Annotated in this window: 47 protein-coding genes, 2 pseudogenes, 1 riboswitch and 1 other annotated feature (2 of these 51 cut by a window edge); of the genes and pseudogenes, 39 read left to right on the forward strand and 10 right to left on the reverse strand. The window is 37.1% G+C overall.

All coding sequences use genetic code 11. From position 1 onward, the window contains the following. A protein-coding gene (locus KQI71_RS03920; RefSeq protein ID WP_216434296.1) for a hypothetical protein crosses the window boundary here: on the reverse strand, positions 1–559 show its 5' portion. 17 nt of this gene lie to the left of the window's left edge; only the first 559 of its 576 coding nucleotides appear in the window; it begins with the start codon at positions 557–559; its stop codon lies off the left edge, out of view. 196 nt (positions 560–755) lie between these two features. After that, positions 756–995: a transposase gene (locus KQI71_RS13065; RefSeq protein WP_216434514.1), complete on the reverse strand. Its 240-nt coding sequence runs from the start codon at positions 993–995 to the stop codon at positions 756–758. Between the two features lie 927 nt (positions 996–1,922). On the opposite strand from KQI71_RS13065, the gene KQI71_RS03930 reads away from it, so the two are divergent. Then, a complete protein-coding gene (locus KQI71_RS03930) occupies positions 1,923–2,255 on the forward strand; it encodes a PadR family transcriptional regulator (protein ID WP_216434298.1) in 333 nt (110 codons plus the stop codon). A 77-nt stretch (positions 2,256–2,332) separates the two neighbouring features. Here the strand turns inward: KQI71_RS03930 and KQI71_RS03935 are convergent, their stop codons facing one another. Both KQI71_RS03935 and KQI71_RS03940 read right to left on the reverse strand, forming a co-directional pair. Continuing rightward, positions 2,333–3,076, reverse strand: a complete 744-nt coding sequence (locus tag KQI71_RS03935; RefSeq protein ID WP_216434300.1) for a helix-turn-helix transcriptional regulator — start codon at positions 3,074–3,076, stop codon at positions 2,333–2,335. A gap of 79 nt (positions 3,077–3,155) precedes the next feature. Then, on the reverse strand, positions 3,156–3,671 hold the full coding sequence (locus tag KQI71_RS03940) for a hypothetical protein (RefSeq protein ID WP_216434302.1): 516 nt from the start codon (positions 3,669–3,671) through the stop codon (positions 3,156–3,158). Positions 3,672–4,233: 562 nt separating this feature from the next. On the opposite strand from KQI71_RS03940, the pseudogene KQI71_RS13070 reads away from it, so the two are divergent. The 8 genes and pseudogenes from KQI71_RS13070 to KQI71_RS03975 form a co-directional block, all read left to right on the forward strand. After that, positions 4,234–4,671: pseudogene (locus KQI71_RS13070) on the forward strand (alpha-xylosidase); the annotation flags it as partial. Between the two features lie 141 nt (positions 4,672–4,812). Further along, positions 4,813–6,386 (forward strand): annotated as a pseudogene (gene yicI / locus KQI71_RS03945) (alpha-xylosidase). A gap of 19 nt (positions 6,387–6,405) precedes the next feature. Then, the gene (locus KQI71_RS03950) at positions 6,406–8,463 is read left to right on the forward strand and encodes a glycoside hydrolase family 3 C-terminal domain-containing protein (protein ID WP_216434305.1); all 2,058 of its coding nucleotides are present in this window, start codon (positions 6,406–6,408) and stop codon (positions 8,461–8,463) included. Positions 8,464–8,477: 14 nt separating this feature from the next. Continuing rightward, complete coding sequence (locus KQI71_RS03955) at positions 8,478–9,587, forward strand: ABC transporter ATP-binding protein (protein WP_216434307.1); 1,110 nt, start codon at positions 8,478–8,480, stop codon at positions 9,585–9,587. Positions 9,588–9,817: 230 nt separating this feature from the next. Then, positions 9,818–10,726, forward strand: coding sequence for a quinolinate synthase NadA (nadA, locus tag KQI71_RS03960; RefSeq protein WP_216434309.1), 909 nt, complete (start codon positions 9,818–9,820; stop codon positions 10,724–10,726). 36 nt (positions 10,727–10,762) lie between these two features. Then, positions 10,763–12,064, forward strand: coding sequence for an L-aspartate oxidase (locus KQI71_RS03965; RefSeq protein ID WP_216434311.1), 1,302 nt, complete (start codon positions 10,763–10,765; stop codon positions 12,062–12,064). Beyond that, entirely contained in the window at positions 12,039–12,893 is an 855-nt protein-coding gene (gene nadC, locus KQI71_RS03970; RefSeq protein WP_334300756.1) for a carboxylating nicotinate-nucleotide diphosphorylase, read from the forward strand. Before KQI71_RS03965 ends, nadC begins: the two co-directional genes overlap by 26 nt. A 68-nt stretch (positions 12,894–12,961) precedes the next feature. After that, positions 12,962–13,453 (forward strand): YcxB family protein, encoded by a 492-nt coding sequence (locus KQI71_RS03975; RefSeq protein WP_216434313.1) that lies wholly within the window; start codon positions 12,962–12,964, stop codon positions 13,451–13,453. Positions 13,454–13,481: 28 nt separating this feature from the next. Here KQI71_RS03975 and KQI71_RS03980 read toward each other — a convergent pair whose 3' ends face one another. Both KQI71_RS03980 and KQI71_RS03985 read right to left on the reverse strand, forming a co-directional pair. Beyond that, on the reverse strand, positions 13,482–14,165 hold the full coding sequence (locus KQI71_RS03980; protein WP_216434315.1) for a response regulator: 684 nt from the start codon (positions 14,163–14,165) through the stop codon (positions 13,482–13,484). Beyond that, positions 14,158–15,738 carry an ATP-binding protein gene (locus KQI71_RS03985; RefSeq protein ID WP_216434317.1) on the reverse strand — a complete coding sequence of 527 codons (1,581 nt, stop codon included), beginning with the start codon at positions 15,736–15,738 and terminating at the stop codon, positions 14,158–14,160. The genes KQI71_RS03980 and KQI71_RS03985 overlap by 8 nt, the downstream gene beginning before the upstream one ends. A gap of 168 nt (positions 15,739–15,906) precedes the next feature. On the opposite strand from KQI71_RS03985, the gene KQI71_RS03990 reads away from it, so the two are divergent. Together KQI71_RS03990 and KQI71_RS03995 are read left to right on the forward strand one after the other, a co-directional pair. Then, positions 15,907–17,079 carry an NAD(P)-dependent malic enzyme gene (locus tag KQI71_RS03990; RefSeq protein WP_216434319.1) on the forward strand — a complete coding sequence of 391 codons (1,173 nt, stop codon included), beginning with the start codon at positions 15,907–15,909 and terminating at the stop codon, positions 17,077–17,079. A 27-nt stretch (positions 17,080–17,106) separates the two neighbouring features. After that, a complete protein-coding gene (locus KQI71_RS03995) occupies positions 17,107–18,432 on the forward strand; it encodes a 2-hydroxycarboxylate transporter family protein (protein ID WP_253287920.1) in 1,326 nt (441 codons plus the stop codon). A 379-nt stretch (positions 18,433–18,811) separates the two neighbouring features. Here the strand turns inward: KQI71_RS03995 and KQI71_RS04000 are convergent, their stop codons facing one another. Continuing rightward, entirely contained in the window at positions 18,812–20,167 is a 1,356-nt protein-coding gene (locus KQI71_RS04000) for a sodium-dependent transporter (protein WP_216434321.1), read from the reverse strand. A gap of 97 nt (positions 20,168–20,264) precedes the next feature. Further along, complete coding sequence (thiC, locus tag KQI71_RS04005; protein ID WP_216434323.1) at positions 20,265–21,566, reverse strand: phosphomethylpyrimidine synthase ThiC; 1,302 nt, start codon at positions 21,564–21,566, stop codon at positions 20,265–20,267. A 117-nt stretch (positions 21,567–21,683) separates the two neighbouring features. Continuing rightward, a riboswitch (TPP riboswitch) is annotated at positions 21,684–21,806 on the reverse strand. Between the two features lie 161 nt (positions 21,807–21,967). Between thiC and KQI71_RS04010 the strand changes: the two genes are divergently transcribed. The 5 genes from KQI71_RS04010 (at position 21,968) to KQI71_RS04030 (ending at position 27,392) form a co-directional block, all read left to right on the forward strand. Continuing rightward, positions 21,968–22,801, forward strand: coding sequence for a patatin-like phospholipase family protein (locus KQI71_RS04010; RefSeq protein ID WP_216434325.1), 834 nt, complete (start codon positions 21,968–21,970; stop codon positions 22,799–22,801). A gap of 99 nt (positions 22,802–22,900) precedes the next feature. Further along, positions 22,901–23,923, forward strand: a complete 1,023-nt coding sequence (locus tag KQI71_RS04015) for a hypothetical protein (RefSeq protein WP_216434327.1) — start codon at positions 22,901–22,903, stop codon at positions 23,921–23,923. A gap of 10 nt (positions 23,924–23,933) precedes the next feature. Beyond that, a complete protein-coding gene (gene vanR / locus KQI71_RS04020) occupies positions 23,934–24,635 on the forward strand; it encodes a VanR-ABDEGLN family response regulator transcription factor (RefSeq protein WP_216434329.1) in 702 nt (233 codons plus the stop codon). Positions 24,636–24,660: 25 nt separating this feature from the next. Further along, entirely contained in the window at positions 24,661–25,758 is a 1,098-nt protein-coding gene (locus tag KQI71_RS04025; protein ID WP_216434331.1) for a sensor histidine kinase, read from the forward strand. Continuing rightward, a complete protein-coding gene (locus tag KQI71_RS04030) occupies positions 25,755–27,392 on the forward strand; it encodes a putative manganese-dependent inorganic diphosphatase (RefSeq protein WP_216434333.1) in 1,638 nt (545 codons plus the stop codon). Before KQI71_RS04025 ends, KQI71_RS04030 begins: the two co-directional genes overlap by 4 nt. Here KQI71_RS04030 and KQI71_RS04035 read toward each other — a convergent pair. After that, positions 27,357–27,953 (reverse strand): NUDIX hydrolase, encoded by a 597-nt coding sequence (locus tag KQI71_RS04035; protein WP_216434335.1) that lies wholly within the window; start codon positions 27,951–27,953, stop codon positions 27,357–27,359. The genes KQI71_RS04030 and KQI71_RS04035 overlap by 36 nt on opposite strands. Positions 27,954–28,122: 169 nt before the next feature. On the opposite strand from KQI71_RS04035, the gene queF reads away from it, so the two are divergent. The 22 genes from queF (at position 28,123) to KQI71_RS04140 (ending at position 55,499) form a co-directional block, all read left to right on the forward strand. After that, complete coding sequence (gene queF / locus KQI71_RS04040; RefSeq protein ID WP_216434337.1) at positions 28,123–28,620, forward strand: preQ(1) synthase; 498 nt, start codon at positions 28,123–28,125, stop codon at positions 28,618–28,620. 43 nt (positions 28,621–28,663) lie between these two features. Next, positions 28,664–29,782 (forward strand): hypothetical protein, encoded by a 1,119-nt coding sequence (locus KQI71_RS04045; RefSeq protein ID WP_216434338.1) that lies wholly within the window; start codon positions 28,664–28,666, stop codon positions 29,780–29,782. A gap of 489 nt (positions 29,783–30,271) precedes the next feature. Continuing rightward, positions 30,272–30,436 carry a 50S ribosomal protein L33 gene (gene rpmG, locus KQI71_RS04050; protein WP_179976028.1) on the forward strand — a complete coding sequence of 55 codons (165 nt, stop codon included), beginning with the start codon at positions 30,272–30,274 and terminating at the stop codon, positions 30,434–30,436. Between the two features lie 31 nt (positions 30,437–30,467). Continuing rightward, complete coding sequence (gene secE / locus KQI71_RS04055; protein ID WP_216434341.1) at positions 30,468–30,665, forward strand: preprotein translocase subunit SecE; 198 nt, start codon at positions 30,468–30,470, stop codon at positions 30,663–30,665. Between the two features lie 15 nt (positions 30,666–30,680). Further along, a complete protein-coding gene (gene nusG, locus KQI71_RS04060; RefSeq protein ID WP_216434343.1) occupies positions 30,681–31,229 on the forward strand; it encodes a transcription termination/antitermination protein NusG in 549 nt (182 codons plus the stop codon). Positions 31,230–31,319: 90 nt separating this feature from the next. Next, a complete protein-coding gene (gene rplK / locus KQI71_RS04065; RefSeq protein ID WP_216434346.1) occupies positions 31,320–31,745 on the forward strand; it encodes a 50S ribosomal protein L11 in 426 nt (141 codons plus the stop codon). Positions 31,746–31,832: 87 nt separating this feature from the next. After that, positions 31,833–32,525: a 50S ribosomal protein L1 gene (gene rplA / locus KQI71_RS04070; RefSeq protein WP_216434347.1), complete on the forward strand. Its 693-nt coding sequence runs from the start codon at positions 31,833–31,835 to the stop codon at positions 32,523–32,525. An 84-nt stretch (positions 32,526–32,609) separates the two neighbouring features. After that, positions 32,610–32,745 (forward strand) — a sequence feature (ribosomal protein L10 leader region). A gap of 39 nt (positions 32,746–32,784) precedes the next feature. Further along, the gene (gene rplJ / locus KQI71_RS04075; protein ID WP_216434349.1) at positions 32,785–33,303 is read left to right on the forward strand and encodes a 50S ribosomal protein L10; all 519 of its coding nucleotides are present in this window, start codon (positions 32,785–32,787) and stop codon (positions 33,301–33,303) included. 70 nt (positions 33,304–33,373) lie between these two features. Further along, positions 33,374–33,736, forward strand: a complete 363-nt coding sequence (gene rplL, locus KQI71_RS04080; protein WP_216434352.1) for a 50S ribosomal protein L7/L12 — start codon at positions 33,374–33,376, stop codon at positions 33,734–33,736. A gap of 184 nt (positions 33,737–33,920) precedes the next feature. Then, positions 33,921–34,868, forward strand: a complete 948-nt coding sequence (locus KQI71_RS04085; RefSeq protein WP_216434354.1) for a 2-hydroxyacid dehydrogenase — start codon at positions 33,921–33,923, stop codon at positions 34,866–34,868. A gap of 343 nt (positions 34,869–35,211) precedes the next feature. Further along, complete coding sequence (gene rpoB, locus KQI71_RS04090; protein WP_216434356.1) at positions 35,212–39,009, forward strand: DNA-directed RNA polymerase subunit beta; 3,798 nt, start codon at positions 35,212–35,214, stop codon at positions 39,007–39,009. A gap of 33 nt (positions 39,010–39,042) precedes the next feature. Continuing rightward, positions 39,043–42,651: a DNA-directed RNA polymerase subunit beta' gene (gene rpoC / locus KQI71_RS04095; RefSeq protein ID WP_216434358.1), complete on the forward strand. Its 3,609-nt coding sequence runs from the start codon at positions 39,043–39,045 to the stop codon at positions 42,649–42,651. A 1,005-nt stretch (positions 42,652–43,656) separates the two neighbouring features. Then, positions 43,657–44,073, forward strand: coding sequence for a 30S ribosomal protein S12 (gene rpsL, locus KQI71_RS04100; RefSeq protein ID WP_015530650.1), 417 nt, complete (start codon positions 43,657–43,659; stop codon positions 44,071–44,073). Positions 44,074–44,247: 174 nt separating this feature from the next. Further along, positions 44,248–44,718 (forward strand): 30S ribosomal protein S7, encoded by a 471-nt coding sequence (rpsG, locus tag KQI71_RS04105; protein ID WP_216434360.1) that lies wholly within the window; start codon positions 44,248–44,250, stop codon positions 44,716–44,718. Positions 44,719–44,789: 71 nt separating this feature from the next. After that, positions 44,790–46,901: an elongation factor G gene (gene fusA, locus KQI71_RS04110; protein ID WP_216434362.1), complete on the forward strand. Its 2,112-nt coding sequence runs from the start codon at positions 44,790–44,792 to the stop codon at positions 46,899–46,901. 150 nt (positions 46,902–47,051) lie between these two features. Next, positions 47,052–48,245, forward strand: a complete 1,194-nt coding sequence (gene tuf / locus KQI71_RS04115; RefSeq protein ID WP_216434363.1) for an elongation factor Tu — start codon at positions 47,052–47,054, stop codon at positions 48,243–48,245. A gap of 141 nt (positions 48,246–48,386) precedes the next feature. Then, positions 48,387–49,715, forward strand: a complete 1,329-nt coding sequence (locus tag KQI71_RS12780) for a sedoheptulokinase (protein ID WP_216434364.1) — start codon at positions 48,387–48,389, stop codon at positions 49,713–49,715. A 280-nt stretch (positions 49,716–49,995) separates the two neighbouring features. After that, complete coding sequence (locus KQI71_RS12400; RefSeq protein ID WP_253287921.1) at positions 49,996–50,556, forward strand: hypothetical protein; 561 nt, start codon at positions 49,996–49,998, stop codon at positions 50,554–50,556. An 85-nt stretch (positions 50,557–50,641) separates the two neighbouring features. After that, positions 50,642–51,685, forward strand: a complete 1,044-nt coding sequence (locus KQI71_RS12405; protein WP_253287922.1) for a GGDEF domain-containing protein — start codon at positions 50,642–50,644, stop codon at positions 51,683–51,685. Positions 51,686–51,723: 38 nt separating this feature from the next. Then, positions 51,724–52,911 carry a pyridoxal phosphate-dependent aminotransferase gene (locus KQI71_RS04130; RefSeq protein WP_216434365.1) on the forward strand — a complete coding sequence of 396 codons (1,188 nt, stop codon included), beginning with the start codon at positions 51,724–51,726 and terminating at the stop codon, positions 52,909–52,911. 87 nt (positions 52,912–52,998) lie between these two features. After that, complete coding sequence (locus KQI71_RS04135; protein WP_216434366.1) at positions 52,999–53,553, forward strand: LemA family protein; 555 nt, start codon at positions 52,999–53,001, stop codon at positions 53,551–53,553. Positions 53,554–53,570: 17 nt separating this feature from the next. Continuing rightward, positions 53,571–55,499, forward strand: coding sequence for a DUF2207 domain-containing protein (locus tag KQI71_RS04140; protein ID WP_216434367.1), 1,929 nt, complete (start codon positions 53,571–53,573; stop codon positions 55,497–55,499). Positions 55,500–55,625: 126 nt separating this feature from the next. Here the strand turns inward: KQI71_RS04140 and KQI71_RS04145 are convergent, their stop codons facing one another. Next, positions 55,626–56,762: an MFS transporter gene (locus KQI71_RS04145; RefSeq protein ID WP_216434368.1), complete on the reverse strand. Its 1,137-nt coding sequence runs from the start codon at positions 56,760–56,762 to the stop codon at positions 55,626–55,628. Between the two features lie 125 nt (positions 56,763–56,887). On the opposite strand from KQI71_RS04145, the gene moeB reads away from it, so the two are divergent. Then, positions 56,888–57,671 carry the 5' portion of a molybdopterin-synthase adenylyltransferase MoeB gene (gene moeB, locus KQI71_RS04150; RefSeq protein ID WP_216434369.1) on the forward strand. It continues 317 nt past the right edge of the window, so 784 of the gene's 1,101 nt are visible here — the first part of the coding sequence; its start codon is at positions 56,888–56,890; the stop codon falls past the right edge of the window.

Genomic DNA, 57,671 nt, shown 5'->3' on the forward strand with positions numbered 1-57,671 from the left:
TTTCTAAATAATCAAGAAGTTTTTTTGAAGTTCCAAGTGTTCGTAATGTACATTCTACATTTGGAAGAGGTGCAAAGTATTGAGATTCTTTGCCATCAAGAGGATAAAACCAAGATTGGTAATTGACAATGATTCTCTTCGCATCGTCACAGAGAGTTTCTGATGATGATGTAAATTTAATTTCCAGAGCTTTTCTGTTCTTTTTGAAATTAGAAATTTTATTTTTAAGTATATTCTTATCTAAAGCTAGTTCTGTTGTATTAACGTAACGTTTCTTTGCCAGTAAAAGTATTTCTTTTCCCTCTTTAGATTTTGGAGAAATTTTATATGTTTTACCGTTGCGGTAATAAATGATTTGTTTTACTTTTCCTGTAAAGTAATTTGCATTTGCATATTCTACAGGATCTTCATCATCTATTTCAGCAATATTTTTCTCCTTTTTTATGGTTGTTTTTGTGTTAGCTTTCGTACTTTTTGAGGAATCTTTTTTGTCATTTGAACACCCAGCCAAAGAAAATATCATGATCGAGAGAGAGACAATAAAAATTAGTTTTTTCATAAAAATACCTCCTTTTTTAATAGATAAAACATATTTTTAGCAGAATTGTGAAAATAATTTGTGAGCTACTCCTCTCATGCGGTACAGTCGTTCCTATAAAAGTGGCTTTTAATAATTATTTCTGGACAGGAAATCTGGCTTATTGATCATGGCATGTTCACTGATGCGTGTGCCAGAAAGACGTGCAGTCTTATTATCAATACCATATGTTGGAATAGGATCTCCTTCTGCTTTTATGGACGTGGATGAATGCGTCTTGGCGGAAACAAGATCTATTTTTTTCTTGATTCCTTATAAATTGTTTGATAACTTTCCGATTTTTATTGACAGATGAGATAAAATATTTGTCTGACCAGAAATAAAGTTTCCAGTAATATTTTTTTAGAATGTCTGACCGTATCGTTTTCTGGCTCTTCTGGCAGTTTGTGTCTTTCAGACATTAGCAAGTTCTGCTGGGAATGTCATTGTATCTTCTTTCTTTCACATTGTGTTGCATACTTTACAAATAAATATATATAATTATATTATAAAAATATGATGTTGTCAAGATATCAGAAAGGATACAACCATATGGCATATGCAGTAATACAACGGATCACCTCATTCAATGATATCATCTATGGATATTGCAACAACTTCTGCCAGAAAGCGATGTTGTGATACAATGTTGCTTTTTTCCGCGTTTGTAATACCTTCACAGGATATGAAAAAGAGTATCGAATAAGTAATGAAGTTGAAGTCTTTAATGAGATCGTTGCGTTGCAGAATGTTTATCTAAGTATACACATTTGGAAAGTGATCCCATATTGTCATATGGAAAAACCAATGCGTGTTGCGAAAAAAAACGGATTTCTTTTCCGGACTTCTCAAGCAGATGGCCCAATCGATGGTAAGACAGGCGACCAAAGATTTCAGAAACTGGCTGGCTTCTTTAAAGAAATATAAGAAGCATCCAGAAGAGCTCTTGGGCAAGCCGAAGATGCCACATGATAAAAACTAGATCTTACAACGGCAACGATCATGAAGCAGGATGCAGTTTTATATCTGAAAGAGAATGAAGTGTCTTTGAAACTGTCGATCACAAAGCAACGTAACGTCTGTATTTTTTCAATATCTACGAGGATGCTTTCTTAAAAGAAGTGGAGATCAAGACTTATCATGGAGGATTCCTGCTCTGCCTGACATTTGAAGAATCGGGGCTTTGTTGATTTTTGTATCGAATATCAGGCAAGAACACTCCTTTTTGGCGTGAACCGGTTATGGAATCAGCAATCGAACACTGGGATTGCAAACAATCAGAAGTTCTTGTCCATGCCGATTGCCTTTTTTCGAAAGATAATCACGTATAATGATGTTCCAACCTATGGCGTTTCGCAATAATTTTGTAGCAGGTATCACTGAGTTGTTGATTCTATCATTTTTACGAAAAGAAGATAATTATATTTATGAAATTTCGAAATCGATTCAGATGTTTTCTCAAGGAAGACTTTCGATTTCTCAGAATACCTTATATTCTGCTACTTATAAGCTGGAAAATGAAGGGTATATTAGTGAGTATTCAAAGAAAGTTGGACGAAAGAGAGTCCGGGTTTATTATAAACTTGAACCTTCAGGGGAAGAATATCTAAATAGAATTCGGGAAAACTATGAGGATGTTTTCCATGGGACAGAAAATATTCTAAAAGAGTTAGATTAAAAAAAGAGGAAGCGAACGTTGAGAGATACGTTTAGCTTCCTCTTTGTTTAAATCTAAAGAAATTGTAACGATATATTTCACGCTAAATCGGAATTTTTTGATTTTCTATATTCCGCAGGGCTGATTCCAACATATTTTTTAAATTTTTTATGGAAATAGTCTACGTTAGAGTAGCCGACCATCTGAGCAATTTCATAAACTTTATATTCTTCTTCTTTTAAGAGCTGTTTTGAGTTTGCAATTCGAATTTCATCAATATAGGAGTTAAAGCTTTTTCCGGTTGATTTATGAAAAACTTTTCCAAGGTAAGAGCTGTTATAACCGAACAATTCCGCGATGGTTCCAAGCTTTAGTGTTTTGTTATAGTTATGTTCAATGTATTGTAGAATATCATCCATGATATTTTCACGGCTTGGAGAGGCAATAGCAGTAATGCATGCTTCGAATTGTACCGTAAACATTTGGATGATTTCATAAAGATAAAATTTTTCTTCTACCTCACTTAATATGGTCAGGTTGCTTGCAAATGGAATATCGAGTCCGCCGTATGTATGTAACAGGATGCTTTTTACATGAATCAGAATATCTGCAAGGAAATGTTTGATCGTGGATGGTTCCAGATGGCTTTTGTACAGATCGTGTTCCATGTTCTCCATAACGCCAAGAAGCATATGACGGTTTCCGGATTGAATAAAGTTTGCAATGGGCTCTGCATAAATATCTTCGGGTTGTTGATCCGGTTCAATGTCTGTAATTTGATGGGAAATTTCTTCATACCCAAGAGTGTGCTGATTATAATGGCAGAAAAAACGTCGTTTCATCAAACAATTGGCATCTTCATAGGACAGATGAATATCTTCAACAGAGTAGACAGGTCGTCCGTAGGTGAAGAAAAGGCTGTCAAGCGGCGATCCGGTTTTTCAGATGATTGTTACTGACGGTTGTGTTTAAAATAGCGTAGCTTTTGATCGAAGGAAGAAAGATTTTTTCATAAAAACATAATTCCATAGAGGAATTTCCAAAAGAATCTGTTTTTTTATGAGAAGACCAGAATGGCGTGGAGGTTTGTTTAAAATGTTGAAACCACTCCGTATTCTTCATTTCTTTGTTGATCGGTGTAACATAATCTGTTTTTGTGATTGTCGGATTCAAACTATAAATATGGATATTTTGAATCGATGGATCTTGTGAAATGACAGACGTTATTTTATCATAATTGGTTAACGCATTTAAGCTTTGATGCGCAGAGGTATACTTTTTGCTTAATAAACGTATCAACTCTGGGTCTGAGGCGATGGAATCTGATTTATTATAAATATTGGATGTCATATCAAGTAAGAGAGATTTTACTCGAAGATTGAGAAAGACATTGGTTTTTATAATGTTGGAATAAAAGTGAACGTGTATTGTATACAAGATAAATTCCGATGATCATGACTGGAATAAAAATAGCAATGGCAAAGATACAAAATAATTGACGTTTCACTTTCATAGTAGTCACCCGATTGGATAATTTCTTATATAACAAAATTTTTCACCTGTTTTATCCTTTTCTTTTTCTTCTTTATTATATAGTTTTTTGACACAAAGAAAAAGAAACATTGAGGGAAAAAATACATATTTTTTTTGACATATTTTACATGTAAAATCAGAGGTCTGAAATTCTTTTGGAAAAACTCTAATTATTTGTGTGTTTTATCTTAAATTTTGCTGGTATTCATTAAAAAAAAGCACCTTTATAATGGATGATAGAAAGAAATTAAAGGAAATGAAATATGCTTTAGGAGGAATATGAAAAATGAAATTTGGAAATGGATGTTGGCTACAGAAAGAAGGTTATGAATGTTTTCCACCACAGCAGATTTACTTTACAAAGATCGAACCAAAGAAAGTAACTCTGTGTGCACCAACTTCAAGAATTTTCCACAGAGGAGATACTCTGGGTGGAATTAATCTGACATTGGAAATAACTTCCCCAATGCCGGAAGTTCTGAGAGTGAAGACTTATCATCATCTTGGAATTAGAAAAACAGGACCGGATTTCGAGCTGGAGACACAGGAAAATGTAGAACTTGAGATCGAAGATAGCGATGAAAAAATCTGCATCAAAAGCGGAAGCCTGTCACTGACGATCACAAAAGAAAATTTCAGCATGGAGTATGCAAGAGATGGAGAAATGATTTCAAAATGCAACGGAAGAGATCTTGCATTTATGAAGACAGATTGGAAAGGATATGCCTACGATAAAGGAAGTAAAGATGCTTACATGCGCCAGCAGCTTTCTCTTTCAGTTGGAGAACTTGTTTATGGAATGGGAGAACGTTTTACACCATTTGTAAAGAACGGACAGACAGTTGATATCTGGAATGAAGATGGTGGAACAAGTACTTATTAGTCTTATAAAAATATTCCGTTTTATCTGACAAATAAAGGATATGGTGTTTTTGTCAATAATCCTGGAGATGTTTCTTTTGAAGTTGCAACGGAACAGGTATCAAAAGTACAGTTTAGTGTATCTGGAGAATGCTTAGATTATTTCTTTATCAATGGACCAACAATGAAAGAAGTACTTGCTCATTATACAGGAATTACAGGAAAACCATCCCTGCCGGCACAGTGGACTTTTGGATTATGGTTATCTACTTCTTTCACAACTAATTATGATGAAGAAACTGTTATGAGTTTTATCAATGGAATGGAAGAACGTGGAATTCCTCTTCAGGTATTTCATTTTGACTGCTTCTGGATGAAAGATTTCCACTGGTGTGATTTCACATGGGATAACAGAGTGTTCCCTGATCCAGAAGGAATGTTACAGAGAATCAAAGCTAAAGGATTAAAGATTTGTGTATGGATCAATCCTTACATCGCACAGGAATCCCCATTGTTCTTGGAAGGAAGGAAAAAGGTTATTTCATTAAGAGAACCAATGGAGATGTATGGCAGTGGGATATGTGGCAGCCTGGAATGGCAATTGTAGATTTTACAAATCCACAGGCATGTCAGTGGTTTAAAGATAAGCTTGCAGTTTTAGTAGATATGGGTGTTGACTGCTTTAAGACAGACTTTGGAGAAAGAATTCCAACAGAAGATGTTGTTTATTATGATGGAGCAGATCCAGTAAAAATGCATAACTATTATACTTATCTTTACAACAAAGTTGTGTATGAATTATTAGAAGAGAAAAAAGGAAAAGAAGAAGCAGTATTATTTGCAAGATCAGCATCCGTTGGCGGACAGAAATTCCCAGTTCATTGGGGTGGAGATTGCTGGTCAACTTATGAAGCAATGGCAGAAAGTCTTCGTGGAGGATTATCTCTTACAATGTCAAGATTTGGTTTCTGGAGCCATGATATTGGAGGATTTGAAAATACATCAACAGCAGATGTCTACAAGAGATGGGCAGCATTTGGATTATTATCTACACATAGCCGTCTGCATGGAAGTACTTCTTATCGTGTACCTTGGGCTTATGATGATAAAGCCGTTGATGTTGTAAGATACTTTACAAAATTGAAGATGCAATTACTTCCTTATAATATTTATAGCAATGCGGCATATACAGCCAAGACTGGTGTTCCAACCATGAGAAGTATGGTATTGGAATTTGAAAAAGATCCAACTTGTGCTTACCTTGATCGTCAGTATATGTTAGGTGGAAATATTTTAACAGCACCAATCTTTAGAGAAGATGGAATTGCTAATTATTATCTTCCAGCAGGAACATGGACAAATTACTTAACTGGTGAAACAAGAGAAGGTGGCGTATGGGTAGAAGAACATCATGATTATCTGTCTATCCCTCTATGGGTAAGAGAAAATTCTATCATTCCAGTATGCAATCAGATGGAAAGAAATGATGATGCTTATGATAAGAACCTTCAGTTGAAAGTATATGAGCTCAAGGAAGAAGCAAGTACTTGTGTAACACAAAACGGAAGCCAAGTATTAAGTATTGAAATTAAGAAAGACGGAGAAGCAATTACATGTAAGGCAGAGACAGAAAACGCTTATGAAATCCGTTTTGTAAATTGTAAATTAACATCAGCTGACAATGCAGAACTTGTTGTAGATGGCAACGATACAATTGTGAAAGTATCTGATCCAAAAGCTGTTGTTGTGTGCAGATAGAAAAAGGAGTTTTAGGAAAATGCAGAGAAAAGATCAGGCGAAAAAAATTCTGAAAGAACTGACTCTGGATGAAAAGATCGGCATGATCCACGGTGCACAGCTGTTTCAGACAGCTGGCGTAGAACGCCTTGGAATTCCACCATTAAAATTTTCTGACGGACCGATGGGTGTTCGTCAGGAATTTGAACCGGATAGCTGGGCAACGATCAATCATACAGATGATTATGTGACTTATATGCCATGTATCAGTGCACTGGCAGCAACATGGAATCGTAAGCTTTCTTCTGATATGGGAAATGTTTTAGGAGAAGAATTCAGAGGAAGAGGCAAGGACATGCTTCTTGGACCAGGAGTTAATATTAAGAGAAGTCCTCTTTGTGGACGTAACTTTGAATATTTTAGTGAAGATCCATATCTTACAAAAGAAATGGCTGTCCCTTATATTCAGGGAGTACAGAATTGGGATGTCGCAGCGTGTGTGAAACATTTTGCAGTAAATAATCAGGAAACAGAACGTCTTTGGGTAAATGTTGAAATTGATGAAGACGTTTTGAGAAAAATTTATCTCCCAGCGTTTCATGATGCAGTTACAGAAGGTGATGTTTATGCAGTGATGGGAGCTTACAATAAAATACGTGATGAACATTGCTGTCAAAGTGATTTCTTATTAAAAGACATTCTTCGTGAAGAATGGGGATTTGAAGGAGTTGTCGTATCCGATTGGGGAGCTGTTCATGATACAGAGAAAGCTGCAAATTCACAGCTTGATGTAGAAATGTCAGTAACAAGTGATTTTGACGATTACTTTATGGCAAATCCATTAAAGAAAAAAATCGAAGCAGGAGAAATCAGTGAAGAAGTTGTTGATCAGAAAGTTCTTCATATTCTGGAACTGATGATCCGTCTTCATATGCTCGATGGGAAAAGAAAATCCGGAGCTTATAATACACCGGAACATCGACAGAAAGCATTAGAAATTGCAGAAGAATCTGTCATTCTTTTGAAAAATGAAGATCATACACTTCCATTAAAGAAAGAGGAATTGAAGAAGATTCTGCTTGTTGGAAGAAATGCAGAAGAGATTCACTCAAATAATGGGGGAAGTGCAGAAATCAAAGCATTGTATGAAATTACACCATTGATGGGATTGAAAACACATCTTGGTGGAAATGTACAGGTTGATTATATTGAAGGTTATGAAAAAGATCCGAAAAAAGAAGAAAGCGATACAAACTGGCAGGAAACCAGTCTGGAAAACGGTGGCGGTTCTGTAAAACAGCAGCAGGAAGATGAAGCTTTAAAAGAAAAAAGAGCCGCAATGCGAAAAGCAGCAGTGGAAAAAGCAAAAGAATATGAAACTGTTATTTATATCGGTGGCTTAGACCATGATCATGATAGCGAAGGAAATGACCGTCCAGATATGAAACTTCCATATGAACAGGATGAGTTGATTAAGGAACTTTTAGAAGTGAAACCGGACATGCCGGTTGTGCTGATTGGCGGAACTCCAGTAGAGATGGGAGAATGGATTGATCAGGCAAAAGCAGTTGTCTGGGGATGGTACGCAGGAATGGAAGGTGGAAATGCCATGGCAGAAGTTCTGCTTGGAGAAATCAACCCTTCTGGAAAACTTCCAGAAACATTTTATAAAACACTTTCTGACTGCTCTGCACATTGTATCGGAGAATTTCCTGGAACAGACAAAGTTCGTTATGCAGAAGGAATTTATGTTGGATACCGATATAATGATAAATTCCATATTGAACCACAATTTTGCTTTGGACACGGTTTAAGTTATACAACATTTGAATATAGCAATCTTGCATTAGACCGAACCAATCGAGCAATTACTCTTTGTGTAAAAAATACAGGAGACGTAGAAGGAAGCGAGATTGTACAGGTTTATGTTCATCGGGAAAACGAACCAGACATTATAAAAGAACTGGCCGGATTTGAAAAGGTATCGTTAAAACCAGGAGAAGAGAAACAAATCACAGTAAATGTAGAAATTGAAAATGGATTCACTTGTAGATTCTTTGTAGGAAGTTCTTCAAGAGATATTCGGCTTATGGATTAAGGAGAGAAAATATTATGTCAAGTTTATCATTATCCCATATTACAAAACAGTATGATAACGGATTTGAAGCAGTAAAAGATTTCAATATCGAAGTAGAAGATAAAGAATTTATCATTTTCGTCGGACCATCAGGATGTGGAAAATCAACAACCTTAAGAATGATTGCAGGTCTGGAAGAAATTACATCTGGAGAATTAAAGATCGACGGAGAATTGATGAATGATGTAGAACCAAAAGATAGAAATATTGCCATGGTATTCCAGAACTATGCGTTATATCCACATATGACTGTATTTGATAACATGGCTTTCGGATTAAAGCTTCGTAAGCTTCCAAAAGATGAAATTGCAAAGAAAGTAAATCATGCAGCAAAGATCCTTGGATTGGAAGCATTGCTTGATCGTAAACCTGGTGCATTATCAGGAGGTCAGAGACAGCGTGTTGCCATGGGACGTGCGATTGTGCGTAATCCAAAAGTCTTTTTGATGGATGAACCACTGTCAAACCTTGATGCTAAATTAAGAGTTCAGATGCGTGTGGAAATTGCAAAACTTCATGAAGAACTTGGAACAACAATTATCTATGTAACACATGACCAGACAGAAGCGATGACTCTTGGAACAAGAATTGTTGTTATGAAAGATGGTGTGGTACAGCAGATCGATACACCAGATCATCTTTATAATCAGCCAGGAAACCTGTTTGTAGCAGGATTTATCGGATCTCCACAGATGAACTTTATTGATGCTGTATGTAATGTTCAGGGGGATAATGTAACATTAAAGGCTGGAAATCTTGAATTTGCATTACCTGCAGAAAAAGCAGCAAAATTAAAAGCTGGAAATTACAATGGAAAGACAGTTGTTGTAGGAGTACGTCCGGAAAATGTTACAGATGAAATCAAAAATCCAAATGCAGCTTATGCAAAATTCAGTGCAAAAATCAATGCATCTGAAATGCTTGGATCTGAAGTTTATTTATACTTTGACTTCAACAATACACCAATGACAGCAAGAGTAGAACCTGGAGCAACAAGAAAAATGGGAGATGAAGTAAACTTTGTCATCGACCTTTCCAAAGTACATGTATTTGATAAAGAAACAACAAACGTTATTACAAACTAAAAATACATCAATGGAATTATAATTTGAAAAACAGCATTTTTATCAATAAAACAATAATTTTGATAGAAATGCTGTTTTTCTATTGTGCAAAGTTAGAAAAAAAACATGGACTGTGTTATACTACTTTCAGAATGTCTGAAACCAGAGAAAATGTATAGGAAAAGTGGCATGGATACTTGATTAGACGAAGTTGAAGTGGTATATTTATTAACAATAGCAAGGAGAGAAGGATGGACGAATTAAAGAAAGAAATCGAACAATTAAAAAAAGAAAGAAATGCTGTTTTATTAGCACATTATTATGTAGATGATGAGGTGCAGGCAATTGCAGATTATGTAGGGGATTCCTATTATCTTGCCAAAGTTGCATTAAAAGAATCTAAAGATGTGATCTGCTTTGCAGGAGTAAACTTTATGGGTGAAAGTGCAAAGATCTTAAATCCGGACCGTATGGTTGTGATGCCGGATCAGTTAGCAGATTGCCCGATGGCACATATGATCGATATTGATAAGATCAAACAGGTAAGAGAAGAATACGATGATCTTGCGGTTGTATGTTATATTAATTCTACAGCAGAGATCAAATCTTACGCGGATGTATGTGTAACATCATCCAATGCACTAAAAGTTGTAAGCTCGCTTCCACAGAAAAATATTTTCTTTATTCCAGATGAAAATCTTGGAAGATATATTGGAAGTCAGCTTCCAGAAAAGAATTTTATTTACAATGATGGTTTCTGTCATGTACATAGAAGTATTACGAAGGAAAATGTGTTAAAAGCCAAAGAGGTACATCCAGAAGCAGAAGTTTTAGTACATCCAGAATGTACACCAGACGTTGTTGCACTTGGGGATTATGTGGGAAGTACATCTGGCATCATTAATTATGCAACAGCATCAGATAAGGATACTTTTATTATCTGTACAGAAATGGGAGTGCTTTATGAACTGAAACAGAAGAATCCTGGAAAAACTTTCTATTCTGTAGGACACCGTCAGTTCTGTCCGAATATGAAGAGAATTACTCTGGAAAATGTTCGTGACACATTAAGAGACTTAAAAAATCAAGTAGAACTTCCGGAAGATCTGCGTCTTAAAGCAAAGAAAGCATTAGATGAGATGCTGCGTATCGCCGGATAAAAAAGATAAAAGTTCTAGGAAAGGGACTAAAAAATTATGAAATCAGCAGATGTTGTTATCGTGGGAAGCGGTGCGTCAGGACTGTTCCACGCATTATTCCTCCCAAAGGATTATAAGATTATTGTGATCACAAAAAAAGAGGTTGAAGAAAGTGATTCATTTTTAGCACAGGGAGGAATCTCTGCATTAAAGAATCCAGAAGATTATGATGCTTATTTTGAAGACACTATGAAGGCTGGACATTATGAAAATAACAAAGGTGCCGTCGAAAAGATGATCAAAGAATCACCACAGATTATACAGGATCTAAAAGATTTTGGTGTGAGATTTGACTTGAAGGATGGAAAAATCGAGTTTACGAGAGAAGGAGGACATTCTACCTTCCGTATTCTTCATCATGAAGATCTGACAGGAAAAGAAATTACAAGCCATTTATATGAAGAGGCCAAGAAACGAGATAACATTACGATCATGACACATTGTACAATGGTCGATATTATTGAAAAAGGTGGGGCTTGTAAAGGAGTCGTTTACAAAAATGAACAAGGAGAACTTGATACGATTGAGGCACCCGATACTGTGCTTGCAACGGGAGGACTCGGTGGATTATTTAAACACTCTACAAACTTTCCTCATCTAACAGCGGACAGCCTTGCCATTTGTTTGCGCCATCATGTGGATCTGGAAAATATTAACTACATACAGATTCATCCAACGACTTTTTATTCAAAGAAGCCAGGAAGAAGATTCCTGATTTCGGAATCTGTCAGAGGAGAAGGGGCTTATCTGCTGAATAAAGATGGAGAGCGTTTTACCGATGAATTAAAACCAAGAGATGTTGTAACCGGTGAGATTTGTAAACAGATGAAAAAGGATCACAGCGATCATGTGTATTTATCAGTGACACATTTGGATGGAGAACGAATCAAAAAACGTTTTCCGAATATTTATAAACAGTGTTTGGAAGAAGGCTATGATATGACAAAAGAGCCAATTCCTGTAACACCGGCACAGCATTATTTTATGGGTGGTATAAAAGTAAATCTAGATAGTAAGACATCGATGGATCATTTGTATGCAGTTGGTGAGACAAGCTGTAATGGAGTTCATGGAAAGAACCGTCTGGCAAGTAATTCTCTGCTAGAAGCTTTGGTTTTTGCAAAGGCGGCAGCAAAAGATATTACAGCTCATCCAGGAAAAGCAGAAGAAGTTCCTGTAGATCTTTCTCAATATGAGAATGAAGAACAACGAGAAAAAGAAAATGAACAGCTTGTTCTGGACGAAATCAAACGAAAGGACAGAAGTTTTTATGATCAATGGTGTAACGATGAAAATTAACATCGATGAATATTTGATGAATGCGTTAAAAGAAGACATTACAGGAGAAGATGTCAGTACGAATGCTGTCATGCCGCAGGCAAAACTAGGAACAGTTGATCTGATTTGTAAGGAAGATGGAATTATCTGTGGATTGGAAGTTTTTGAACGTGTATTTAAGCTTCTGGATGATCAGGTAATTTTTGAAACAAAATTAAAAGATGGAGACAGAGTAAAAAAGGGTGATCTCATGGGGGTTGTAAAAGGAGATATTCGTGCATTACTTTCCGGAGAGAGAGTTGCATTAAATTACCTTCAGAGAATGAGTGGAATTGCTACGTTTACAAATGAGCTGGCAAAGGAACTGAAAGGCTATAAAACAAAGCTTCTTGATACAAGAAAAACAACACCAAACATGAGACCATTTGAAAAATATGCGGTAACTGTCGGAGGCGGACATAATCATCGATACAATTTATCGGACGGAGTTATGTTAAAAGATAATCATATCGGAGCAGCCGGAGGCATTCGCCAGGCAGTTGATATGGCAAAAGCATATGCGCCATTTGTAAGAAAGATCGAAGTGGAAACAGAAAATCTTTCCATGGTAAAAGAAGCTGTAGAAGCTGGTGCAGATATTATTATGTTAGATAATATGGATGATGACACAATGCGCGAGGCCGTGAAATTGATTGATGGACGCGCTGAAACAGAATGCTCTGGAAATGTCACAAAGGAACGACTAAAAACGATCCGTGAAATCGGCGTTGACTATGTATCTTGTGGAGCATTAACACACTCAGCACCGATTATGGATATTTCACTGAAACATCTAAAGCCTATAGAGTAAAATAAAAAGAAAAACAAAAAATCCTGTGAAAAGCAGGATTTTTTTGTATAAAAGGGAGACATATCAAAATGGAAGATTTAAAATTTCAAAATCAATATCATACAGACAAAGAAGTGACAAAAGAATACGCCAAGTATGTTTTCTGTAAATCAACGAGAATTCTTGGAATTGTTTTAATGATCATCTCAGCAATTGCTTTTGTCTTGAGTCTTAAAGCAGGATATAAAATGTCGGAAAGTGCACTGTTTATCCTTTGCTTTGTTGGGGGTCTTTTAATTTATGGTTATTATATAATTATTGTAAAAGTTATTGACCATTCAGCAAAGAAAAAAGAACAGGAACAACCGGAGTGCATTGTACGTTTTGGAAATAAAATTTTAATGGAACAAGGAAAACTTCAGAAAGAATATGAATATAAACAGGTAAGGAAGTTTTATAATCTCCCACATATTTATGCATTGATCATTGGAAAAAACCAGGCAGTTCTTGTGAAAAAGGGTGGGTTTACAAAAGGAAAAGAAGAAGAATTTGAAAAATTTATCAAAGAACGAATGTTGTAAGGATGAAGGGGCGTTATAAAACGCCCCTTCATATTTTTAGCTCATATAAAATGCTTGGTCTTCCGCCAGTTGAGTAATCAATAAGACTGGTGGCTTCGTTTTCTTCAATAAGAAAATTCATATATCTTCGGATTGTGACTCTGGATAATCCAGTTTCTGAGGCAATCTGTTCGCATGTCAGGTATTGGTTTTTATGATTGTTCAGACATGTCCGGATTTTTTCTAGAGTTTTTTGTTGAACCCCTTTTTGTAATTCTGTTTTTTTACTTGAGGCGGAAGGTGGTGTGGTGCTGACCAGACGATCGATTTCTTCTTGAGTGAAAGGAAGGCCACTTTGTATAGCTTTTCTACGAAGAAGATATTTATCGAGTGCCATGGCGAATCGATCATATTGGAATGGTTTGATCAGGTAATCGACAATTCCAAGGCGAAGTGCTTCGTTAATATGTTCAGCGTCATTAGCCGCAGTGATCATAATGACATCAATTTCATTTCCTTCTTTCCGGAGTTGGCTTAAAAGTTCCAGTCCTGTATAATCTGGCATATAAAGATCAAGGAGTAGTAAATCTGCAGTTGATTGTTTTAAATAAGCTAGAGCATCTTTTCCATTATGGAAGGTTGCTACGATTTGGATATCTGGATTTTTTTGTGCAAATTGACAATTGATAGAAGCAACCATCAGGTCATCTTCAACAATCACGGTTTTAATCATAATTTTTTCTCCTTTTATTGATGCTGATTGTAAAGGAAGTTCCAGCTTCCGGTTCAGACACGATATCTAAAAATCCTTCATGTTTTTTCATAATTTCTTGGATCAGTCGTAGGCCGATACCATGTCCTTCTCCTTTGGTTGTGTATTGTCCTTCATAAATTCGCTCAATTTGCTGCTCTGTCATACCATGTCCGGTGTCATCGGTCGTGATGGTCAGTCCATGTTCATTAGAGGTGATGAATAGTTCCACCTGGCGAATTCCTGGCATATTTTTTGTTGCATCAAAAGCATTTTCAATCAAATTTCCAACAATTGTGACGAGCTCTTTTGTCGATAGATATGGATTATGTTCTTCGAGGGAGCTGTCTTTTCTTAGTGTAAAATCAATATCTAATTCTTTTGCCCGATTTCGCTTTCCAAGAATTAGGGCAGCAATGGTTCGATTTCTAATTTGACGAACAATCGTCTGATAACCACTTTCAATATCTGTTGAAACATCACTAATAAATTCAATCGCTTCATCGATGGATCCAATTTGGAGCAGTCCAGAAATCACATGTAATTTGTTCATATATTCATGTGTATTTGCTCTCAAAGCATCAATCACATGATTTGTTCCAGTTAACTGTTGAGCGAGGGAAGTAATTTCTGTCCGATCACGCATGATCAAAAGGACAGCTTCTGGTTTTCCGGGCTCTGGTAAAGGAATTAGATTAACAAGGAGTGATGCTCCGCTAATTTCCAATATTCGTCCAAATAGAGACTTTCCGGTGTGAAATCCTTCTTCAATCAGAGCCGTAAGAGCTGTGTTGGAAAAAAATGATTTTGCATCTTCCATTGTTTCAGAAGTTTTATTTTGATAAAGAAGCTGCTGGTTTTTATCAACGGCTAAAATCAATTCATCAAGATTATCAAGAATCTCTTCTCTTTGTAAATACATATCTGCAAAAGTTCCAGGTTCAAATCCGAGTAGTGATTTTCTTATATTTCTTGCGATAATGTAAGCAATTACTACGCCAACACAAAAAATTAGAAGAAAAATCAATAGAAAACCGGTGATAAGTTGCCTTTTTTGTTGATGAATTGTGGATAAAGAAGCACTGACCATTAAAAATCCGATGATATTGCCTTTTTTATTTTGAATTGCATGAAAGGCACGTTTTTGTACGTCTTCATTTCCCTGTCGTATTGTAATATAAGGTTTTGCTCCGGTTAAAATTTTTTCATAGTCTCCACCAGTAAATTTTTTTCCAATATAAAAGTGGTTTTGATGATAAAGACGGATACCGTTGGTATTTGAAATAACAAGATAATTGATATCTTTGGTCGTTCCAGAAAAAATGATATCAAGTCGTTTGATCAGCGAAGAATCAAAGGTCCCTTTGGACAATCCATCGATAATTTCTGGATCACTGGATAGGATGGATGCAGTATGTGAAATATTTGATTCCAGGTTTTTATTAAGGGTTTTTAATTCTATTGGAAAAATAAAAAGACCAGTAAGAATCATAACAATTAGTACGATCAAAGTATAGGATAAAGTAAGTTTTTGTAAAATAGACAGTTTTTTCATGTAAGCCTCCTTTCGTTTAATTTTATTATAAAAGAAAAAAATAGTGGTTTCCATTTTTTTTACTTTCAAAAGTCTTTCTATAGATTCTAAAACTTTTCTTTTTTTGCAAATTTGATAAAGTGAAATCAGAAAGAAAAACGTAAGAAAAAATTGAAAGGAGATTAAACAATGGATTACAATGCAATGGCTTTAAAAATGCATGAGGAAAACAAAGGAAAGGTTGGAATTATCTCAAAGGTAAAAGTAAAGACAAGAGATGATTTAAGTACAGCATATACACCTGGAGTTGCAGAACCATGCCGAAAGATTCGTGATAATAAAAAAGAAGTTTATCGTTATACAGCAAAGGGAAATCTTGTAGCAGTTGTTTCTGATGGAACAGCGGTTCTTGGCCTTGGAGATATTGGACCAGAAGCAGCGATGCCTGTTATGGAAGGGAAGGCAATTCTTTTTAAAGAGTTTGCTGGGATTGATGCATTTCCTATTTGTCTGGATACAAAAGATACAGAAGAAATTATTGAGACGGTAAAACGTATTGCGCCAGTGTTTGGAGGAATTAATCTGGAGGATATTTCAGCACCAAGATGTTTTGAAATTGAGAAACGATTAAAAGAAGAACTGGATATTCCGGTATTTCATGATGATCAACATGGAACGGCCATTGTTGTTTCTGCAGGACTTTTAAATGCCGTGAAATTTGTTGGAAAGAAAATGGAGGATGTCAAAATTGTTATCAATGGGGCTGGTTCTGCAGGAATTTCAATTTGTAAGCTGCTTTTAGAAATTGGTGTTGGTGATGTTGTTCTTGTAGACCGTCAGGGAGCGTTGGCACCGGGAGAAGAGTGGATGAATCCGGCACAAAAGGAAATGGCAGAAAAAACAAACAAAGAACAAATTCATGGATCACTTGCGGAAGTAATGAAAGGAAAAGATATTTTTGTTGGATTGTCTGCACCTGGAATTGTAACAGCGGAAATGGTAAGCAACATGGCAGACGATGCCATTGTATTTGCAATGGCAAATCCAACACCGGAAATTATGCCAGACGAAGCAAAAAAGGGTGGAGCAAGAGTTGTTGCGACTGGGCGATCTGATTTTCCAAATCAGATCAATAATGTCCTTGTATTTCCAGGAATATTCCGTGGGGCGCTGGACGCGCAGGCAACAGATATTACAGAAGAAATGAAAATTGCAGCTGTCTATGCAATTGCAGATATTATTAGTAAAGAAGAATTAAAGGAAGAGTATATTATTCCAGGAGCTTTCGATGAACGTGTTGCAAAACATGTAGCACAAGCAGTTGCAAAAAAAGCAGTCGAACTTGGAGTTTCAAAATTGTAAAAAATTTTTAGAAGGGAGATAAGGAGCATGGAAAAGGTTTTAAAAAGCGTACAGGCAGCGGGCCTGCCTGGAATGAGAATAGAAAAATTAAAAGAAATAAAAATTATGGGAATGTCTTTGCCGATGTATCTACTTGCAGCAGTTGTTATTTTATATGCTGCAATGACAGGAATTCTTCCAGAAAACATGGTAGGAGCGCTGGCTGTTATGATGATTCTTGGAAGTGCTCTTAATCTGATGGGAAACAAAATTCCTATGATTCGATCCTACTTAGGCGGTGGGGCTGTGTTTTGTATTTTTGCATCTTCTGCACTGGCAACATTTGGAATCCTCCCCAAAGCTGTTGTAGAAAACTGTAAGGATTTTATGAATAATGTTGGATTTCTTGATTTTTATATTGCAGCCCTGATCACAGGGAGTATTCTTGGAATGGACCGTGATCTTTTAAAAAAGGCAGCCGTAAGATTTCTTCCAATCTCATTTTTGTCAATGACATGTGCTGTCTTGATGGCAGGTGTGATGGGAATTATTACCGGACGTGGATTTGGAGAAACCATTCTTTACATCGCACTTCCAATGATGAGTGGAGGCATGGGGGCTGGAGTAATTCCACTTTCTGGTATTTATGCAGGAGCAACTGGTGCAGATAGTGCACAGATCATTTCCCAAATGATTCCAGCCTCTGCTGTTGGAAATGTATTAGCCATCATTTGTGCGGCCTTAATTGCAAAACTTGGAACAGCCATTCCATCCATTAATGGAAACGGACAGTTGATGCCAACAAAAAATGATGGAAAGAAAACAGAGAAAAAAGAACTTGATTTTACAACGATGGGAATGGGATTATTATTTGCTATGATGTTTTTTACAATTGGAACATTGATCAGCAAAATTTTTCCAAGTGTCCATGCATATGCTTTTATGATTATTGTAGTAGTCATCTGCAAAGTTGCGGGAATTGTACCAAAAAAATATGAAGAAGCCGCTGTGCAGTGGAGTCAGTTTGTAATGAAAAATTTTACAAGTGCATTGCTTGCTGGAATTGGAATTGCCCTTCTTGATCTCAAGGTTTTAGGTGCAGCACTAACACCACAGTTTATTCTTATTACAGTCGTTATTATTCTTACCGTAGCTGTCTGTGCCGGTCTGTTTGGAAAATTTGTTGGATTTTACCCAGTTGAAGCATCGATCACAGCTGGTTTATGCACAAACAGTATGGGAGGAACCGGAAACATCGCTGTCCTCTCGGCATCCGACCGCATGGGGTTAATCCCATTTGCACAAATGGCAACAAGACTTGGAGGAGCCATCGTCCTTATCTCAGCCAGCTTCTTAATTGGTATCTTAGGATAATATGCTAGAAATAATTAAAATATAACTATAAGAAATTGCCCCAAGAGAACCATAAGAACACGCTGGTACTTGATAAGCGAGGTGGAGAAACCACCACGCAAATTGCGTAACCATTGCGTGAGAATCTGAGCGAAAGCGAGTTCTCAAGGGCAATTCCTATTGAACCGAAAGTAAAAGAGAATAAGATTTAAAACATCGGATTTGATACATGCATTGTGATCGGAATAATCGATGAAAAGATATAAAAAAATTGCCCCAAGAGAACCATAGGAACACGCTGGTACTTGATAAGCGAGGTGGAGAAACCACCACGCGAATTTAGTAACCATTGCGTGAGAATCTGAGCGAAAGCGAGTTCTCAAGGGCAACTTTTTTATATTTATACTGTAATAATTCCCATTCCTTCTAGGATGGAGAAGATCAGAATCGCTATGATGCAGATCGGAGCGATATATTTGATCATCACAAGGAATAAAGGTTTTCTTTTGAATTTTCCGGAACTTTCTACTTCATTGATAATAGCTTCCGGTTTAATTACATAAGCGACAAAAATGCAGGTTAAAAATGCAGCAATCGGCATTAAAACACTATTACTAATAAAATCAAAGAAATCAAGAAAATCAAATCCAAGAATCTTGATTCCGTTCCAAACTCCGAATCCGAGAGAAGATGGAACAGCCATCAGTAAGGCAATAATAAACATGGTAATACATGCAGTAGATCTCTTCATCTGAAATTTATCCATTAATACAGCAACCAGAGTTTCCAGTAAGGAAATAGAAGAAGTCAAGGCTGCAAGCAATACCAACACAAAAAATACCATAGCAATTCCATTGCTAAAAGACATACTGTCAAATACTTTTGGCAGCATTACAAACATTAAGGATGGTCCTTTTGCCAGCATGGAAGAGTCTCCATTGGAGAATACAAATACAGCAGGTACGATCATCAGTCCTGCAAGGAAAGCAACACCTGTATCAAAACATTCTACTTGTGTTACTGATTGTTCCAAGTCTGATTTCCTTGGCATATAAGATCCAAAGGTAATCATAATTCCCATGGCAAGTGACATCGAATAAAAAAGCTGTCCAAGTGCAGCAAGGAATGTTTTTGGACTTAAATCGCTAAGATTCGGTTTTAAGTAATAAACAACACCAGCCATGGCACCAGGTCTTGTAATACAAAAAACGGAAACCCCGATTAAAAGGATGATCAGTACCGGCATAAGGATTGTGCTGACACGTTCGATTCCGCCTTTTACACCACCGGCTACAACAACGGTTGTAATTACAAGGAAGACAAGAAGACAGATCATAGGTTCCGTTGTTTTTCCAATAAATTCAGTAAAGAATGTATCAGAAGTTGCTTCGTGAATTCTTCCTTGAAGAGAAATTAGCGCATATTTTGTAACCCATCCACCAATGACACAATAATATGGGAAAATAATAAATGGAATAATACTCGTTAAGTAACCGATAAATGTATATTTTTTGCGAAAATGCCCGAATGCATTGATCGCACTTGTACCTGCTTTTCTTCCAAGAGCAACTTCAGTGATCATCAAAGTAAAACCGAAGGTTAAAGTAAGAATCAGGTAGATTAGGAGGAAAGTTCCTCCGCCATATTTTGCCGCTAGATATGGAAATCTCCAAATATTTCCAAGACCTACGGCGGACCCAGCCGTTGCGAGAACAAATCCCAGACGGCTTGAAAATCCATTTCTTTCATTTGACATAAGTTTGATACCTCTTTCATACATATATTTTTAAGGAATACAAAAATCATATGCTTTGGATCCGCCGGAGTTCTTAGATTCCATCATGCATTATATTTTAGATGACGTCTACATCTTCACCGGCCAGAACGGCATTCATATTTCGTACAGAGCACATCTTTCCGCACATAGTGCAGGTATCCTCTCTCTCAGGAGTTGACTCTTCACGATATCTTCTTGCCTTTTCAGGATCAAGAGCAAGTTCGAACTGTTTTTCCCAATCAAGTTTCTGTCTTGCAGCAGCCATCTGATTATCCCAATCCATAGCGCCTTTAACACCTTTTGCGATATCGGCTGCATGTGCTGCAATTTTGGAAGCCATAATTCCTTCTTTTACATCATCAAGGTTTGGAAGACGTAAATGTTCTGCTGGTGTTACATAGCATAAGAAGCTGGCACCAGAAGCAGCAGCGATTGCGCCACCGATGGCAGAAGTAATATGATCATATCCAGGTGCGATATCTGTAACAAGAGGTCCAAGGACATAGAAAGGTGCACCATGGCAAATGGTCTGCTGAATTTTCATGTTTGCCTGGATTTGATCCATTGGCATATGACCTGGACCTTCGATCATAACCTGTACATCTTTTTTCCATGCACGTGCAGTTAATTCTCCTAATGTAACAAGCTCTTCGATCTGAGAAACATCACTGGCATCTGCAAGACATCCAGGACGACATGCATCACCAAGGCTTAAAGTTACATCATATTCATTACAAATATCTAGGATTTCATCATAATATTCGAAGAATGGATTTTCATTTCCTGTTGCTTCCATCCATGCAAAGATTAAAGATCCTCCACGAGAAACGATATTCATTTTACGTTTCATAGCTTTGAAACGATCAGCAGTGTTGCGGTTGATACCACAGTGGATGGTCATAAAGTCTACACCATCTTCTGCATGCATTTTAAATACGTCGATCCATTCACGGGATGTGATTTCTTTTAGTGGTTTGTTATAATAAACAATGGCATCATAAATTGGCACAGTACCAAGGATTGCTGGACATTCATCTACCAGTTTTTTACGAAATACATGAGTATGTCCAAAAGAAGATAAATCCATGATAGCTTCTGCGCCCATATCAACAGCCTGATGTACTTTTTCCATCTCAACGTCCAGATTCAGGCAATCTCTAGATGTACCAAGATTGACATTGATCTTTGTCTTTAAAGAGTTCCCGATACCAAAAGGTTTTAAACATTTGTGGTTTTTATTTGCTGGGATAACAATTGTTCCTGCAGCAACTTCCTTTAAGATATCTTGTACGTCAAGTCCTTCATAGGCAGCGACCGCTTCCATTTCTTTTGTTACAATTCCCTGTCTTGCAGCGTTCATCTGTGTTGTGTATTTCATTACGAAACCTCCAATTCATAGTTTGGGAGACTCTTTGTTTTGATATTCCGATATTTTGTTGAGATAAAAAAAGACAAACCGAAAAAACGATTTGATGCCGCTTTACAGTTCATCTTGTATTCATAGCATCCAAATCCCTACGGCGGCATTATCCGCATCAGGTCGATGGTCGAAGTCTCAAAAAACTTCCTCTCAGCCAAGGCAACGGTGTACCTTTGTTAAGCTCCCATTTTAGTTACGACAATATTGTACCATTGAAGAGTGATGATAGCAATAAAAAAAGATGATATTTTCTTGCTCAATTTGTATCTTTCAATGGTAGAAACGTGCTATAATATCCAGGAAAGGCATAACTTGCAGGGTCAGGCTTGCGAAGTTAGGTGCAGATTGGAGGATCAATTATGCCTGGAATTATTTTGGAAGGCGGTACATTCCGCCCAATTTTTAGCGCTGGAGTTATGGATGCGCTGCTGGATGAAGATATTATGTTTCCATATATGATTGGAGTATCAGCAGGAATCTGCGATGGATTTTCCTATATTTCTAAACAAAAAAAGAGAAATCTTCAGATTTTAATCAATCATAGAAATGACACGAGATATATTGGAAAAGGAAATTTGTTAAAACAAAAAAGTCCATTTGGGCTTGATTTTATTTATGATACGATTCCTAATAAACTGTATCCATTCGATTGGAAAACATTTCATGAATATAAAGGAAGAATTCGGGTTGGAGTGACCAATGCCCGGACTGGACAAGTAGAATATAAAGATGGAAGCAAGCTGGATAAAAAATGTATGATGCTTAGGGCAACCTGTGCAATTCCACTTGTATTTCCAGCGATTAAATTAGATGGACAGCCATATTTTGATGGTGGTCTGGCAGATCCGATTCCGATACGAAAGGCAATTCGGGATGGTAACGAAAAGAATTTGATTGTATTAACAAGACCAAAGGGATATAAAAAGACATTAAGTAAGAGTCATAAATTGGCATCATTTGTGTTAAAGAAAAAATATCCACATTTACCAGAACTTTTGATGAATCGACATATAAGATATAATCAGACGGTTCGGTTTTGTGAAAAATTGGAAAAAGAAGGCAAAGCTGTTATTTTAAGACCAAGTCACTCGATTGAAAGTTTGGAAAAAGATATCGATGTTTTAAGACAAACTTATGATATGGGATATCAGATGACAAAAGAGAATATAAATAGAATAAAGGAATTATTTTAAAAGATAATTCTTCAAAAACTTCACACTGGACGGAATACGTCCAATAAGATATACTTTATATAAATAAGAAAACGCTACATCAGGCGAAGGAGGCATAATATGGCCAAAGTACTAGTTTCAGAAAAATCGTACATAGAAGAATTAGCTGCAAATCAGCCAAGAAATCTGATGGTCATATGTGAACGTCTCTTTCTACCATTTTGCGAGGAAAGTGAACCAAAAGAAATGGCTCAGGAAGTTTCAAATAAACTTCAAGAACATCCGGAGCTTCTTGGGAAAATGCTTCGAAAAGAAGCAATTGAATTATTGATTGATTTGTGGAAACCGCAAGATTCTACAGGAATTTTGATAGAACCTTATATGGAAGAATTACAGCAGCTTTGCTATCTTGGTTTTATTTCTGTAGAAGAAGATGCATTAAGAGTTAATCAGGAAGCAAAGGATATTTTTTTCTTTTCTGTACAAAGTCGTCAAATGAAACAGGATATGGAGAGATATACTGAATGGGAAGAGATTATTTTTGGTATGATGTTTTCTTATGGGATTCTTGATCTTTATGATTGTTATGAGATTTTTGCAGAGGTTGCCACACAACCTGGCACTTACGCGGAATTGGAAGAATTTTTAATGGTGCGTATTGTATTCTGGAGAAGTGGTCTTTTGCTGCGCAATCAGAAAAATAAGCGATTGTTTATGGCAAGTCGGGAAGTTTCCGACAGAAGCCGTATTTTTGATGAATGGAATGAACACAGGGATCTGACGTTTCGAAAGTATACGAGACAGGAATATATTGATCTTGCGGTCGGAAATGGAATTACAGGATGGAATGGAATATCAGAACTGTTTGTTTTTATTTTAGAAAAAATAGAACATGATAGATATCAGGCAATGCTGATTATAAAATCTGTCATATTAGTAATACAAAATGGGGTTACTTATCTGGATGCGATGCTTCAGGTAACAGGATTATTGGAACATGATTCCAGAGAAGATGAAAAAGAACTATGCGAATATGTAAAAAAACTTTTTTATAATATTCCAATTTATGGTCTGAAAGGACATACGAGAGAAGAATTGTTGAGAAAAGAACGTTTCCGAGTGATCGAAGGTGGAAAACAGTAAGGAGGAAATGATGAAACAGTCAACCGTACTGGTAGTAGATGATGAAAAAGAAATTGCAGATTTTATTGAATTATATTTAAAAAATGAAAATTATCAGGTGCACAAATTTTATAATGGAAAAGATGCGTTGGCCTGTGTAGAAAGGGAGAATATCGATCTTGCAATTTTGGATGTTATGCTCCCGGATATTGATGGATTTGAAATTTTAAAACAAATTCGTCTAAAATATACATTTCCGGTGATTATGCTTACAGCCAAAGCAAGTTCTATGGATAAAATTAATGGTCTGACGCTTGGTGCAGATGATTATATTGAGAAACCGTTTGAGCCATTAGAACTGATGGCGCGTGTGAAAGCCCAGTTAAGAAGATTTACAAGATATAATGATGGAACCGGAAGCAGTCAGGATGACACACAGGAAATTTCCGGGTTGATTTTAAACCGTTCCACTCATCAGTGCACTTATGGAGAAGAAGAAGTGACATTGACTCCTTTGGAATTTTCTATTCTATGGATTTTGACAAAAAACAGAGGAAAAGTGATTAGTTCCGAAAGCCTTTTTGAACAGGTATGGAAAGAAAAGTATTTTAAAAATAATAATAATACAGTTATGGTTCATATTCGTCATTTAAGAGAAAAACTTGGAGAAGTTATGGGACATAAAGAATTAATCAAGACAGTCTGGGGAGTTGGTTACAAAGTTGAGGAGTAAATATCGAAGTTTAAAGATAAGGATTATGATCCAGACGATTGGGATTAGCATCATTGTTTCGCTGATCGGCTATTTTGTTTTGGATGTTTTTGTAGACGGTATTTTGCAGAATTCTTTTGCAAAAACAGTTGTTTATTTGTTTCAGAAAATTGGAATGAATGAGATTGATGCAATTGATCTATATCGATTGATTTTTTGGAAGAACAAGTCTTTAATCATTGGAGGAGGTTTTTTAACTCTTATTTTATTTAGCTTTTATCTTGGAATGTCAAAATTTACAACGTATTTGCGGCAGGTAGAAGCAGGAATACAGATGATTCTTGATGAGTCTAATGACAAGATTTCTCTTCCGGAAACTCTTTTTCCAGTAGAAGAGCAATTAAATGAAATTAAAGGGACGATTAAGGAACAAAAAAGAAATGTGGAGGAGACAGAACAGAGAAAAAATGATATTATAGTATATCTGGCGCATGATCTGAAAACTCCGCTGACTTCAGTGATCGCTTATCTGAGCCTTTTGAATGAAGCACCGGATATGCCGGAAGAGCAAAGGGCAAAATATACAAGGATATCTCTTGAGAAGGCAAAACGCCTTGGGGAGTTAATCAATGAATTTTTTGAAATTACGAGATATAATCTTCAAAATATTACTTTAGAAAAGAAGGAGTTCTATCTTTATGTTCTTCTGGAACAGGTGCTTGATTCATTCACTCCTGTTTTTCGGAACAAAGGACTTAAATGTACGATAGAAGTAGATGATCGGATTGTAATTTTTGGAGATCCAGATCGTCTTGCGAGAGTGTTTGAGAATTTGTTGAGAAATGCTGTTTCTTATTGCAATCCGAATTCCAAAATTGAGGTTTATGGAACGATTGAGGAAGATAAGGCAAAGATTCTTGTGAGAAATCAGGGAAAAACCATACCAGATCATCAGCTGAAAAATTTATTTGAAAAATTTTACCGTCTAGATGAGGCGAGATCTTCAGAGACAGGAGGAGCAGGTCTTGGACTTGCCATTGCCAAGGAAATTATTGAGCTTCATGATGGTACGATTAAGGCAGAGAGCCAGGATGGCTATACATCCTTTATTATATGGCTACCGAGAAAGAAGGAGGAAACATGAGAAAAGTACATGTAATAGGACATCGCAACCCAGATACAGATTCTATTTGTTCTGCTCTGGCGTATGCAAACTTAAAAAATGAAGTAAATGGAGGGAGATATGAAGCCTGCCGTGCAGGAAATGTCAATGGGGAAACCCAGTTCGTTTTGGAACAGTTTGGCGTAAAAGCACCAACTTATGTTAACGATATGCGTCCACGTGTGACAGATGTAAACCTTCATGAAATTGAAGGAGTTACAGAGTCTTGTTCAATTAAAGAAGCCGGAGACAAGATGCATGAATTAAAACTGGTATCTCTTCCAGTCCTGGAAGGAAAGAAATTAAAAGGTCTTGTATCTATTAGTGATATCGCTCATGCAGATATGGATGTTTTTGATAACGAAATTTTAGCAAAGGCAAAAACACCATATAAGAATCTTCTATCTACATTAAACGGAAAGATGTTAGTAGGTAATGAAGATGGTGTGATCGAAGACGGAAGACTTACAGTTCTTGCAGCCAGCGTTGAGACAATGACGGAATTTATGAAGAATGATGACATTGTGATTCTGGCAAACCGTCCAGACGCACAGAAAGCAGCAATTGAAAGCGGAGCTCAGCTGATCGTTGCCTGCATGGGAACAGAAGTGGATGCTGAAGTTGTCAAAGCTGCAAAAGAAAAAGGATGCCGCATCATTGCCACAGAATATGATACATTTATTGCAAGTCGTTTGATTTGTCAGTCGATTCCTGTATCCTATGCAATGACAGAGGCAGAAAAAGTTGCAACATTTAGCGTAAATGATTTCATTGATGATGTTAAAGATGAAATGACGAAAAAACGTTTCCGTTATTTTCCTGTTTTAAATGCAGATCATGAATTTGTAGGATTATTATCCAGACGTAGATTACTGGAAATTCAGAAAAAACAGTTAATCTTAGTGGATCATAATGAAGTATCTCAGGCTGTAGAAGGTTTGGAAGAGTGTGATATTCAGGAAATCATTGATCATCATCGTATTGGAGATCTGGAAACAATGTCACCGGTTTACTTTAGAAACCAACCAGTTGGATGTACAGCAACAATTATTACACAAATGTATAGAGAAAATAATGTAGAGATTACAAAACCAATCGCAGGTATGCTTTGCTCAGCAATTCTTTCTGATACGTTAATGTTCCGTTCACCAACATGTACACCAGTAGATGAACAGATCGCAAATGAACTTGCAAAGATTGCAGGTATCGAAATTGAGGATTTTGCTCAGCAGATGTTCCGCGCGGGAAGTGATCTGAAAGGCAAAGCTGCTGATGAAATTTTCTATCAGGATTACAAGAAATTTACAGCAGCAGATGTTACTTTCGGTGTTGGACAGATTACATCATTAGATCAGTCTGAATTGGAAGAAATCAAAGATAAGATTTTACCATATATGGAATCTGTAAGAGAAGAACAGAAATTAAATATGGTATTCTTTATGCTTACAAATATTTTGGAAGAGACAACCTATCTGGCAATGACAGGAGATAACAGTCAGAGTACCATCGAACAGGCATTTGAGACAGAGGTCAATGGAAATGTTGCGGTACTGCCAGGTGTCATGTCTAGAAAGAAACAGTTAATTCCGAATGTATTGAATGTTATTCAGGAGTAATTTTGCAGTCATTCCCCATATGATATGCTTGTCATATCGATAAAAGCATACTTCATAACTGCCTTTTGCCCATGGGTAGTTTTTCCCGCCGGGGATTTCTTCAAATGGAAAATCTTCCCGCGGAGAAATGGAAATGTCGTTATAATAAAAAGAAGGTTTTGTTTCTTGAAAAAAAGAAAGAGGAACGGTAAAGACAGAATCGACTTCATCGGTACTGTATTGTCCATTGTAATGGAATAATTCTCCAAGAAATGGTTCAATCCTCGCTTTTGCAGGGGACAGGAAATAATCGAGGGCACCATAGAGCTTCAGGTCACAATCGTTGATCAGAAGCTCTTCTTTTGTTTCACGAATGGCCGTTTCCATAGTAGATTCTCCATGTTCACGTTTTCCTCCGGGAAAACAGATTTCACCGGGTTGATGCCTTAATTTGCTGGAACGTACTTCGAATAAGATATGATAGCCATCCTGCTTTTTGATGAGTGGGATCATAACTGCAGATACTCGTTCTTTTTCTTCTTCAATTCGTTTTGGGATACGCTGCTTTAAATATTCAAACATAAAATTTCTCCTGGGATTTCTAAATTTGTTTATAGTTATGTGATTTTGGCTTTCATTATAAAGAAAATCTGTAAAAAGTCAATGAAAGGAAAAAATAGATTCGGGTTGTGAAATCTGGGAATATGATGTATTCTAATCAGGCAGACAATAAAAATAGGAGGTGAAAGAAATGAGTGGAAGAAATGATAAGGAACTTGGAGATATCACTCTGCTTGGAAATCAGAAAACAAAGTATCCAGATGATTATGCACCGGAGGTTCTGGAAACGTTTCCAAACAAACATCCGGACAATGATTATTTTGTGAAATTTAATGCACCGGAATTTACTAGTTTATGTCCAATTACAGGGCAGCCAGACTTCGCAACGATTTATATTTCCTATGTCCCAGGAGAAAGAATGGTGGAAAGTAAGTCTTTGAAACTTTATTTATATAGTTTTAGAAATCATGGGGATTTCCATGAGGACTGTATGAACATCATCATGAAGGATCTGATCCGTTTGATAGATCCAAAATATATTGAAGTATGGGGAAAATTCACTCCAAGAGGAGGAATCTCCATTGACCCGTACTGTAATTATGGAAAACCAGGAACAAAGTGGGAAGAAGTGGCATGGAATCGTTTGTCAAACCATGATCTTTATCCGGAAAAAATTGACAATCGTTAAATAAATGATAGGAGTTCATTCTCAAATAAAGGAGGGAAAATCAATGTTTCGTAAAATGTGGAAAGGATTTTTATGCAGTGCACTTGCTGTATCTATGATGTGCGGAGGCAGTGCTTTGACAAAGGCAGCACAGAAGGTTAAAACTTCGAAGAGTCCAGTAACGGCATTACTTTTGCAAGATAAGAAATCTGTTGACCAAGCAGAAAAAGATAAAAATGATGCAACAAGAAAGAACTGGATTTCAGGAAATGCAGAAAAAGGAATGACTGTCCAGGTTAATACAGCAAAAACAGGATATCTTTATGTTAATTATATAAGTCAAGATGCACAAGGAAAAGAACAGGAGGCAACGGTTTCTATTTATAAAGGAAAGACGGCATCTGGAAAAGCACTGGTATCTCAGACAAATGCAGCCGGAACAATTAGTACACCGCAAGAAGTTGCAAAAGGAACTTATACAGTTTCTATCAAAGTGGCAGCAGGAAAGGCATATGTTTATCCATATTACTATACAACACAGGATATTGGAATGACATCTACTCAGAAAGTTGTTAGAGGAAATGGAAAAACAATGTATCAGTCTTTTAAAGTTTCAAAGAAAAGACAGTCTGTATCGATTGTTGCAGCAAATGCAGGAAAAGCTTATGTACAGATGAAATCTGGAAAGAAATGGGTGAGAGTATCAGATGATAATACCTATGCGGCAAAAGGAACAAAGGGATATTATGCGTTTAACCCTGGAAGTTATCGTTTTGTTATGAAACCAAAAACAAAAGATGTTGTTACTTTTTGGATGAATCAGAAAAGTTATACAGCTTCTAAAGCTACATCAAAGAAAAAGGCGCAATTAATGAAGCCAGGGCAGACCGTGACAAATGTACTTACAGCATCAGACAAAAAAGGAACTACGAACTTTTATAAAATTAATCTAACAAAGAGTAAAGTTGTAAAAGTTGATTTTTCGCTGTATCAGACAAAAGGAAAAGCAAGAGTTGTACTTTATGGACCAGGAAATGAAAATTATGAAAAAATCGTTTCAGGATCTAAGGTTGTTTCTCTTTCATCAGATCCGATGCCTTTAGAAAAGGGAACCTATTATCTTGGAATAGAAAAACAGACTCAAAATACAAGTTTCCAATATACGATCAAATATGTAAAGTAAGAAATCGTTAAGAGAAGTTTATACTTTCTTTAGAAAAGTTTATGGAGAGTATATTGAATCAGGAGAGGATTTTGATATACTAAAGACATAGTTTTTCATATATATTTTTTAATCCTCTCTTTTCATTTTGAACCCCGCAGGTAATGCGGGGTTCCTTTTTGCAAAAATGTTTTGTTTATGTGTGATTAAGAGAAGTTTATATTTTTTTTAGAAATGTTTACACATATTATATTGAATCGGAATAAGATTCTGATATACTAAAAACATAGTTTTTCATATATATTTTTTAATCCTCTCTTTTTGAAACAGCTTCGCATTTTGCAAGGCTGTTTTTTTGTTCAATAAAAATTTTTATCAAATATTTTTAAAATAATACCAAGAAGAGGTTGACGTGGCGTGGAAAACATGATACACTCGATACGCTAGACTTTAGCGTTGGAAGAAGGTCTTTTTTTTATGCCTTATTTTATTAATTAACTTATAATCATAATGGAGGTGGAAGTTGTGCGCACACGAGTAACATTAGAATGTACAGAATGTAAACAGCGTAATTATAACATGACTAAGGATAAGAAAACTCATCCGGAACGCATGGAAACAAAGAAATACTGCAAATTCTGTAAAACACACACATTACACAAAGAAACAAAATAGTTCACGGTAATAAGCTTTAAGGAAGTGGAGTATGGAAAAGACTAACAAAGCAAACAAGACGAGTTGGTTTAAAGAGATGAAGGCTGAGTTCAACAAGATCATTTGGCCAACAAAAGAGCGAATTGTGAAAGAAACAGTAGTTGTAGTTATCTGTGCTATTATTATCGGAATTATTGTTGCAGTTCTTGATATGGGAATCCAGTATGGTATTCAGGCACTGGTAGGATAGAGGTAAGGAGAATTTATGGCTGAAGCAAATTGGTATGTTGTTCACACTTACTCAGGATATGAAAATAAAGTAAAAGCGAATATTGAAAAAACCATTGAGAATCGTAAGCTTCAAGATGAAATTTTAGAAGTTCGCGTACCGCTGGAAGATGTGGTTGAACTGAGAAACGGTGTGAAAAAACAAGTTTCTAAGAAGATGTTCCCGGGATATGTATTGATTCATATGGTAATGAATGATGACACATGGTATGTTGTAAGAAATACAAGAGGTGTTACAGGATTTGTCGGGCCGGGATCTAAGCCGGTTCCGCTTACTCCTGCTGAGATGAAACCATTAGGAATCCAGATCAGTGAAGGAACACAGGATGAAGCACCAAAACGTGAAAAAATCGATTTTGATGCAGAAGTCGGTGATATGATTGTTGTAACTTCTGGTGCTTGGGAAGGAACAACAAGTGCGATCACTGCAATTAATGAACACAAGCAGACAGTTACCATTGAAGTAGAAATGTTCGGAAGAGCTACTTCTGTGGAAATTGATTTCTTAGATATTAAGAAAGCGTAACGAACAGACAGAAAGAAAAAGAAGATTCTGTCTTAGACAGAGTGGGAGGGCTATCCCGTAATTACCACAATAATCAGGAGGTTAACGATTATGGCAAAGAAAGTAGAAGGTTATATCAAACTTCAGATTCCAGCAGGAAAGGCAACACCAGCACCACCAGTTGGACCAGCACTTGGTCAGCATGGTGTTAACATTGTACAGTTTACAAAAGAATTTAACGCAAGAACAGCAGATCAGGGAGACGTGATCATTCCTGTAGTTATTACAGTATATCAGGATAGAAGCTTTAGCTTCGTAACAAAGACTCCACCAGCTGCCGTTTTATTAAAGAAAGCATGCAAGATTCAGTCTGGATCTGGTGAACCAAACAGAGTAAAAGTAGCAAGTATTTCTAAAGAAGATCTCCAGAAGATCGCTGAAACAAAGATGAAAGACTTAAATGCAGGATCTATCGAAGCAGCTACAAGCATGATCGCAGGAACTGCAAGAAGTATGGGAATCACTGTAGAAGAATAGATAGAAATCTGTTTTAGATAAGTTTAAAAAGAATCGAAAAAAGTGGGAGGGCTTGCTTCCCGATATTACCACAGGAGGTATTTTAGAATGAAAAAAGGAAAGAGATATGCAGAACTTGCGAAACTGGTAAATAAGTCAAACGCTTATGAAACACAGGAAGCAGTTGCATTAGTAAAAAAATTAGCAAATGCTAAATTCGATGAAACAATCGAAGCACATATCCGTCTTGGAGTTGACGGACGTCAGGCAGATCAGCAGATCCGTGGTGCAGTTGTACTGCCTCATGGAACAGGTAAAGAAGTAAAAGTTCTCGTATTCGCAAAAGATGCAAAAGCTGAAGAAGCAAAAGCAGCAGGAGCTGAATTCGTAGGAGCTGAAGAATTAATTCCAAAGATCCAGAAAGAAAACTGGTTTGACTTCGACGTTGTTGTAGCAACTCCTGATATGATGGGTGTTGTTGGTCGTTTAGGTCGTGACCTTGGACCAAAAGGTTTAATGCCAAACCCTAAAGCTGGAACTGTAACAATGGACGTTGCAAATGCCATCAAAGAAATTAAAGCAGGTAAAATCGAATATAGATTAGATAAAGCGAATATCATTCACGTACCAGTAGGAAAAGCTTCCTTTACAGAGGAACAGTTAGCGGACAACTTCCAAACGTTAATCGATGCAATCATTAAAGCAAAACCTGCTGCAGCAAAAGGTCAGTATTTCAGAAATGTAACAATTTCTGCAACAATGGGACCTGGAGTAAAAGTTGATACAACAAAATTTGCTTAATTATTAACTGACATAAAATCCTTCCACAGATTTTGTGGAAGGATTCTTTAAAAAGTATTTGACAAATACAAGATAATATGGTATCTTGTTAAGGTATTACTGCCGAAGACAGCAGGTGCCGCAAGGCGTAACGTAAGAACTACCTGCCGAGGAGAATCATTAGTAATGTGCTAATTATGCCCTTTGTCTTTGGAGACAAGAGGGCTTTCTTTATATGTGAGGCGGTACACAAAATAAATCAAGGAGGTGCACCATTTCAATGGCAAAAGTTGAATTAAAACAACCAATTGTAGAAGAAATCAAAGGATTACTTGAAGATGCTCAGTCAGCAGTGCTTGTTTCTTACCGTGGAATTACTGTAGAAGAAGATACAGCTATGCGTAAGGAATTAAGAGAAGCAGGTGTTGATTATAAAGTATACAAGAACACTATGATTCGTTTTGCAGTGAAAGATACAGAATTTGAATCTTTAACAGATGATTTAACTGGACCAACAGCAATTGCTATTTCTAAGACAGATGCAACTGCTCCAGCAAGAATCATTGCAAAATATGCGAAAGACATTGAAGTACTGGAAATGAAATCCGGAGTTGTAGAAGGAACTTTCTATGACAAAGACGGAATCCAGGTTATCGCAAGCGTTCCATCAAGAGACGAATTACTTGCAAAATTCCTTGGAAGCATCCAGTCTCCAATTACAAACTTTGCTCGTGTTATTAAACAGATCGCTGATAAAGACGGAGCAGGGGAAGCAGCTGAAGAAACAGCAGCTGAATAATTCTTATCTCAGACAATGTCTGGAATAACATTAAGAAAAAAGAAGTATTATTTATAGGAGGAAAATCATAATGACAACTCAGGAAATTATTGAAGTTATCAAAGGTTTATCAGTTTTAGAATTAAATGAATTAGTAAAAGCTTGTGAAGAAGAATTCGGTGTATCTGCAGCAGCAGGTGTTGTAGTAGCAGCAGCTGGAGCTGAAGGTGGAGCTGAAGAAAAAGACGAATTTGATGTAGAATTAACAGAAGTAGGATCTGCTAAAGTTAAAGTTATCAAAGTTGTTCGTGAAGTAACTGGATTAGGATTAAAAGAAGCTAAAGAATTAGTTGATGGAGCTCCTAAAGTAGTTAAAGAAGGTGCATCTAAAGCAGAAGCTGAAGAAATCAAAACTAAACTGGAAGAACAGGGAGCTAAAGTTACTCTTAAATAATTTAAGATGTAAGGTTCAGTGTTTGAAAAGTCAGAAAAGCTATACTCATTTTATGAGTGTAGCTTTTTTTATGTAAAAGAGGATGTGAATCTTATCTAGAGAGCCTCCTGCATTGACAGAGAGAATGTAAAAAAATATAATAAAAGATAGAAAACAGAATGACAAAAAAGAAAGGAAGACTGTTATGAAATTAGTTATTATTGAGCCACTTGGCGTGGATGAAAATCTGTTGATGGATATTGCCCAAAAGGCAGTTGGAGATTCTCTGGAAATTGTAGCTTATCCTACAAAAGTGACAGATACAGAAACTCTAATTGAAAGAGGAAAAGATGCAGATATCATTATGGTTGCAAATCTTCCATTAAATGCAGATGTAATTAACGGATGTAAGAATCTGAAACTTCTGGCAGTTGCGTTTACAGGAATCGATCACATTGCAATGGATGCATGTAAGGCTCGTGGTATTACTGTATGTAACTGTGCTGGATATTCGACAGCAGCCGTTGCAGACCTTGTATTTGGTCTCCTGATTTCTCTATATCGAAACATTATTCCGTGCAACCAGGTAGTCAGAGAAGAAGGAACAAAGGATGGTCTGGTTGGATTTGAATTAGAAGGAAAGAAATTTGGCGTTGTGGGAACAGGAGCAATCGGAACAAGAGTTGCCAATATTGCAAAAGCTTTTGGATGTGAAGTATATGCATATTCAAGAACAAAGAAAGATCTGGACGGAGTTACATATGTAACACTTGATGAGTTAATGTCTTCCTGTGATGTTATTTCTTTGCATGTACCTTTAAATGATAGTACAAAGGGATTGATTAATGCAGATAACATCGCAAAAATGAAAGAAAGCGCAGTTCTGATTAATACGGCAAGAGGTCCGGTTGTAGATAGTCAGGCATTGGCAGATGCATTAAATGAAGGAAAGATTGCAGGAGCTGCCGTAGATGTATTTGAAAATGAACCACCAGTTGCAAAAGATCATCCATTGCTTCAGGCTAAAAACCTAATTGCAACACCTCATGTTGCGTTTGCTACAAAAGAGGCATTGATCAAACGTGCGATTATTAATTTTGACAATGTGAAATATTGGATGGAAGGAAATCCAATTAACGTTATGAATGATTAAGCATAAGCTATCTTTGGTATCGAGTGGTAGCAATTGGGCATTTAGGGAAATAAAAAGCATAAAAAGGACTATTGTATAAAGCAATAGTTCTTTTTAAATGCATGGAAATACTGAAAAATCGTGTGAAGCACGATTTGGACAAAATGTCAAGACAAAGATAAAAAAATGTTGACATCTGAAATTCTATGTGGTAGTATAAGAAAATGCTTTATTGTGGGTTTGTCTGCCCATAGTCTAGAAATTTTTTAGTTTTTAAATCATAGAAAAGTCCTTTTATTTTTAAGAACTTTTCTATAATCGTAGTATATAAACCAGGTTTAGATCAAGAGGTGAAAAAACGTCCATGGAAAAGAACAGAATACAGCCAATAAAATCAGGTACCGGGATGCGAATCAGCTATGCCAGGCAGGATGATGTCCTTGAAGTGCCTAACCTGATCGAAATTCAGAAAGATTCCTACAATTGGTTTTTAGAGGAAGGCTTAGCAGAAGTCTTTGAAGATATTTCCCCGATTGAGGATTACAGTGATCAGTTGAGCTTGGATTTCGTTGATTATCAGCTGTGCAGGGATGATATTAAATATTCTATAGAAGAATGCAAAGAAAGAGATGCAACTTATGCGGCGCCATTGAAGGTGAAAGTAAGGCTTCGCAATAAGGAAACCGATGAAATTAAGCAGCATGATATTTTTATGGGCGATCTTCCTTTGATGACAGAAACTGGTACTTTCATTATTAATGGAGCAGAACGTGTTATTGTCAGCCAGTTGGTTCGTTCCCCTGGCATTTATTATGGAATCGCTCATGATAAAATTGGTAAGAAATTATATTCCGCAACAGTCATTCCTAACAGAGGAGCATGGCTTGAATATGAAACTGACTCCAATGATGTATTTAACGTACGTGTTGACAGAACGAGAAAAGTTCCGATCACTGTATTAATTCGTGCACTGGGAATTGGAACCAATGCAGAAATTAAAGAATTATTTGGTGAAGAACCAAAGATTCTTGCAAGTATTGAAAAAGATCCATCCGACAATTATGAAGATGGTCTTCTTGAATTATATAAGAAAATCCGTCCAGGTGAGCCTTTATCTGTAGATAGTGCTCAGAGCCTTGTAAACAGTATGTTCTTCGATCCTAGAAGATATGATCTTGCAAAGGTAGGACGTTACAAATTTAATAAAAAACTTGCTCTTAAAAATCGTATTGCAGGTTTTATGCTGGCAGAAGATGTTGTAGATCCTACAACAGGTGAGATTCTTGCTGAAGCCGGAACTGTTGTTGATATGGAACTGGCTGATAAAATTCAGAATGCAGCAGTTGCAAGCGTTCTGATTCAGACAGAAAATGGAAATACAAAAGTATTATCCAATATGACAGTGAACCTTGCAGAATATGTAGACTTTGATCCAGAAGAAATTGGAGTACATGAACATGTCTTCTATCCAGTTCTTGAAAAAATTCTGGAAGAAGGATATGAAGGAGAAGAGTTAAAGAAAGCACTTAAGAGAAGTATCCACGAACTGATTCCAAAGCATATTACAAAAGAAGATATTATGGCTTCTATCAACTATAATATCCATCTGGAATATGGAATTGGAAATGACGACGATATCGACCACTTAGGAAACCGTCGTATTCGTGCTGTTGGCGAATTGCTTCAGAATCAGTACCGTATTGGTTTATCAAGACTGGAAAGAGTTGTGCGTGAAAGAATGACAACACAGGATATTGAATCTATTACACCACAGTCTTTGATTAATATCAAACCGGTAACTGCAGCGGTTAAGGAATTCTTCGGAAGTTCTCAGTTATCACAGTTCATGGATCACAATAACCCATTATCAGAGTTGACACATAAGAGACGTCTGTCTGCATTAGGACCAGGTGGATTATCCCGTGACCGTGCTGGATTCGAAGTCCGTGACGTACATTATTCTCATTATGGAAGAATGTGCCCAATCGAGACACCTGAAGGTCCGAACATTGGTCTGATCAACTCATTGGCAACTTATGCAAGAATCAATGAATATGGATTTATTGAAGCTCCATATCGTGTATTAGATAAAACAGATCCTGAAAATCCAGTTGTAACAGATAATGTTGTTTATCTGACAGCGGATGAGGAAGATAATTATGTCGTAGCTCAGGCGAATGAACCTCTGGATGAAGAAGGTCATTTCATCCATGCGCATGTATCTGGTCGTCGTCGTGAAGAAACATCTGAATTTGATAAATCTAATCTGGATTTAATGGACGTATCTCCAAAGATGGTATTCTCTGTAGCTACATCCATGATTCCTTTCCTGGAAAACGATGATGCGAACCGTGCGCTGATGGGATCCAACATGCAGCGTCAGGCAGTGCCTCTTCTTTCTACAGAAGCACCGGTTGTCGGAACAGGTATGGAAGCAAAAGCAGCTTATGATTCCGGAGTATGTATTACAGCAAAAAATTCTGGTGTTGTAGAAAAATCAACAAGTACAAAGATCGTTGTAAAAAATGACAACGGTGGACGTGATGAATATCATGTTATTAAGTTTGCACGAAGCAATCAGGGTAACTGTATGAATCAGAGACCAATCGTATTCGTAGGTGACAGAGTAGAAAAAGGTGATATTCTTGCAGATGGTGCTTCTACATCTCATGGTGAAATGGCCCTTGGAAAGAATCCGCTGATTGGATTTATGACATGGGAAGGTTATAACTATGAAGATGCGGTACTGTTAAGTGAACGTCTTGTACAGGAAGATGTTTATACTTCTGTTCATATCGAAGAATATGAGGCAGAAGCAAGAGATACAAAATTAGGACAGGAAGAAATCACAAGAGATCTTGCAGGTCTTAGTGAAGATGCATTAAAAGATCTTGATGATAACGGAATTATCCGTATTGGAGCTGAAGTTCGTGCAGGGGATATCCTTGTAGGAAAGGTTACTCCAAAAGGAGAAACGGAACTGACAGCAGAAGAAAGACTTCTTCGTGCAATCTTTGGTGAAAAAGCAAGAGAAGTTCGTGATACTTCTTTAAGAGTTCCTCATGGAGCTTATGGTGTCGTTATGGACACAAAAATCTTTACAAGAGAAAATGGAGATGAACTTCCTCCAGGAGTAAATAAAACTGTTCGTGTTTATATTGCTCAGAAGAGAAAAATTTCCGTTGGTGATAAGATGGCCGGTCGTCATGGTAACAAGGGTGTAATTTCCCGTATCTTACCTGTAGAGGATATGCCATATCTGCCAAATGGACGTCCACTGGATATTGTTTTAAATCCATTGGGTGTGCCTTCCCGAATGAATATCGGACAGGTGCTGGAAATCCATTTGTCACTGGCAGCAAAGGTACTGGGATTCAATGTTGCAACACCTGTATTTAATGGTGCAGACGAAAATGATATTGCAGATACATTAAGAATGGCCAATGATTATGCAAATACTTCATGGGAAGAATTTGATGCAAAATGGCGTGACAAAGTCAATGACGATGTCATGGAATATTTATATGAAAACAGAGATCACAGAAAAGAATGGGAAGGTGTGCCGATCGATGCGACTGGTAAGGTACAGTTAAGAGACGGACGTACAGGAGAAGAATTCCACAATCCTGTTACTATCGGATTCATGCATTATCTGAAACTGCATCATTTGGTAGATGATAAGATCCATGCCCGTTCTACAGGTCCATATTCTCTCGTAACACAGCAGCCATTAGGTGGTAAAGCACAGTTTGGTGGACAGCGTTTTGGAGAAATGGAAGTATGGGCACTGGAAGCGTATGGTGCATCTTACACACTGCAGGAAATTCTGACAGTAAAATCCGATGATGTTGTTGGACGTGTAAAAACATACGAAGCGATCATCAAAGGGGATAACATCCCTGAACCAGGTATTCCGGAATCCTTCAAGGTATTATTAAAAGAATTCCAGTCCCTGGCATTAGATGTAAAAGTATTAGATGAAAATGCGACTGAGGTAGAGATCAAAGAAAACATCGACGGCGGAGATGTTGATCAGGATCTTGCACCAATGATCGAAGGAGATAGCGTCTTCAATAACTATGAAGAAAGCGAATCAACTCTTGGAGCATTGGGATATAAAAAGGGAGATCTCTCAGAAGGTGAAGATAATACGATCTTATAGATAGATGTGCAAGTTTAGGAAGGAGCAGCCTTAATGATAGAATCAAGCAACGAATATTCAAGCAGCAAAATTTCTTTTGATGCAATTAAAATCGGGCTTGCTTCTCCGGAAAAGATCCGTGAGTGGTCAAGAGGAGAAGTAAAAAAACCTGAGACGATTAACTATCGAACATTAAAGCCGGAAAAAGACGGACTTTTCTGTGAAAAAATCTTTGGACCAACCAAAGACTGGGAATGCCATTGTGGAAAATACAAAAAAGTACGTTATAAAGGTGTTGTTTGTGACCGATGTGGAGTAGAGGTTACAAAAGCAAATGTCCGTCGTGAAAGAATGGGACATATTGAACTGGCAGCACCGGTTTCCCATATCTGGTATTTTAAGGGAATTCCAAGCCGTATGGGGTTAATGCTTGATATTTCGCCAAGAACACTGGAAAAGGTTTTATATTTTGCATGCTATATCGTTCTGGATGCAGGAGATACAGATCTTGCATACAAACAGGTTCTTACAGAAAAAGAATATCGTGAAGCGTATGAAAAATATGGTGATGAATTCCGTGTAGGAATGGGTGCGGAAGCAGTTAAAGAACTTCTGCAGGCGATCGATCTGGAAGCTGAAGCAAAATCTTTAAAAGATGAATTTAAGACAGCAACAGGTCAGAAGAGAGCAAGAATTATCAAAAGACTTGAAGTTGTAGAAGCATTCTGCAACTCTGAAAATAAACCGGAATGGATGATCCTGGATGCAATTCCAGTCATCCCACCGGATATTCGTCCAATGGTTCAGCTGGACGGAGGTCGTTTTGCAACATCTGATTTAAATGACCTTTACAGAAGAATCATTAACCGTAACAACCGTCTGAAAAGACTGCTGGAACTTGGAGCACCTGATATTATCGTTCGAAACGAAAAAAGAATGCTTCAGGAAGCGGTTGATGCTCTGATTGATAACGGACGTCGTGGACGCCCTGTTACAGGACCAGGAAACCGTGCATTAAAATCTTTATCTGACATGCTGAAAGGTAAACAGGGACGTTTCCGTCAGAACCTTCTTGGAAAACGTGTTGATTATTCCGGACGTTCTGTAATCGTCGTTGGACCAGAACTTAAGATTTATCAGTGTGGTCTTCCAAAAGAAATGGCAATTGAATTATTCAAGCCATTCGTAATGAAAGAATTAGTAGAAAGAAAACTTTCTCATAACATTAAATCTGCTAAGAAAATGGTAGAAAAACTGCAACCAGAAGTATGGGATGTATTAGAAGATGTTATCAAAGAACATCCAGTTATGTTAAACCGTGCACCGACACTGCATAGACTTGGTATTCAGGCATTTGAACCAATTCTTGTAGAAGGTAAAGCGATTAAGCTGCATCCACTTGTATGTACAGCTTACAATGCCGACTTCGATGGTGACCAGATGGCTGTGCATCTTCCATTGACAGTAGAAGCACAGGCAGAATGCCGTTTCCTTCTGTTATCGCCAAATAACCTTCTGAAACCTTCGGATGGTGGACCTGTAGCCGTTCCTTCACAGGATATGGTCCTTGGTATTTATTATCTGACACTGGAAAAAGAAGGAGACAAGGGAGAAGGAAAATACTTTAAATCTGAAAATGAAGCTTACCTTGCTTATGAAAATAATGTAATTACTTTACATGCACGTATCAAAGTAAGACGTCATGGAGTAGATAAGGATGGAAACCCAATTTCACAGATCGTTGATTGTACACTCGGACGTTTACTGTTTAACGAAATTATTCTGCAGGATCTTGGATTTGTTGACAGAAGCAAACCAGAAAATGCACTTGCACTGGAGATTGACTTCCATGTTGGTAAGAAACAGTTAAAACAGATTCTGGATAAATGTATCAATATTCATGGTGCAACAAAATCTGCAGAAGTTCTGGATGATATTAAAGCCATTGGTTATAAATATTCAACAATCGGTGCTCTGACAGTATCCATTTCCGATATGACAGTGCCACCTGAAAAACCTCAGATTCTGAATGATGCTCAGAAACAGGCTGAATTTATCACAGAACAGTATAAACGTGGTCTGATGACAGAAGAAGAACGTTATAAAGCTGTTGTTAAGACATGGTTTGATGCCGATGAAGAACTGACAGATAAACTGATCAGTGGTTTGGATCGTTTAAATAACATCTTCATGATGGCCGATTCCGGAGCCCGTGGTTCTAATCAGCAGATCAAACAGCTTGCAGGTATGCGTGGACTGATGGCCGATACATCAGGTAGAACTATTGAATTACCAATCAAATCTAACTTCCGTGAAGGTCTTGATGTACTGGAATACTTCATTTCAGCGCATGGAGCTCGTAAAGGTCTGTCCGATACAGCGCTTCGTACAGCCGATTCTGGATACTTAACACGTCGTCTTGTTGATGTATCGCAAGATTTGATTGTTCGTGAACAGGATTGTAGCCATGGTGGAGAAATTCCTGGAATGTATGTAGAAGCATTTATGGATGGTCAGGAAGTTATCGAAAGTCTGGAAGAACGTATCACAGGAAGATATGCAGCAGAAGAGATCAAAGATCCTGAAACAGGCGAAGTACTTGTAAAAGAAAATCATATGATCACACCGAAACGTGCAAAAGCTGTTGTTGGTGCAGGATATACAAAAGTTAAGATTCGTACAATGTTAACATGTAAATCTCCAATGGGAGCTTGTGCAAAATGTTACGGATCTAACATGGCAACTGGTCAGGGAGTACAGGTTGGAGAAGCAGTCGGAATCATCGCAGCACAGTCTATCGGTGAACCTGGTACACAGCTTACAATGCGTACCTTCCATGCCGGTGGTGTAGCCGGTGATGATATCACACAGGGTCTTCCTCGTGTCGAAGAGCTATTTGAAGCACGTAAGCCAAAAGGTCTTGCAATTATCGCAGAATTTGGCGGAGAAGTGCAGATCAAAGATACAAAGAAAAAACGTGAAGTTGTCATTACAAACAGAGAAACAGGAGATGTGAAGACTTATCTGATCCCTTACGGATCACGTCTGAAAGTACAGGAAGGACAGATTCTTGAAGCTGGTGATGAGCTGACAGAAGGTTCTATCAATCCTCATGACTTGTTAAGAATCAAAGGTATTCGTGCTGTTCAGGATTATATGATCCGTGAAGTACAGAGAGTATACCGTCTGCAGGGTGTAGATATCAACGACAAGCATGTCGAGGTTATCGTACGTCAGATGCTGAAGAAAGTACGTATCGAAGATGGTGGAGATACAAATTATCTTCCAGGAGCTATGGTCGATGTACTGGAACTGGAAAAGACAAACAGAGAAATGATGGAAAAAGGTTTAGAACCTGCAAAAGCAGAACAGATCATGCTTGGTATTACAAAAGCATCTCTGGCAACCGATTCTTTCTTATCTGCAGCATCTTTCCAGGAAACAACAAAAGTACTGACAGATGCAGCAATCAAAGGAAAAGTCGATCCACTGGTTGGTCTGAAAGAAAACGTTATCCTTGGTAAGTTGATTCCAGCTGGTACAGGAATGAAACGTTATCGTGATGTTAAGATCAGTACAGATGTAGAAGATTTTACAATTGGTGATGAAATTGATTTTGACGACGAAATTGATTTCGATGATAATGATACAACCGTAGAATAAAATATAAATTAAAAAGAACACCTCTCTAATGTAGGTGTTCTTTTTTTGAGAAAATAAGAAGAATATTTATCTGTCTATTGAATTCAAAATTCTTAAAAAATCAGAAAATACTTTTAACTTGACATTTAAATCAGATATTGTTATAATAAAATCAACAAATGAGAGATAGCTTTTAAGAAAGGAGAAAGTGCCAGAGATGCTCCCAAAGGTTATGAAAAAACCTTTTAAACCGGGCAGTTGAGAAGTGTATGAATAGAAAGATGAGACTGACTTAACAGGAAATTGCAAAACCAGGAAGGTTTTTGTAAGTCCTAAGAACGGATAGAACGGTAAGGAGTCAACCTCATAAGAAAGATACAAAATGAGAGAAGAATCAAGATTTTCAGTAATCGAAATGGCTCTTGAAATCATGAGAGAAGGATCGAAACGACATCCTTAGCGGGAAAGGAGAGATCTTATAGGATTTCAATTTGAGAAGACGGTTCAAAGAATCAACAGAATTCAGAAAATCAGGAAAACGATTCTATTATCGAAGCAACTGGCCGGTGGGGCATTCATAAAAAAGAAATCGGAACTCATGAACCAGATTCTCTGAAGAATATTATAATAATAAGATTATAGGAGAAATAGATCCTAAATCCCAAGCTTATGTATGGAATGTGATACGGAGATAGCTAGAAACTATGACCGTCGGCGTGAAAGCAGGAATGTGACGAGAAAGCATTTCTGAGGACGGCATCGAAAGATAGCAAAGATTTTCCAAATTCCAATTAAAATACATAAGAAAAACAATAATATTTCAGAGAAGGTATTGACAAAGACACGCTAGAAATATATAATAATCTAGCGTGTCTTTTTTGGATGTGTTTATTTAGCATGCTGTTACCATACAGTAGGCAGATAAAAACGTTTATTGGACAAAATGTACAAAAAGAAAAGACACAGAGAAGTCACTAGGTGAATTTAAGTAACCACAAGTAGAAAACATGTATGGAGGTGAAATCAATGCCAACTTTTAACCAATTAGTTAGAAAAGGGAGAAAGACATCTGTAAAGAAATCTACAGCACCAGCACTTCAGAAAGGATTTAACTCCTTAAAGAAGAAAGCAACAGACACAAGCTCTCCACAGAAGAGAGGTGTATGTACAGCTGTTAAGACTGCAACTCCTAAAAAGCCTAACTCTGCTCTTCGTAAAATTGCCAGAGTTCGTCTTTCTAACGGAATCGAAGTAACAAGTTATATCCCAGGTGAAGGACATAACTTACAGGAACATAGCGTTGTTCTGATTCGTGGTGGTCGTGTTAAGGACTTACCAGGTACTCGTTACCATATCGTTAGAGGTACACTGGATACAGCTGGTGTAGCTAACAGAATGCAGGCTCGTTCCAAATATGGAGCTAAAAGACCTAAGAAAAAATAAAACAAAACTAAATTGGTACAAAGCAGCGTAACTTAGGCGCTACCTTGTATAGTTGTGCCGGAACTTTATTGTTTCCTACAAAAAGGTTACAGGAGATATAAAAGTCCTGCACGAACATGCAATTATTTTAGTATGAGTACCGATGAATTAATGATTATTAAGGAGGGAAGAACCGTGCCACGTAAAGGACATATTGCGAAAAGAGACGTATTAGCAGATCCTATTTACAACAATAAGGTTGTGACAAAATTAATCAACAACATTATGTTAGATGGTAAAAAAGGAGTTGCTCAGAAAATCGTATACGGAGCATTTGCCCGTGTAGAACAGGAGACTGGAAAACCAGCTCTTGAAGTCTTCGAAGAAGCTATGAACAACATTATGCCAGTTCTTGAAGTAAAAGCCAGACGTATCGGTGGAGCAACATATCAGGTGCCAATCGACGTAAGACCAGACAGAAGACAGGCATTAGCACTTCGTTGGATGACTACTTTCTCACGTAAAAGAGGAGAAAGAACAATGGAAGAACGTCTTGCAAAAGAAATTCTTGATGCATCTAACAACACTGGAGCATCTGTAAAGAAAAAAGAAGATATGCACAAAATGGCAGAAGCAAACAAGGCATTCGCACATTACAGATTCTAATCTTGTTCAGAGATTTATCTTGCGGATCGCCATGGGCGCTTCCATGTTAAAAACATTAGGAGGAAAAGACCTTGGCTGGAAGAGAATATCCATTAGAGAGAACCAGAAATATTGGTATTATGGCTCATATTGATGCTGGTAAAACAACATTAACAGAGCGTATCCTTTACTATACTGGTGTAAACTATAAAATTGGTGATACTCATGAAGGTACTGCTACCATGGACTGGATGGAACAGGAACAGGAAAGAGGTATCACAATTACTTCCGCTGCTACAACATGCCACTGGACACTGCAGGAAAACTGCAAGCCAAAAGCAGGAGCAAAAGAACATCGTATCAACATCATTGATACTCCGGGCCATGTTGACTTTACAGTAGAAGTAGAACGTTCTCTGCGTGTACTTGACGGTGCCGTAGGTGTGTTCTGTGCAAAAGGTGGAGTAGAACCTCAGTCTGAAAACGTATGGCGTCAGGCTGACACATATAATGTACCAAGAATGGCATTCATTAACAAAATGGATATCTTAGGTGCAAACTTCTACGGAGCTGTAGATCAGATCAAAGAACGTTTAGGTGCAAATGCAATCGTACTTCAGCTGCCAATCGGTAAAGAAGACGATTTCCAGGGAATCATCGACTTATTCGAAATGAAAGCTTACATCTACAATGATGATAAGGGAGAAGATATCTCCATCGTTGATATCCCAGAAGATATGAAAGATGATGCAGAATTATATCATACAGAACTTGTAGAAAAAATCTGTGAGTTAGATGATGATTTAATGATGGAATATCTGGAAGGTGATGAACCATCCATCGATGCCATGAAAGCCGTATTAAGAAAAGGAACATGTGAATGTACAGCCGTTCCTATCTGCTGCGGATCTGCATACAGAAACAAGGGTGTTCAGAAATTACTGGATGCAATCCTTGAATATATGCCGGCTCCAACAGACATTCCTTCTATTAAGGGTGTAGATGAAGACGGTAACGAAGTTGAAAGACATTCATCTGATGATGAACCATTCTCAGCTTTAGCATTTAAGATCATGACAGACCCATTCGTTGGAAAACTTGCATTCTTCCGTGTTTATTCTGGAACATGCAAATCTGGATCTTATGTATTAAATGCAACAAAGAACAAAAAAGAACGTGTTGGACGTATCCTTCAGATGCATGCCAACAAACGTGAAGAATTAGATACTGTATACTCAGGAGATATCGCAGCTGCAGTAGGATTTAAATCTACAACAACTGGTGATACTATCTGTGATGAACAGCATCCTGTAATTCTGGAATCCATGGAATTCCCAGAACCAGTTATCGACGTAGCGATCGAACCTAAAACAAAAGGTGACCAGGGTAAAATGGCAGAAGCTCTTGCTAAACTGGCAGAAGAAGATCCTACATTCAGAGCTCATACAGATCATGAAACAGGACAGACAATCATTTCCGGAATGGGTGAACTTCATCTGGAAATCATCGTTGACCGTCTGCTTCGTGAATTCAAAGTAGAAGCTAACGTTGGTGCTCCTCAGGTAGCATACAAAGAAACATTTACAAAAGCCGTTGACGTTGACAGCAAATATGCAAAACAGTCCGGTGGTCGTGGTCAGTATGGTCACTGTAAAGTTCACTTTGAACCGATGGATGCCAACGGAGAAGAACTGTTCAAATTCGAATCTACAGTTGTTGGTGGATCTATCCCTAAAGAATATATCCCAGCAGTTGGAGAAGGTATCGAAGAAGCAGCTCAATCTGGTATCTTAGGAGGATTCCCAGTACTTGGTGTAAAAGCTACAGTATATGATGGATCTTACCATGATGTCGATTCCAGTGAAATGGCATTCCACATTGCCGGATCTATGGCATTTAAGGAAGCTATGCAGAAAGCTGGAGCAATCTTACTTGAGCCGATCATGAGAGTCGAAGTTACTATGCCAGAAGAATACATGGGTGACGTAATTGGTGATATCAATTCACGTCGTGGACGTATCGAAGGTATGGATGACATCGCTGGTGGTAAGATGGTTCGTGCATTCGTTCCACTTGCTGAAATGTTCGGATATTCAACAGACTTACGTTCTAGAACACAGGGACGTGGTAACTACTCTATGTTCTTCAGCAGCTACGAGCCAGTTCCAAAGAACGTACAGGAAAAAGTACTTGCTGATAAATAGTAAGGAATAAGTATATTTTCAGGAAAATAGTCTTGAAATATTTGTGTAAATGAAATATAATCAAATTTAGGACAGCCCTTTGCCGGGCGCTAATGAAGTAAAGTTATAATATTGTAACGCCCAGAGGGCGAAATAAGGAGGACATTTAAAATGGCTAAAGAAAAGTTTGAGAGAACCAAACCTCATTGTAACATTGGTACTATCGGACACGTTGACCACGGTAAAACAACTTTAACAGCAGCAATCACAAAAGTTTTAGCTGAAAGAGTAGAAGGAAACAAAGCTGAAAACTTTGAAGATATCGATAAAGCTCCAGAAGAAAGAGAACGTGGTATCACAATCTCTACAGCTCACGTTGAGTATGAAACAGAAAAACGTCACTACGCTCACGTTGACTGCCCAGGCCATGCCGATTATGTAAAGAACATGATCACTGGTGCTGCTCAGATGGATGGTGCTATCCTTGTAGTAGCTGCTACTGATGGTGTAATGGCTCAGACTAAAGAACATATCCTGCTTTCTCGTCAGGTAGGTGTACCTTATATCGTAGTATTCATGAACAAATGTGACATGGTAGACGATGAAGAATTATTAGAATTAGTAGAAATGGAAATTCGTGAATTATTAAATGAATATGAATTCCCAGGTGATGATATTCCTGTAATCCAGGGATCTGCTTTAAAAGCTCTTGAAGATCCAGCTGGACCATGGGGAGACAAAATCATGGAATTAATGGATGCAGTAGATAGCTACATTCCAGATCCACAGCGTGACACAGACAAACCTTTCTTAATGCCAGTCGAAGACGTATTCTCTATCACAGGACGTGGTACAGTAGCAACTGGTAGAGTAGAAAGTGGTGTTCTTCATGTATCTGACGAAGTTGAAATCGTTGGTATCAAAGAAGAAACAAGAAAAGTTGTTGTAACTGGTGTAGAAATGTTCCGTAAACTGTTAGACGAAGCTCAGGCTGGAGATAACATTGGTGCATTACTTCGTGGTATTCAGAGAGATGAAATCGAAAGAGGACAGGTTCTTTGCCAGCCAGGAACAATCACATGCCATACAAAATTCACAGCTCAGGTTTACGTATTAACAAAAGATGAAGGTGGACGTCATACTCCATTCTTCAACAACTATCGTCCACAGTTCTACTTCAGAACAACAGACGTTACAGGTGTTATCGAATTACCAGAAGGAACAGAAATGTGCATGCCTGGTGATAACGTAGAAATGACTATCGAATTAATTCACCCAATCGCTATGGCTCAGGGATTATCTTTCGCTATCCGTGAAGGTGGACGTACTGTAGGATCAGGACGTGTTGCTACAATCATCGAGTAATTCTTGGTTTGTACGAATAATCCGATTTATAGTACTTAGGTACGTTATATAAACGCTAAAAGACCTCGGAAACTTTATGTTTCCGGGGTCTTTTTCTGTTTGAAAAAAATAGAATTAAAGAGAAAATGGAGGAAATAGTCTGTGCAGACAATAGGAATTGATATTGGAACCACTACGATCAGTGGAGTAGTTCTGGATTATAAGAATGAAAAAGAAAGAAAAACCTTGGAAGCAAAAACAATAGACAATGGTTGTTTTATAACTACTGCGAATGAATGGGAAAGAATTCAGGATGCAAGAAAAATTGTAAAAAAAGCCCAAAAATTATTGGATTATTTTGTAGATAAATATCCACAAGCAGAGACGATTGGACTTACAGGACAGATGCATGGAATTGTATATATCAATAAGGAAGGAAAAGGAGTTACTCCTTTGTATACATGGCAGGATGCTAGGGGAAATCTTTGCAACAAAGAACAAGTATCATTAATAGAAGAAATTGAGAAAAAATGTAAAATTCATACAGCATCTGGTTATGGATTGGTCACACATATTTATAATTTGAGGCATGATCTGCTTGTGGAAAATGCAGTGAGTTTTTGTACGATTATGGATTATTTTGGAATGTATCTGACTGGACGAAAAAATCCTTTGGTACACGCAAGCAATGCTGATAGTTTTGGCTTTTTTGATAGCCAGAAGATGAGATTTGAAAAAGAAAAACTTGAGGAGATGGGGGTAAAAGAAACTTGGCTTCCGAAGATATGTACAGAGATTAAAAAGTTGGGCACCTACAGAAATTGTGTAGTGACTACAGCAATCGGAGATAATCAGGCCAGTTTTCTAGGAGCAGTAGGAAATGAGGATCATACCCTTCTGGTTAATATGGGAACAGGAGGACAGATTTCTGTTCTTTCGGATCAATATTTTGAAGAGAAAGGAATCGAAGCGAGACCATTTCTAAATGGAACATATCTGCTTGTGGGATCTTCTCTATGTGGGGGAAAAGCTTATGCACTTTTGGAAAGATTCTTTCGGAGTATTGTGAAAACAACAACGGGAAAAGATGAGGCATTATATGAGATTATGGAACAATTTGCAAGAGCAGGGAAGGAACAAAATCAAAAAAGAGAGAAAGGAAAAAAACTTAAGGTAGAAACTACATTTGACGGCACAAGAATAAATCCGGAAAGCAGTGGGAGTATTGGTAATTTAAATTCTGATAATTTTACTCCAGAGGATTTTACCTATGGAATACTGGAAGGTATGACTACAGAGCTTTATCGAATGTATATAACTATTCAGGAGGGAACTAACATTGAGGTGGAGCACATGATTGGTTCTGGCAATGGATTAAGAAAAAATTTAGTGCTTTGTGAAATCATTGAGGAAATGTTTCATAATAAACTTGTCCTGGCAGCATGTGAAGAAGAAGCAGCTACAGGAGCAGCTATGAGCAGTCTGTTTTGATAATCATCTGTCGTACACTCGTGACTTTCGTTGTGTGAAATATCATTATATGCCCCCAATTGGATAGAATAGGCTCGGCCGATGAATAAAATATAAGAATGGTGTTTTGGATGATAAAATTATGGTATGATAAAAGAAGATGTCAAATACTATCAAACTTGTTAATATATTTATCTAGTTATTTTGAGATTGAAAGTGTAGACAAATGCGTACTATAAAGAAAAAATTTATACTGCCATTTATTGTATTTTTAGTTGGAATGAGTGCTTTGGGAGGCTTAGTGTATGCTATAAAAAGCAACCAACAAAAGCAGAATCGGATAACGGCAAATTTAAATGCTATGACTTATGCGGAACGTATGAAAACCGATATTATGAAGGGAATAGGAGTTACTGGAACCTTAGAACAAATCCTGATTAGTGAAGATGGAAAAATTAATAAGTTTTCTCAGGTTGCAAAGAATATGATGACAGATTCTATCCAGAGCATTCAAATTGCACCAAATGGCGTAGTAACAAATATTTATCCTGAAGAGGGAAATGAGGCTGGAAAGATTGATCTAATACATGATAAAGATCGTGGGAAAATTTCGTGCTATGCAAGAGATAATCATGCGTTAGTTATGCAAGGACCATTTCAATTAAAACAAGGTGGCTTTGGAATTGCGGTGAGAAATCCAGTATATTTACAAAAAAAAAGGAAACAAAAAGTCTTTTTGGGGATTTGCGATAGTTATCATTCGTGTACCAGAAATTTTTTCGGACTCAGTGAAGGCGCTTTCGGATTTTGGATATCATTACAGAATTTCAAAGACAGTTTCTCCATGGGAGACGAGCTATAAAGAAGTATATAGTTCCGGTGGAAATATAATCGATCCTATCTCTTATGTTTTCGAGATGGGTGGGAATCAATGGAAACTTGAGGTAATGCCTAAAAATGGATGGACTAACAGTAAGTATTTATACGAGGTTTTAGGAGGCGGCATATTAATTGTACTGCTTTTGACGGGACTTACAGGTGTTCTTTTGGTTCTTGATGAAAACCGGAAGAAGTTTAAAAAGTTGGTTGAGACAGATCCTCTAACGGGAATTTACAATCGTCATGGATTTGATGAACTTGTGGAACAGTGTTTGAAGCAGTATCCAAAGAATCATTGTGTAGCTGCACAGTTTGATATTGATGATTTTAAATTTATTAATGATGTGTATGGACATGCTTCGGGAGATAAGGCTTTAGAAATTTTATCGGAAGGCATGCAGAAATTTTTTTCAAAAAATGCAACGCTTGGACGAAACGGAGGAGATGAATTCTGTATTTTTTTGCCAGATTGTACTGGCGAGGAAGTTAAGAGACAGATGGAACAATTTACAAAAATGAAAAGGTTCTTCTGTTATAAGGGTGAGAATCATGGATTTACGATTTCCCTCGGGTATGCAGAGTATCCTTTGTATGCAAAGAATTATGCACAGTTGATGCATTGTGCTGATGCAGCTTTATATGAGGTAAAGTTGAGAGGAAAACATGGGTGTTTAGAATACAAAAAAGGATTTGGTTCGGAGATCCGGACACAGCTTGGATTTGCACTCAAAGATGTTTCAGAAAATCTGCCAGGTGCTTTCATAATTTATAAAGCGGACAAAACAGATGATGAAATTTTGTTTGCAAACCGTGAACTAATTTGGTTGACAGGATGCAAGAGTATGAATGATTTGTTTGCATATACCCATAGAAGTTTTTACAATCTGATCCGGGAGGATGAGAGGGAAAGCGTGGAGAAGAGTATTTGGCAGCAAATAGAAAAAGGACATTTTAATGATTATGTATATTTTCACCTGCAAAAAGAGGATGGAACTTTTGTGCGGGTACTTGATCATGGGAGAATTGTAGAAAATAAACGTTATGGAAAGGTGTTTTATGTGTTGATTATGGATTGGAGGGCTATAAAAGAACATTACAAAGAACCATTTTAATTTTGTTGAAACGAGAGAATGAGAAGGAGAAAATTATCATGCCGCAATTAAGTGATAGAGTACAGACTTTTACAGATTCTGTGATTCGAAGAATGACGAGAATCAATGATGCACAGGAAGATTCTATTAATTTATCTCAAGGTTTTCCGGATTTTGATCCTCCAAAGGAGATTACAGATGCCCTTGCAGAAGTAGCGAAAAAAGGTCCGCATCAGTATAGTATTACATTTGGTGCAAAGAATTTTAGAGAAGCAGTTGCAAGAAAACAGGGAAAAGCGATTGGAAGGACAATTGATCCAGAAAAGGAGATTGTTGTAACTTGCGGAGGAACAGAAGCAATGATGTCTGCGATGATGACGATCTGTAATCCGGGAGATAAGGTAATTGTATTTTCTCCGTTTTATGAAAATTATGGAGCGGATGCTATTTTATCAGGAGCGGATCCTATTTATGTGCCATTGGTTCCACCAGATTTTCATTTTGACAGGGAAGTATTAGAAGATGCATTCCAGCAAAAGGTCAAAGCAATCATCATTTGTAATCCCTCTAATCCATGTGGAAAGGTTTTTACAAGAGAGGAGTTAGAGTTTATCGGTTCATTGGCGGTAAAATATGATGCATTTGTTGTAACGGATGAAGTTTATGAACATATCGTTTATGATCCATATAAACATATTCATATGGCGCAATTACCTGGAATGTATGAGCGAACAATTACATGTAATTCGCTTTCTAAAACATATTCTATTACTGGATGGCGTCTTGGATATTTGATTGGTCCTGAGAAGGTTATTGAATCAGCAAAGAAAGTACATGATTTTTTAACAGTTGGAGCGGCAGCTCCATTACAAGAGGCAGCTGTGGTTGGTCTTAATTTTGGAGAAGAGTATTACGAGCAGTTAAAAAATATTTATACAAAGAAAAGAGATTTTTTTGTGAAGGGTCTTGACGAAATTGGTCTAAAACATACTGTACCGCAAGGTTCTTATTTTATTTTGATTGATATTTCGGATTTTCTTGCCATGCCGCAATTTACTGGTTGGAGCGATTTGAAATTCTGTGAATGGATGATTGAACATTATGGTGTGGCAGCTGTTCCAGGATCTAGTTTCTTCCGGGAGCCTGTGAACCATTTGATTCGACTTCATTTTGCAAGAGAAGAAAAAACATTAAAAGAAGCGTTGCGTCGTCTTGGAGAGATGGCAAAACAATTAAATTGTTTATAGCTTTTTCTTGCGGAAAAGATATTATTTCGAATATAATAAGTGTAAGAAACTGTAATATCTTTATGGATAAATAGAAAGGAGTCAGAGATGGTTGTAGGAATTATAATAGCAGTTGTAGTTGTATTGCTGATTATTTGGATAATTACATCTTATAATGGATTTGTTTCCTTGAGAAATAAAACGGAAGAAGCATTTTCTGCAATGGATGTATCTTTAAAGAAGCGATATGATTTAATCCCAAATTATGTAGAAACAGTGAAAGGTTATGCAAAGCATGAATCCCAGACGTTAGAAAAGGTGATTGCGGCGAGAAATTCAGCAATGGGTGCTTCTAGCCCTCAGGAACGGGTAGAGAGTGAGAATGTACTTTCTGGAGCATTAAAATCTTTGTTTGCTGTTGCGGAAAGCTATCCAGATTTAAAAGCAAATGAAAATTTTATGAGTCTTCAGAATCAGCTAAATCGTTTGGAAGAAGAAATTGCAGGTTCCAGACGTTATTATAATGGTGTTGTCAATAAGTATAATACAAAGACAGAGATGTTTCCTGGAAATATTTTAGCGGGAATTTTTCATTTTGAGAGAAAACCATTGTTTGTTGTAGATAATAGTGAAGAACGTCAGAATGTAAAGGTACAATTTTAAAGAAAAGAGGGATGCTTATGAAAAAAATAGCAGCTCTTGGGACATTTTTCTTATTTTTTTTCGTGGCTTTGATTGGCTGGAATTCTTGCTATGTGCAAGCGGCAGTGGAAAATGACTCGAATATGAAGACAGAAAAATATGATGTTGATATTGTTGTTGAGAAAGATGGAAGCTATACTGTTACAGAGAAAATTAAAGTTCATTTTTTAAACCCACGTCATGGTATTTACCGATATATTCCATACAAAGGTAAAATTATTACCTATGATAAAGATAAAACAAAACATTCCATGGTTTATTATGCAGGAATTGATATGGAGGATAGTAATATTGATTATGATAAATCAGAGGAAAATGGAAATGTGGTACTTCGATTTGGAAGTGAAGATGTTACGGTAAGTCGGGCAACATATAAGTTTTCGTATCGATTGACCCCGACTTATCAGGGAGAGACTTATAACCGGGCATATTTTAATATTTTCCCAACGCAATGGAAAAATAAAATACCGGCTGGGAGTAGTTTTAAGATTCATTTCCCAAAAAAAACAGATTTAAATCAATTATATTTTTATGAAGGGGCCTATGGAGATGCAACGCAGGCTGGAAATGATATTCGGATAACAAAAGATGACAAGCAAAATGTCATTAGCGGAACACTCCAGAAAGATTTCAATCTTGGAAGTGGAATGACCTGTTATGGACAACTTGGAGATGGATATTTTACAGGGAATGCACAGCCAGGATTACACAAAACGGTTTTCGCCTTTAGCATGGTTCTCTTGATTTTTACTTTATTTGCATTCTTTAAGTTTGGAAAAGATGAGAAAATCATTCCGTCGATTCAGTATCAGCCTCCAGAAGGGTTGGACAGTGCTGCGGTTGGTTATATTATTGATGGAAGTGTGGAAAACAGAGATATTGTTTCATTAATTCTTTATTGGGCAGATCATGGAAATTTAAGAATTCAGGAAAAGAAGAAAGGGAAAGTCACGCTCATTCATTTAAAAGATCTTCCAAAAAACACGCCGAAATATCAGAAACTGATGTTTAATAATTTATTTGAAAAAAAGAAATCTATCGAAGTGGCTTCTATGGAATACAAATTTGCAGATACGATGGAGCTTGTAAAAGATAAGATTCAATATTACTATAAACATAAAATTTATACCCATATATCGTCAGCAGTTCGTGTTGTTGCATTTATACTATCGTTATTGCCATTGATTACATTTTGGCTGATGATTGAGCACTATCATTTGGATAAAGGAGGTAATCTCGTTCTCGGAATTCTTTGCGGAATTTTATATGTTATAGCCTTATTCCTTGGCTGTAGAACTGTAGACCAATGGTATTCGATTACCTCTAAAAAACGCAGGATCAGGATTATTCTTGTAATAGCCTTGATGGTGCTTGCTCTTCCTGGGTATGGAAGTTATTATTTTAGTGAAGTATCGAATGGAAATATGTTTGATTTTTGTTGGGTTTACGTTGCTGTTGCACTAATTTCTTTGGTTTGTGCAGTGTGTACGATTTTTATGAAGAAGCGCACGAGTCAGTGTGTGCAGTGGATGGGATATTTGGCTGGGCTTCGTGATTTTATTGAAACGGCAGAACTTGATCGAATGAGAGTATTGGCAGAAGATCATCCAGATATGTTTTATCATATTTTGCCATATGCATCAGTGTTTGGCTTATTTGATATTTACGCAAAAAAATTAGATGCTTTAAGTATACCGGCGCCAAGCTGGTATGACCCTTATGTGGAAGATTCTTATTTCCGTTATGGTATGTTAAACCATTGTATTAATCATACGGTAGCACAGACATTATCCGTTCCAGAACCATCGGAAAGCGGAAGCAATAGTGATGGATTTTCTGGAGGCGATTTTGGTGGAGGTGGATTTTCTGGAGGAGGCTTCGGCGGCGGAGGCGGTGGAAGCTGGTAGAAGAAAAAATAATTATTTAACAGTATATTTTCGTTTTGTTTTTAAATAAAACAGTATAAGACCCATGGCGATGATTGTCATGGGTCTTATATTAACCTGTTTCTATATTTGCTGTTGGATTGTTTTTTATTTTCTATAAAAAATTTTTACCATGATAAATCCAGCAAGTGCAATAAATGCAAGAAATAGATAAGCGGTTTGCATATGAATAGATGATGCAATATTTCCAGTAAGGATGGGCAGAAGTGTCATTCCGATTGCATAAAAAGCCTGAAAAAATCCCATGGCAGTCGATTTTTGCTCTGCTGGAACTTCTGCCATTGCTTCGCTTGTGGCATAGCTGAATAAGATCCCGGTTGCCATTCCAGGGAGTGTTTGTAAAAGAAAGATACCTGGGATCCATGTAATTCTTGGAACAAAAATACAATAACAACAAATGCATAGAAGAACAGTAGGAATCCAAAATTTGGGCCCTTTTTTGGCGCAGAACTTTGAAGATGCGAAAGCAGCAAAGCAGACGGCTGTGAGCATATAGTACATAGAACTTAATCCAACCATTCCATTGGAAGCTCCGCAGTCTTTTAAAACCTGTGTTGTAAAAGACATTGTTGTTGACATTTGGATTCCTTGTTGAATTAAAGCAATAAAAGCAAACATCCAGAGTCTTTTATTAGAACAAATGGATAGCAGATACTTTGCAGAGAGGTTATTTTTTTCCGGTCTTTCCTCTTTGATGAAAAGTCCAAGCAAAAAGGCAAAACCTCCGCCTAATATACTAAAAATGCAAAGATATTTCATTCCAAGATGACTATAACAAAGCGTACTTATAATAAATCCAAGAAACATTCCAAGATTATTAAATAAAACAATTTTTCCAGTTGCCTGTGCCTGCTTATCTTTGGGATAAGAGTTTGTAAAAAATACCATAAAAGAAATCCACATGGCAGATGCCATTCCAGAAAATAGGTTTGCAATTAAAAATCCAATGGCATTTGGCAAAAAAATACGGAAAATAGAAGCGATTCCCGAACAAAGACAGCCAGTTAGGATAAAATGTTTATGGCGGCCAGCCTGGTCGGCCAAAACTCCAACAGGAAGTCTTAAGAGCATTTGAGAGATTCCATAAGCTCCGACGATGATACCGATCATACTGCTTGATATTCCAAGAGAAGTAAGGAATGGGGTTTGATAAGGTATGTAAACATACTGAGCAAACCAGAAACAGGATACGATAGCTAAAAATAGAGTTTGTTGTTTTTTCATTTTATCCTCCAGAGTAATATTTTAAAATTATTATAAAGAAAAATTTTTTTTGGTGCAAGACATGAAGAAGGGCGGTTGACAGTAAAAAATATGAAACGTATAATCGTAGGAAAAGGGAGAAAATTATGAAGATTACACTACAACAAATCGAAAAATTAAAAAAAGAAGAATACATTTATCTTGATATCAGAGGAGATATTTCTTATGCACATGGGCATATTCCAGATTCCATTTTATGGGATGGTACAATGCAGGATGTAGAGAAATTGCCTAGAAATAAAAAACTCATCGTATATTGTACTTATGGAGAAAAAAGCATTGATGCAGCCAAAAAGCTGGAAGAAGAAGGATATGATGCTTATAGCTTAGAGGGTGGATACCGTTCGTGGTTGTTATTAAATTATGATGGATTGAGTCCAAAAGAACAAGAACGCTATGACCGTCAGATGATTCTTCCACAGGTTGGAATTGAGGGACAGAAAAAATTGAAAAATTCTAGTGTCCTGATCGTAGGTGCCGGAGGGCTTGGTGCTCCTGCTGCATTATATCTTGCTGGAGCTGGAATTGGAACGATTGGTATTATGGATGCAGATGAAGTCAGCATTTCCAATTTACAAAGACAAGTCATTCATTCAATGTCAACAGTTCATGTAAATAAAGCGGAATCGGCGAAGGAAACAATGGAAAAGCTCAATGATCAAATTGAAGTTAAGACATATCCATATCATCTAACACCAGATAATGCACAGGAAATTATTAGTCAATATGATTTTATTATAGATGCCGTTGATAATTTTGAAGCAAAATTTTTGATTAATGACACATGTGTCCTATTAGAGAAACCATTTTGTCATGGAGGAATCTTGCAATTTGAAGGACAAGTCATGACTTATGTGCCGCAAAAAGATG

This window comes from Anaerostipes sp. MSJ-23, assembly GCF_018918155.1.
Lineage (GTDB): Bacteria > Bacillota > Clostridia > Lachnospirales > Lachnospiraceae > Anaerostipes.

What these genes read in the sequence shown, in the direction of transcription:
- KQI71_RS03950 (WP_216434305.1), top strand. Translation starts at nt 6,406, where the DNA reads ATGCAGAGAAAAGATCAGGCGAAAAAAATTCTGAAAGAACTGACTCTG.
- KQI71_RS04130 (WP_216434365.1), top strand. Translation starts at nt 51,724, where the DNA reads ATGCCGCAATTAAGTGATAGAGTACAGACTTTTACAGATTCTGTGATT.
- KQI71_RS03935 (WP_216434300.1), bottom strand. Translation starts at nt 3,076, where the DNA reads ATGAAACGACGTTTTTTCTGCCATTATAATCAGCACACTCTTGGGTAT.
- KQI71_RS03930 (WP_216434298.1), top strand. Translation starts at nt 1,923, where the DNA reads ATGGCGTTTCGCAATAATTTTGTAGCAGGTATCACTGAGTTGTTGATT.
- KQI71_RS04025 (WP_216434331.1), top strand. Translation starts at nt 24,661, where the DNA reads ATGATCCAGACGATTGGGATTAGCATCATTGTTTCGCTGATCGGCTAT.
- KQI71_RS04030 (WP_216434333.1), top strand. Translation starts at nt 25,755, where the DNA reads ATGAGAAAAGTACATGTAATAGGACATCGCAACCCAGATACAGATTCT.
- vanR (WP_216434329.1), top strand. Translation starts at nt 23,934, where the DNA reads ATGAAACAGTCAACCGTACTGGTAGTAGATGATGAAAAAGAAATTGCA.
- KQI71_RS04035 (WP_216434335.1), bottom strand. Translation starts at nt 27,953, where the DNA reads ATGTTTGAATATTTAAAGCAGCGTATCCCAAAACGAATTGAAGAAGAA.
- KQI71_RS03965 (WP_216434311.1), top strand. Translation starts at nt 10,763, where the DNA reads ATGAAATCAGCAGATGTTGTTATCGTGGGAAGCGGTGCGTCAGGACTG.
- rplA (WP_216434347.1), top strand. Translation starts at nt 31,833, where the DNA reads ATGAAAAAAGGAAAGAGATATGCAGAACTTGCGAAACTGGTAAATAAG.
- KQI71_RS03990 (WP_216434319.1), top strand. Translation starts at nt 15,907, where the DNA reads ATGGATTACAATGCAATGGCTTTAAAAATGCATGAGGAAAACAAAGGA.
- KQI71_RS04140 (WP_216434367.1), top strand. Translation starts at nt 53,571, where the DNA reads ATGAAAAAAATAGCAGCTCTTGGGACATTTTTCTTATTTTTTTTCGTG.
- queF (WP_216434337.1), top strand. Translation starts at nt 28,123, where the DNA reads ATGAGTGGAAGAAATGATAAGGAACTTGGAGATATCACTCTGCTTGGA.
- KQI71_RS03955 (WP_216434307.1), top strand. Translation starts at nt 8,478, where the DNA reads ATGTCAAGTTTATCATTATCCCATATTACAAAACAGTATGATAACGGA.
- rplJ (WP_216434349.1), top strand. Translation starts at nt 32,785, where the DNA reads ATGGCAAAAGTTGAATTAAAACAACCAATTGTAGAAGAAATCAAAGGA.
- KQI71_RS03975 (WP_216434313.1), top strand. Translation starts at nt 12,962, where the DNA reads ATGGAAGATTTAAAATTTCAAAATCAATATCATACAGACAAAGAAGTG.
- KQI71_RS04045 (WP_216434338.1), top strand. Translation starts at nt 28,664, where the DNA reads ATGTTTCGTAAAATGTGGAAAGGATTTTTATGCAGTGCACTTGCTGTA.
- KQI71_RS03995 (WP_253287920.1), top strand. Translation starts at nt 17,107, where the DNA reads ATGGAAAAGGTTTTAAAAAGCGTACAGGCAGCGGGCCTGCCTGGAATG.
- KQI71_RS12405 (WP_253287922.1), top strand. Translation starts at nt 50,642, where the DNA reads ATGCCTAAAAATGGATGGACTAACAGTAAGTATTTATACGAGGTTTTA.
- KQI71_RS04010 (WP_216434325.1), top strand. Translation starts at nt 21,968, where the DNA reads ATGCCTGGAATTATTTTGGAAGGCGGTACATTCCGCCCAATTTTTAGC.
- tuf (WP_216434363.1), top strand. Translation starts at nt 47,052, where the DNA reads ATGGCTAAAGAAAAGTTTGAGAGAACCAAACCTCATTGTAACATTGGT.
- rplL (WP_216434352.1), top strand. Translation starts at nt 33,374, where the DNA reads ATGACAACTCAGGAAATTATTGAAGTTATCAAAGGTTTATCAGTTTTA.
- KQI71_RS04015 (WP_216434327.1), top strand. Translation starts at nt 22,901, where the DNA reads ATGGCCAAAGTACTAGTTTCAGAAAAATCGTACATAGAAGAATTAGCT.
- rpoC (WP_216434358.1), top strand. Translation starts at nt 39,043, where the DNA reads ATGATAGAATCAAGCAACGAATATTCAAGCAGCAAAATTTCTTTTGAT.
- KQI71_RS04135 (WP_216434366.1), top strand. Translation starts at nt 52,999, where the DNA reads ATGGTTGTAGGAATTATAATAGCAGTTGTAGTTGTATTGCTGATTATT.
- secE (WP_216434341.1), top strand. Translation starts at nt 30,468, where the DNA reads ATGGAAAAGACTAACAAAGCAAACAAGACGAGTTGGTTTAAAGAGATG.
- KQI71_RS03985 (WP_216434317.1), bottom strand. Translation starts at nt 15,738, where the DNA reads ATGAAAAAACTGTCTATTTTACAAAAACTTACTTTATCCTATACTTTG.
- KQI71_RS04000 (WP_216434321.1), bottom strand. Translation starts at nt 20,167, where the DNA reads ATGTCAAATGAAAGAAATGGATTTTCAAGCCGTCTGGGATTTGTTCTC.
- rplK (WP_216434346.1), top strand. Translation starts at nt 31,320, where the DNA reads ATGGCAAAGAAAGTAGAAGGTTATATCAAACTTCAGATTCCAGCAGGA.
- KQI71_RS04145 (WP_216434368.1), bottom strand. Translation starts at nt 56,762, where the DNA reads ATGAAAAAACAACAAACTCTATTTTTAGCTATCGTATCCTGTTTCTGG.
- KQI71_RS03980 (WP_216434315.1), bottom strand. Translation starts at nt 14,165, where the DNA reads ATGATTAAAACCGTGATTGTTGAAGATGACCTGATGGTTGCTTCTATC.
- thiC (WP_216434323.1), bottom strand. Translation starts at nt 21,566, where the DNA reads ATGAAATACACAACACAGATGAACGCTGCAAGACAGGGAATTGTAACA.
- rpoB (WP_216434356.1), top strand. Translation starts at nt 35,212, where the DNA reads ATGGAAAAGAACAGAATACAGCCAATAAAATCAGGTACCGGGATGCGA.
- rpmG (WP_179976028.1), top strand. Translation starts at nt 30,272, where the DNA reads ATGGAGGTGGAAGTTGTGCGCACACGAGTAACATTAGAATGTACAGAA.
- rpsL (WP_015530650.1), top strand. Translation starts at nt 43,657, where the DNA reads ATGCCAACTTTTAACCAATTAGTTAGAAAAGGGAGAAAGACATCTGTA.
- nadA (WP_216434309.1), top strand. Translation starts at nt 9,818, where the DNA reads ATGGACGAATTAAAGAAAGAAATCGAACAATTAAAAAAAGAAAGAAAT.
- nusG (WP_216434343.1), top strand. Translation starts at nt 30,681, where the DNA reads ATGGCTGAAGCAAATTGGTATGTTGTTCACACTTACTCAGGATATGAA.
- KQI71_RS04085 (WP_216434354.1), top strand. Translation starts at nt 33,921, where the DNA reads ATGAAATTAGTTATTATTGAGCCACTTGGCGTGGATGAAAATCTGTTG.